Origin of the sequence: Burkholderia sp. PAMC 26561 (genome assembly GCF_001557535.2) — a bacterium.
Lineage (GTDB): Bacteria > Pseudomonadota > Gammaproteobacteria > Burkholderiales > Burkholderiaceae > Caballeronia.
Map to the genome: position 1 here is coordinate 570,906 of NZ_CP014306.1, position 57,671 is coordinate 628,576.

The 57,671-nt window shown below is 59.4% G+C and carries 40 protein-coding genes and 2 pseudogenes (2 of these 42 cut by a window edge); 23 read left to right on the forward strand and 19 right to left on the reverse strand.

What is annotated here, in order from left to right:
* From AXG89_RS02635 to AXG89_RS02655, 5 genes and pseudogenes are all read left to right on the forward strand, one after another.
* Positions 1-872: the 3' portion of a TAXI family TRAP transporter solute-binding subunit gene (locus AXG89_RS02635; RefSeq protein WP_062167705.1), read on the forward strand. It extends 589 nt beyond the left edge of the window; the window shows 872 of its 1,461 coding nt (coding positions 590-1,461); its start codon lies off the left edge, out of view; the stop codon is at positions 870-872.
* A 122-nt stretch (positions 873-994) separates the two neighbouring features.
* A pseudogene (locus AXG89_RS02640) lies at positions 995-1,621 on the forward strand (2-hydroxychromene-2-carboxylate isomerase); the annotation flags it as partial.
* A gap of 154 nt (positions 1,622-1,775) precedes the next feature.
* Positions 1,776-2,738 carry a LysR family transcriptional regulator gene (locus AXG89_RS02645; RefSeq protein ID WP_062167707.1) on the forward strand — a complete coding sequence of 321 codons (963 nt, stop codon included), beginning with the start codon at positions 1,776-1,778 and terminating at the stop codon, positions 2,736-2,738.
* 200 nt (positions 2,739-2,938) lie between these two features.
* The gene (locus AXG89_RS02650) at positions 2,939-4,153 is read left to right on the forward strand and encodes an MFS transporter (protein ID WP_062000195.1); all 1,215 of its coding nucleotides are present in this window, start codon (positions 2,939-2,941) and stop codon (positions 4,151-4,153) included.
* 178 nt (positions 4,154-4,331) lie between these two features.
* The gene (locus AXG89_RS02655; RefSeq protein WP_062000968.1) at positions 4,332-5,078 is read left to right on the forward strand and encodes a GntR family transcriptional regulator; all 747 of its coding nucleotides are present in this window, start codon (positions 4,332-4,334) and stop codon (positions 5,076-5,078) included.
* 3 nt (positions 5,079-5,081) lie between these two features.
* Here the strand turns inward: AXG89_RS02655 and AXG89_RS02660 are convergent, their stop codons facing one another.
* From AXG89_RS02660 to AXG89_RS02700, 9 genes are read right to left on the reverse strand one after another with little or no spacing between them, the layout of a single operon-like run.
* On the reverse strand, positions 5,082-6,470 hold the full coding sequence (locus AXG89_RS02660; RefSeq protein WP_062167709.1) for a CoA transferase: 1,389 nt from the start codon (positions 6,468-6,470) through the stop codon (positions 5,082-5,084).
* A 59-nt stretch (positions 6,471-6,529) separates the two neighbouring features.
* Positions 6,530-6,859 carry a hypothetical protein gene (locus AXG89_RS02665; RefSeq protein WP_062167718.1) on the reverse strand — a complete coding sequence of 110 codons (330 nt, stop codon included), beginning with the start codon at positions 6,857-6,859 and terminating at the stop codon, positions 6,530-6,532.
* Positions 6,860-6,887: 28 nt separating this feature from the next.
* Positions 6,888-7,559 (reverse strand): GNAT family N-acetyltransferase, encoded by a 672-nt coding sequence (locus AXG89_RS02670; protein ID WP_062167724.1) that lies wholly within the window; start codon positions 7,557-7,559, stop codon positions 6,888-6,890.
* Positions 7,556-8,902, reverse strand: a complete 1,347-nt coding sequence (locus AXG89_RS02675) for an aminotransferase class I/II-fold pyridoxal phosphate-dependent enzyme (protein WP_062167728.1) — start codon at positions 8,900-8,902, stop codon at positions 7,556-7,558. Before AXG89_RS02675 ends, AXG89_RS02670 begins: the two co-directional genes overlap by 4 nt.
* A 40-nt stretch (positions 8,903-8,942) precedes the next feature.
* A complete protein-coding gene (locus AXG89_RS02680) occupies positions 8,943-9,848 on the reverse strand; it encodes a UDP-3-O-acyl N-acetylglycosamine deacetylase (RefSeq protein WP_062167733.1) in 906 nt (301 codons plus the stop codon).
* Positions 9,845-17,395: a type I polyketide synthase gene (locus AXG89_RS02685; RefSeq protein WP_062167738.1), complete on the reverse strand. Its 7,551-nt coding sequence runs from the start codon at positions 17,393-17,395 to the stop codon at positions 9,845-9,847. Before AXG89_RS02685 ends, AXG89_RS02680 begins: the two co-directional genes overlap by 4 nt.
* A gap of 50 nt (positions 17,396-17,445) precedes the next feature.
* A complete protein-coding gene (locus tag AXG89_RS02690; protein ID WP_062170230.1) occupies positions 17,446-18,924 on the reverse strand; it encodes an LTA synthase family protein in 1,479 nt (492 codons plus the stop codon).
* Between the two features lie 48 nt (positions 18,925-18,972).
* Entirely contained in the window at positions 18,973-19,758 is a 786-nt protein-coding gene (locus AXG89_RS02695; protein ID WP_062167740.1) for an SDR family NAD(P)-dependent oxidoreductase, read from the reverse strand.
* Positions 19,751-21,016 (reverse strand): capsule biosynthesis protein, encoded by a 1,266-nt coding sequence (locus AXG89_RS02700; RefSeq protein WP_082771324.1) that lies wholly within the window; start codon positions 21,014-21,016, stop codon positions 19,751-19,753. The genes AXG89_RS02695 and AXG89_RS02700 overlap by 8 nt, the downstream gene beginning before the upstream one ends.
* Before the next feature lie 822 nt (positions 21,017-21,838).
* Between AXG89_RS02700 and AXG89_RS02705 the strand changes: the two genes are divergently transcribed.
* The 5 genes from AXG89_RS02705 to AXG89_RS02725 all read left to right on the forward strand — a co-directional run bounded on the left by AXG89_RS02705 (position 21,839) and on the right by AXG89_RS02725 (position 30,070).
* Positions 21,839-23,017, forward strand: a complete 1,179-nt coding sequence (locus tag AXG89_RS02705) for a polysaccharide biosynthesis/export family protein (RefSeq protein WP_062167742.1) — start codon at positions 21,839-21,841, stop codon at positions 23,015-23,017.
* 12 nt (positions 23,018-23,029) lie between these two features.
* Positions 23,030-24,334, forward strand: coding sequence for a glycosyltransferase family 4 protein (locus tag AXG89_RS02710; RefSeq protein WP_062167748.1), 1,305 nt, complete (start codon positions 23,030-23,032; stop codon positions 24,332-24,334).
* Between the two features lie 60 nt (positions 24,335-24,394).
* Positions 24,395-26,599 (forward strand): glycosyltransferase, encoded by a 2,205-nt coding sequence (locus AXG89_RS02715; RefSeq protein WP_062167753.1) that lies wholly within the window; start codon positions 24,395-24,397, stop codon positions 26,597-26,599.
* Positions 26,600-26,859: 260 nt separating this feature from the next.
* Positions 26,860-28,707, forward strand: a complete 1,848-nt coding sequence (locus AXG89_RS02720) for a glycosyl hydrolase family 28-related protein (RefSeq protein WP_162916003.1) — start codon at positions 26,860-26,862, stop codon at positions 28,705-28,707.
* Between the two features lie 256 nt (positions 28,708-28,963).
* Positions 28,964-30,070, forward strand: coding sequence for a hypothetical protein (locus tag AXG89_RS02725; protein WP_062167762.1), 1,107 nt, complete (start codon positions 28,964-28,966; stop codon positions 30,068-30,070).
* A 280-nt stretch (positions 30,071-30,350) separates the two neighbouring features.
* Here the strand turns inward: AXG89_RS02725 and AXG89_RS02730 are convergent, their stop codons facing one another.
* The 3 genes from AXG89_RS02730 to AXG89_RS02740 all read right to left on the reverse strand — a co-directional run bounded on the left by AXG89_RS02730 (position 30,351) and on the right by AXG89_RS02740 (position 33,030).
* The gene (locus AXG89_RS02730) at positions 30,351-31,007 is read right to left on the reverse strand and encodes an ABC transporter ATP-binding protein (protein WP_062167764.1); all 657 of its coding nucleotides are present in this window, start codon (positions 31,005-31,007) and stop codon (positions 30,351-30,353) included.
* 68 nt (positions 31,008-31,075) lie between these two features.
* The gene (locus AXG89_RS02735) at positions 31,076-31,876 is read right to left on the reverse strand and encodes an ABC transporter permease (RefSeq protein ID WP_062167772.1); all 801 of its coding nucleotides are present in this window, start codon (positions 31,874-31,876) and stop codon (positions 31,076-31,078) included.
* Positions 31,877-31,878: 2 nt separating this feature from the next.
* The gene (locus tag AXG89_RS02740; RefSeq protein ID WP_062167779.1) at positions 31,879-33,030 is read right to left on the reverse strand and encodes a hypothetical protein; all 1,152 of its coding nucleotides are present in this window, start codon (positions 33,028-33,030) and stop codon (positions 31,879-31,881) included.
* 505 nt (positions 33,031-33,535) lie between these two features.
* Between AXG89_RS02740 and AXG89_RS02745 the strand changes: the two are divergent.
* The 6 genes and pseudogenes from AXG89_RS02745 (at position 33,536) to AXG89_RS02770 (ending at position 42,307) form a co-directional block, all read left to right on the forward strand.
* Positions 33,536-34,687 (forward strand): annotated as a pseudogene (locus AXG89_RS02745) (glycosyltransferase family 4 protein).
* Entirely contained in the window at positions 34,684-36,624 is a 1,941-nt protein-coding gene (locus AXG89_RS02750) for a capsular polysaccharide export protein, LipB/KpsS family (RefSeq protein WP_062167785.1), read from the forward strand. The pseudogene AXG89_RS02745 and the gene AXG89_RS02750 overlap by 4 nt, the downstream one beginning before the upstream one ends.
* A gap of 40 nt (positions 36,625-36,664) precedes the next feature.
* Positions 36,665-38,104 (forward strand): mannose-1-phosphate guanylyltransferase/mannose-6-phosphate isomerase, encoded by a 1,440-nt coding sequence (locus AXG89_RS02755; RefSeq protein WP_062167792.1) that lies wholly within the window; start codon positions 36,665-36,667, stop codon positions 38,102-38,104.
* Positions 38,105-38,397: 293 nt separating this feature from the next.
* The gene (locus AXG89_RS02760) at positions 38,398-39,057 is read left to right on the forward strand and encodes a hypothetical protein (RefSeq protein WP_062167799.1); all 660 of its coding nucleotides are present in this window, start codon (positions 38,398-38,400) and stop codon (positions 39,055-39,057) included.
* A 193-nt stretch (positions 39,058-39,250) separates the two neighbouring features.
* On the forward strand, positions 39,251-40,699 hold the full coding sequence (mdtD, locus tag AXG89_RS02765; RefSeq protein ID WP_082771325.1) for a multidrug transporter subunit MdtD: 1,449 nt from the start codon (positions 39,251-39,253) through the stop codon (positions 40,697-40,699).
* 333 nt (positions 40,700-41,032) lie between these two features.
* Positions 41,033-42,307 (forward strand): EAL domain-containing protein, encoded by a 1,275-nt coding sequence (locus AXG89_RS02770; protein WP_062167803.1) that lies wholly within the window; start codon positions 41,033-41,035, stop codon positions 42,305-42,307.
* A 21-nt stretch (positions 42,308-42,328) separates the two neighbouring features.
* On the opposite strand, the gene AXG89_RS02775 is transcribed toward AXG89_RS02770, so the two are convergent.
* The 4 genes from AXG89_RS02775 to xseA all read right to left on the reverse strand — a co-directional run bounded on the left by AXG89_RS02775 (position 42,329) and on the right by xseA (position 48,289).
* Positions 42,329-44,386 carry a hybrid sensor histidine kinase/response regulator gene (locus AXG89_RS02775; protein ID WP_062167806.1) on the reverse strand — a complete coding sequence of 686 codons (2,058 nt, stop codon included), beginning with the start codon at positions 44,384-44,386 and terminating at the stop codon, positions 42,329-42,331.
* Between the two features lie 2 nt (positions 44,387-44,388).
* Entirely contained in the window at positions 44,389-45,897 is a 1,509-nt protein-coding gene (locus tag AXG89_RS02780; RefSeq protein WP_062167808.1) for an ATPase domain-containing protein, read from the reverse strand.
* Between the two features lie 192 nt (positions 45,898-46,089).
* Positions 46,090-46,671, reverse strand: a complete 582-nt coding sequence (gene sodB / locus AXG89_RS02785) for a superoxide dismutase [Fe] (RefSeq protein WP_062000201.1) — start codon at positions 46,669-46,671, stop codon at positions 46,090-46,092.
* Between the two features lie 241 nt (positions 46,672-46,912).
* Positions 46,913-48,289, reverse strand: a complete 1,377-nt coding sequence (gene xseA / locus AXG89_RS02790) for an exodeoxyribonuclease VII large subunit (protein WP_062170232.1) — start codon at positions 48,287-48,289, stop codon at positions 46,913-46,915.
* 516 nt (positions 48,290-48,805) lie between these two features.
* Here xseA and lpxK point away from each other — a divergent pair.
* From lpxK to AXG89_RS02815, 5 genes are all read left to right on the forward strand, one after another.
* Positions 48,806-49,822: a tetraacyldisaccharide 4'-kinase gene (gene lpxK, locus AXG89_RS02795; RefSeq protein WP_062167810.1), complete on the forward strand. Its 1,017-nt coding sequence runs from the start codon at positions 48,806-48,808 to the stop codon at positions 49,820-49,822.
* Positions 49,803-50,009, forward strand: coding sequence for a Trm112 family protein (locus AXG89_RS02800; protein ID WP_060858061.1), 207 nt, complete (start codon positions 49,803-49,805; stop codon positions 50,007-50,009). The genes lpxK and AXG89_RS02800 overlap by 20 nt, the downstream gene beginning before the upstream one ends.
* Positions 50,010-50,043: 34 nt before the next feature.
* Positions 50,044-50,853, forward strand: coding sequence for a 3-deoxy-manno-octulosonate cytidylyltransferase (gene kdsB, locus AXG89_RS02805; RefSeq protein WP_062167815.1), 810 nt, complete (start codon positions 50,044-50,046; stop codon positions 50,851-50,853).
* A gap of 296 nt (positions 50,854-51,149) precedes the next feature.
* Positions 51,150-51,812, forward strand: a complete 663-nt coding sequence (gene adk / locus AXG89_RS02810) for an adenylate kinase (RefSeq protein WP_062167818.1) — start codon at positions 51,150-51,152, stop codon at positions 51,810-51,812.
* A 120-nt stretch (positions 51,813-51,932) separates the two neighbouring features.
* Positions 51,933-52,691, forward strand: a complete 759-nt coding sequence (locus tag AXG89_RS02815; RefSeq protein WP_062167820.1) for a 3-hydroxyacyl-CoA dehydrogenase — start codon at positions 51,933-51,935, stop codon at positions 52,689-52,691.
* 58 nt (positions 52,692-52,749) lie between these two features.
* Here the strand turns inward: AXG89_RS02815 and AXG89_RS02820 are convergent, their stop codons facing one another.
* Both AXG89_RS02820 and murJ read right to left on the reverse strand, forming a co-directional pair.
* Positions 52,750-53,595 carry a SirB1 family protein gene (locus tag AXG89_RS02820; protein WP_062167823.1) on the reverse strand — a complete coding sequence of 282 codons (846 nt, stop codon included), beginning with the start codon at positions 53,593-53,595 and terminating at the stop codon, positions 52,750-52,752.
* Complete coding sequence (gene murJ, locus AXG89_RS02825; protein WP_062167825.1) at positions 53,595-55,145, reverse strand: murein biosynthesis integral membrane protein MurJ; 1,551 nt, start codon at positions 55,143-55,145, stop codon at positions 53,595-53,597. Before murJ ends, AXG89_RS02820 begins: the two co-directional genes overlap by 1 nt.
* A 427-nt stretch (positions 55,146-55,572) precedes the next feature.
* Here murJ and rpsT point away from each other — a divergent pair, with 427 nt between their 5' ends.
* A complete protein-coding gene (rpsT, locus tag AXG89_RS02835) occupies positions 55,573-55,848 on the forward strand; it encodes a 30S ribosomal protein S20 (RefSeq protein ID WP_047845158.1) in 276 nt (91 codons plus the stop codon).
* A gap of 168 nt (positions 55,849-56,016) precedes the next feature.
* On the opposite strand, the gene AXG89_RS02840 is transcribed toward rpsT, so the two are convergent.
* Positions 56,017-56,346 carry a DUF3579 domain-containing protein gene (locus tag AXG89_RS02840; protein WP_062167829.1) on the reverse strand — a complete coding sequence of 110 codons (330 nt, stop codon included), beginning with the start codon at positions 56,344-56,346 and terminating at the stop codon, positions 56,017-56,019.
* Between the two features lie 580 nt (positions 56,347-56,926).
* On the opposite strand from AXG89_RS02840, the gene argF reads away from it, so the two are divergent.
* A protein-coding gene (gene argF / locus AXG89_RS02845; protein WP_062167831.1) for an ornithine carbamoyltransferase crosses the window boundary here: on the forward strand, positions 56,927-57,671 show its 5' portion. The gene runs 185 nt beyond the window's last position; only the first 745 of its 930 coding nucleotides appear in the window; its start codon is at positions 56,927-56,929; the stop codon falls past the right edge of the window.

The following is a 57,671-nucleotide window of genomic DNA, read 5'->3' on the forward strand; positions in this document are numbered from 1 at the left end:
TGAAGGCGAACGGCATCGAGCCTGGCGGCAATACCGAACTGTTGCCGCTCGCGGGCGACGCCGCCGCCGATGCCTTGTCGAACGGCAGTATCGACGCCGCGTTTCTCACCGGCGACTCCGCCCAGCCGCCGACCATGGGCAAGCTCTACAGGACGCCTGACATCCGCTTCTTCGATTTCACCCAAGCCGATGCCTACGCCCGCCGCTTTCCATACCTGACCGTCCTGAACCTGCCGATGGGCGCCTTCGATCTCGCCAAGAACCTGCCCGAGCATCGCATCCGCCTGATCGCGCCAACGGCCGAACTCATCGCGCGTGAGGGTTTGCATCCGGCACTCTCCGACCTGCTGATCGAAGCCGCGAAGGAGGTCCACGGCCGCGCGAACCTGATGCAGTCGGCCAACGAATTCCCCGCGCCGCTCGCACACGAATTTCGCATCAGCGACGACGCCGAGCGTTATTACAAATCGGGCAAGGGCTTCCTGTACCGGACGCTGCCGTTCTGGATCGCAAGCCTGGCGGACCGGGTGATCGTGCTGCTGGTGCCGATCATCGTGGTGCTGATTCCGGGCTTCCGGCTCGTGCCGGGGCTCTACCGCTGGCGCGTGAGATCGCGCATCTACAAGATTTATGGCGCGTTAATTGCGATCGAACGTGAGGCAATGACCGACCCGGACACCGCCCAGCGCGAAGCGCTGATCGATCGGCTGGACGATATCGAGGCAAAGGTGAATCAGATGAAAATGCCGCTCGCTTATGCCGACCAGTTCTATGTGCTGCGGGAACATATTGGCTTCGTGCGACAGCGTTTGACCCTCGCCCAGAGCGTCGCACTCGACGCGCAGGCAGACAGCATTCAGCACACCACGTAATATCGAAAGCTGAAACGACGGTAACCTGAGTTACAGGCGCCGCGTAATGAGCGTCATGAAGTGCATCACGAGGGGCATCGAAATGCCAGGGAGATTCAAATGAGCGCTTCGCCTTCCACCGATCCGCGCCAGCCGTACTTTTTTTCGACTTCAATTCTCCCTTTTCATATTTGCTACTGGAACAGCATGAAAAGTGGCCGAACATGCCGTTCGAGGTGTTGCCGATCGATTATTTGAAACTGCTCAAGCACTGGGGTCAGCCCATGCCGGGCTCGATTCCGCCCAAGCGCGTCTTCATGTACCGCTACGCGCTGTTCCGTGCCGAGCAACTGGGCATTCCTTTCAAAATGCCGCCGTCGCATCCGTTCGACTCGTCCAAGGCGCTGCGGCTCGCGGTGGCTTCGGGCGGGGAAGTCGGCTGCATCCGCGAGATTTTCCGGTTCATCTGGAAACAGGGCCGCGATCCATCGACTGAAGAAGGGTTCGACGATCTCTGCCGCCATGTCGGTTTGCCCGACGGCGCAAAGATGATCGAGCTCGAGGACGTGAAGGCGACGCTGCAGGCGAACGTCGAGCGCGCGATCGATCTCGGAGTATTTGGCGTGCCGACCTTCGTGGTGAACCAGCAATTGTTCTGGGGCGAAGACACCTTGCCGATGGTCCTTTACGTGGCCCGGTCGCCGAACTGGCTCGAAGCGGCCGAAGTCCAGCGGATCAGCAACCTGCCGAGGACGGCGCCGCAGATGTAACAGTGCGGCGGAGCTGAAGCGCGACGGCGGCCGTTCCTATGCCGCGCATAGCGGCCACGCTATGGCGTGCGGGATCAGGCGGGCTTAACGTAACGGCTCCGGCGTGCATCGCCATGGTTTTCTGTGTAGCGCCCGCCCGAAAAACGCCTTGCCCATGAACGATCCCGCCGACTCCGAAGATTCAAGCTCGACCGATTCCCTCGATATCTGGCTGATCCGCGTCCTGCAAACGCTTCTGACCGAGCGCAGCGTCACGCAAGCGGCGATGCGCCTGAGCCAGACGCAGCCGGCCATCAGCACGGCCTTGCGGCGTCTGCGCGACCTGCTGGGCGATCCGATCCTCGTGCGCGGCAAGCAAGGCATGGTGCCGACCGAATACGGCGCATCGCTGCTGCCGGCCACGCAGCGCGCGCTGCGAGAAGTCGAATTCGTCGCCACGCCGCACGGCATCTTCGATCCCGCCACGTCCCGCCGAACCTTCCGCGTGGCTGCGCCGGATTACCTGAACGACTTTTTCATGCCGACGATGATCCGCGCCTTTCGCGCCGCGGCGCCCAATGCGCGGCTGGAAATCGAATCGCTGAGTCCGACGCTCGACCACGAAGCCGCGCTCGATGACGGCGATCTCGATCTGGTCGTCGGCAACTGGGAAAATCCGGAACCGCGTTTCGCGCGCCGCGAATTGTTCACGGATCACTTCGTCTGCCTCATGCGCCGCGGCCATCCGCTAGCGCGGGAACCGCTCACAGCCTCGCGATATGCGCTGGCCGCGCACCTCGCGCCGACGGCCTATAGCGGGGCGAAACGGCATCCCATCGATATCGGTCTGGAGAGCGCCGGCATCAAGCGACGCATTGTCGCCACCCTTCCCTACTTTGGCCTCGTGCCGCAGACGCTGCTGCAATCGGACCTAATCTTCACCGCCACGCGCCGCTTTGCGCTGCATTACGCGGCGCTTTTGCCGCTGGTGGTGATGGAGTCGCCGATCGAGTTTCCGCCCATCGAAAGCTACCTGATGTGCCTGCCCGAAGTCAGCCGTCCGACCGATCTGGCATGGCTGAAAGCGCTGATGAGCGACGTCTCCCGGGATCTCACCGGACAGCCTCCGCGCGAATAGAACCGGTAAGAATGCCGGTTTTAGACGACGATTTCATTTTTTCAAAAGTTTTCAGTCGAATCTGAAAATACAGCAATCCTTTGTGAGTAGGGCTTCCGGGGTCTTAAGCGGTCGTAGAAATACTATTTACGTCGCACGGCGTGCCCAAACCTGTGGGAAAATCACGCTTCTTCAGTAAGATCAACCCCGCACTTACCCCAATGTCTACCGAAGCCCCGCTGTCCCGCCGCGCCGATCTCGCCATTACCGGGCGAATTGTCGCCGTCGTCGCTTTCACGTTCATTTGTTACCTGACCATCGGCATTCCGCTCGCAGTGCTGCCGGGTTTTGTGCATCTGAATCTCGAATATGGTTCAGTGATGGCGGGCGTGGCGATCAGCGTGCAGTACTTCGCGACGCTGGCATCGCGGCCACTCGCCGGGCGCGCCGCCGACAGCATCGGTCCGAAGCAAACCGTGTTGCGCGGACTGACCGCCTGTGGAATCAGCGGCGTGCTGTTGCTGTGCGCGGCGCTCGCCGAGCAATGGCATTCGGTGAGCCTCGCGCTGCTGATTGTAAGCCGGCTGGTGCTTGGATTTGGCGAGAGTCTCGTCGGCACGGGCGCGATCACGTGGGGTATCGGACGGGTCGGGCCCAATCAGAGCGGACGCGTGATCTCGTGGAACGGCATCGCCACTTATGGCGCGCTCGCGCTTGGTGCGCCGCTGGGCGTGGCGATGGAGCACACGCTCGGGTTTGCATCGCTGGGAACGTTCGTGATCGCGCTCGGCGGCCTCGGCTACTGGCTCGCCACGCGCATGGGTCCCGTGCCGGTGGTTCACGGCGAGCGCATGTCTTACCGGAGCGTGTTCTTCCGCGTGTTGCCGCACGGCATGGGGCTCGCGCTGGGATCGGCGGGATTCGGGTCCATCGCCACGTTCATCACCCTTTTCTACGCTGCGCATAACTGGCCGAACGCCGCGCTTTCGCTGACTGTGTTCGGCACGATGTTCGTCGGCGCGCGGTTGCTGTTCGCGAACACCATCAAGGTCTTCGGTGGCTTTCGCGTTGCCATCGTGTCGTTCGCGTTCGAGTGCGTGGGCCTGCTGATGCTCTGGCTTGCCGCCGATCCGGCCTTTGCGCTGGCCGGCGCCGCGCTCACCGGCTTCGGCTTCGCGCTGATCTTTCCGGCCTTGGGCGTCGAAGCGGTCGGACTCGTTCCGCCGGCAAGCCGCGGTGCGGCGTTATCGGCGTATTCGGTGTTCCTGGACTTGTCGCTGGGCGTGACCGGGCCGCTGGCCGGGTATGTCGCCGGGGAATTCGGCTTCAGCTCGGTGTACCTGTTTGCGGCGATTGCATCGGCGGCGGGCGTGGCGCTGACCGTCGGGTTGTACATGCGCACCGGGCGCGGCCTGGGCGGTGCGGCCACCGCGTGACGGTTTTCGCGGTTGGCATCGCGCGTTGAGAACGTCCGCTTCGGCGGACGTTTCGCATTCATCGGCAGCGTTCTGCGACATTCCACGCCGCCTGATGGTTTCTGCTTACGAACGAAAGCAAACCGCCGTTGCGCCGCTTGTCTTAGAATCGCCGCTTGGTCCTCACTTCCTGCGCAATATGAACTCCACATCGGAAGACCGCTGGCGCGACTTGCGCCCGGACCCGGACAGTGACACTCCGCTTTATCTGCAACTCGCCCGCAAGCTCGGCAATGCGATCCACGATAACCGCTGGAACGCCGGCGAAGCGTTGCCATCCGAACGCGTGCTGTCGGAGGCGCTCGGGGTATCGCGGATCACCTCGCGCAAAGCCATCGCGCTCCTGGTCGAACAAGGACTCATACGGCGCACGCAAGGCGCGGGTTCGTTCATCACGCCGCGCTACGAAGACCCGCTTTCGCGTTTGTCGAGCTTCAGCGAAATGCTGCGCAGACGTGGATTTACACCCGGATCGCAGTGGCTTTCGCGCGTGATCGAACCCGCGAATCGCGACGAAGTGATCCAGCTCGGGTTATCGCCGGCGGCGGCCGTTGCGCGCTTGCGGCGCTTGCGTACGGCCGATGGCATTGTCATGGCGGTCGAGAATTCGACCTTTCCGGCAGCGCTGATTCCCGACCCCGACGCAATCGGCGATTCGCTTTACAGCTTTCTGGAGCAGCGGAACTTGTCCATCGTGCGGGCCTTGCAGCATTTTCGCGCGGTGAATGCGAGCGATGAGATCGCAACGCAGATGGGCATCGCGCCGCACGATGCGTTGCTGCTGATCACGCGCGTGGGTTATACGGCCGATCAGCGCCCGATCGAACTCACCGATACCTACTGCCGCAACGATTACTACGACTTCGTTGCGGAGTTGCGGAAGTAACCATCACGTCCAGCGCGGCTCGTCCGTACCGATTTCTACCGGCGGCGAGGACCAGAACGGTGGCGTCATCGACATACGCTCGGGCGGCTGCGTGAGCGTGAGCGACCCAAACGGCGATTCGATGGTTTGAAGCACATCGCGGACGTCATCGATTTTCGGATCGTGGATCTTTTGCCCGTCCTCGATCAAACCCATCGATTGCAGCCAGCGCCCCGTTCCCGCCAGCGATACCCGCACATGCCAGCTTCCGCCTTCCTCGGCGCGACGTTGCAACGCGGTCATCGCGCCGAATGCCGCGAGATAGCCGGTCGCGTGATCGAGCGCCTGACACGGCAGATGACGCGGCTTCGTCTGGCCGGCGGCCTGGGCTTCGGTCCACGCAATACCGCTCGCCGACTGCACGAGGCTGTCGAAGCCACGGCGCTGCGACCACGGCCCCTTGTGTCCATACGCCGATACCGTCACGTACACGATCCCCGGCCGTTTTAGCGCGGCTTCCGCAGGGCCGAAGCCTTTGGCCTCGAGCGCGCCGGGCCTGTAGCCCTGCAGGAACACATCGGCGTCTTTCAGCAGCGCGCGCAAGGCGGTGCGGCCGGTTTCATCGCGCAGATCGAGGGTAGCGGAGCGTTTGCCGCGGCCGTTGTCGATGACCAAAGGCGCAATGTTCGGCAGATGCGGACCGTTGATCAGGAGGACATTGGCGCCGTGTTCGGCGAGCGTGCGACCCGCCACCGGACCCGCAATGATGCGGCTCACATCGAGCACTCGAACGCCGGACAGAGGCCGCTCGCCATTGCCAATAGGTTCAGGCGGTGCATCCCCGAGTCTGGTGATTTCGAGCAGCGGCGTTTCGGCGATCGCGCGGGCTTGCGGCAGCATCGACCATTCTTCCGGCGTCCGGATCAGCGCGGCGCAGAGGCCGGCGTCGGCGAGGGCTTGGTCGAGCGTGGCGCCGTCCCAGTGGCGGATCTCCTCGCTGACGCCGGCGTGATCGTTGGCGCAGCCGAGGAGTTTCACCACGCCATCGCGATGATGCTTGAAGTTCGTGTGAAGCTGGATCCAGCGGCCATTGCGTGTTTCGTAGAAACCCGTCAGCGGATCGCGCAGCTCGGGCGCGGTATCGGCGTCGATGCGCAAGTAGCGTTCGCTGCGAAACGCGACAGTTGCGCGGTGCGCATCGAGTTCGACTTGCTGCATCTGGCCCGTTCGCTGCCGGAAGCAATCGGCGGCGGCTAATGCGGAGGCGCCAATACTCGCCGATGCCAGCGCGCTCACCCGATACACCGACGGCAACTGCCGCTCGTCACCGGAGAGCGTGAGGTGACTGAGCGTCTCGGGATGACGGCCGGCGAGATGCCAGAGCGTCGCAAGGGGATTCGAGGCGAAATTCATAGCGGTGCCTTCTTAGCGAGAAAACGCAGCGGATCAATCTTATGCGCTGCAGCTTACACTCAGTACCAGGGCCACCCCGCGACCACCCAAAGCCACGCAAGCAGGAACGACGTGACGGTGGGAATCAGCACATCGAGCACGCGCGCCCAGCCCCATTCCCACGGGAACCATCCTTGTTTCCAGACAAGCGCGGTCGACCGCTTCCCTTTGCGTTCGAATTCGACTTCGAGTTTTTTGCGGGACCAGTACCAGATGAGGACGCTCGCGGCTCCAAACCACGGATTGCGTGTGACCAGCGTCACCGGGACCTGGACCAGCAATCCTTCAACACAATGCGAGACCGATCTGTGCCATCGCGCCGCCAGAACCCATCGGATAAACGGAGTCATTCGCTGCCTCCTGCATGGCGGTTGCGCTCTACCTTGGTGTAAAGCGCATTCTCACCGATTCCAGTTCAGCAGGCAGGCTGCGTGCCCGGGGTCGCTTGCGGGCAAGCGCAACAAATCCGAGCCGCCGATACAACCGAGCAGCGGAGTCATTAGTCAGAAGCACATCGAGGACGAGGCCGTCGTTGCGGGGTATCGGTGGCTGAGATGCACCGCTTTGCGCAGCGTTCAGCAGCGCGCTGAATATGCCGCGGCTGCGTACATCTACGCGGGTCGCGCAATGTGCAAGCAGGGTTTCACCGCGGCTCGGCGGCGGCAGTTCACTTTCAAGGATCAGTCCGCGCCGCAACACGCCGACGGTTCGACGCAAACCGAAAAATCGCAGGGTCATCCAGGCGAACCAGAGATTGTCGGAAAGCGTCGACCGGCTGCCATGCGCGGCCAGAATGCCGACCACCTCCCCCTTCGCAGCCGATACCCAGTGCCTGCGCCACGAGAACCGCCCGTGCGTGGACGCGAATGCAGCACGCAGGAATGCGATGCACTGCTCCTTCGGCACGCCGAACAGGAACCCGAACTCGAGCCTGCCCGAAGCGAAGACAAGCGGCGCGGCCTGGGGAGCGTCTGCGGCGCGGGCAGGACGGTCGAGAAGTGCGTTGCCTTGGGCTCGCTTGCTGGAGGATTCCGGCGACAGCAGCGTCATCGCGCGAGCTTGCGCAGTACGGCGACCGTGCGCGAGATCTGCTCCGGTTCATGCGTCGAGCAAATGAAAAACCGCAATCGTGCAGCGCGCTCTTCAACGGCCGGATAGAAGATCGGCTGCGCGTTGATGCCTTCTTCGAAGAGCGCATTGGCCCATTGCGCGGCCTTGAGCGAACTGCCCGTGATGACCGGCACCACGGCAAAACCGGCGCTCGAACCTGTGTTCAAACCGGCGTTGCGCGCTTCATCGAGGAATTGATGGCCGCGCTCGGCCAGCAGCTTCACGCGCCACGGCTCGGCAATCAAGCGCTCCAACGCTGCAAGCGATGCAGCCGCAAGCGTCGGCGCAAGGCCAACGCTATACAGAAAACCGGGTGCGAGGTGGCGCAGGATATCGATCAGAGCGTGCGATCCCGCGATAAACCCGCCGCAGCCAGCCAGTGTCTTGCTGAGTGTGCCCATCCAGATATCGACGTCCTGGCTCGGCATGTTGCAATACTCGCGGATGCCCTTGCCTGTTTCACCGATCACACCCAATGAATGGGCTTCATCGACCATGAGGAACGCTGCATGGCGACGCTTGACCTCCACGAATTGCGGCAGGTCGGGAATGTCCCCGTCCATGCTGTAAAGCCCTTCCACCACGATCAGCACGCGGCGAAATTCATGGCGCGCGCGGGCAAGCAATTCGTCCAATGCGCGCCAGTCGTTGTGGGGAAAACTCAGGCGCTTCGCGCCGCTCAACTGCGCGCCTTGCAGCACACTGTTGTGCGCGAGCGCATCGTGGACGATCAGATCGCCCGGACCAAACAGCGAGCCGATGACCGTAACGTTCGTGGCGTGCCCGCTGACAAAAACGAGGGCGTCGTCGGCATCGTAGAAACGCGCGAGCGCGTTCTCGAGTTCGCCATGCACCGTGCGCTCGCCTGCGACCATCCGGCTTGCCGACGCCGATGTCCCGTACTGATCGATCGCCGCCTTCGCGCAATCGTTCACGCGGGCATCGCCAGCCAGACCCAGGTAGTTGTAGTTCGCGAAGTTCAGGTAGGGCTTGCCGCCGATCTGCGTCGTCGCGCCCGCAGTGCCTTCATGCACGCGGAAAAATGGCGAGTCCACGCGCAGCTTGTCACCCATCTCGCGCAGCAGCTTGACCTGCGTGTAACCCGGCATGGTCTCGAAACTGCACAACGCGTCGCGGGCGGAATCCGCCGCGCTGCCGGGCGCTTGCGCAAGTTCCTGGCCAAGCGATCGCGCCGGCGCCTGCGCTTGCTCGGACACGCGTTCGAGTTGTCGCTGCAATGCCTTGGCGGCGAGTTGCTGACGAAAGTTTCCAGTCAAATCCATGAAGTGTTATTTCCGGTTTTACGTGCGGCCAAGCGGCAACTCATGTGGAGAATTCAGTCCATTCCCATGCGTCGCTCTCGGCCAGAAGCGCGGCGAGCAGCCGATAGTTCATTTCGTGGCTGGGACGCTGCGCCGTCAAACGCCCGAGCAGCGGCGCGCCGCCAAGCGCGAGATCGCCGACCAGATCCAGCACGCGATGCCGCACGAATTCATCCGGCAAACGCATGCCGCCAATGACCTTGCTGCCGATAATCGCCGCCGTGGAGCTCAGGCGAGCGCCTCGCAGGATCGGAACACCGCGCAGATACCCTACGAGAATGGCAAGGGCCGCCCACTTCACGCGGCCATAAGAACGCGACGGCGCGATTTCGGTGGCAAAGCTTGCCGGCGTGATCGCGCCATCCCAATGCAGATTGCCGAACCCGTTGAGATCGTTGCGCACGCTCATTTCGTATCGGTCACACGGCTCGATACGCATGCTGCGAACATTCTTCGTCCCCGCGCCGTCCTCGACGCTGATTGGCCGCAACACGCGGATAAAGCGCTTGCGCGAGGGAAGCGAACGCCGGCCGCAGGCGTTGACTGCCTGAGTCCAGGGCAATGCGCTGCCATCGAGAATGGGTACTTCCTCGGCGTCGAGCTCGACGATTGCATGATCGATCTCGCATGCGAGCAGTGAAGCCAGCAGATGTTCCACCGTGCGCACGCGTACGCCGCTTTGGTCTTCGAGCATCGTGCAAAGCGGCTGCGCGAGGCGGATTGCGGGACTCGCCGGCAAATCGGCGAGCGCACGGCCGCCGCCCATCCGTCGAAAAACGATACCGCCCGCCTCGCGCGGCACCACGCGCACATTCACGCGACGCCCTGTGTGAAGTCCACGCCCGCTCAGTTCGAGGCTGCGGGCGAGCGTGCCTTCATTGCTGTGCCAGCCGGCCGGGACGCTCAATGCGACCCCGCTGTGCCGGGTGCATCGGCGATCGCTTCTTCCTGCTTCAGCGCGTTCGCTTCTTCTTCGAAGCCATGACGCGTGGCCATTGCCGCGACTTCGTCGTGCGGTTCTTGTGGCGCGCCTTCGCCGTCGCCGCTCATGATGGAATCAACGATACGTCGTGCAAGAGACACGACCGTTGCCCCCTCGGCCAGCGCCATCACGGAGAACTTCACGCCGAACGATTCCTCGACCGCCATGCCGAGCTCCATGCCCATCAGCGAGTCCATGCCCATGTCCGCGAGCGACTTGTCCTTGCCGATCTTTTCCGGCGACATGTGCAGGATCCGCGCGATCTGCGATTGCAGCGTTTCCTCGGCGAACCAGAGCGCGTCGGCACGCGACAACCCGCGGATATGCGCGCCGCTTTCCCGTGTGGCTTCCACTGCGCCGCGCGTGTGCAACTCGGCGTAGCGTTGTGCATCGGCGGCGGGCATGCCGCGCGCCACTGCGTTCCAGTCGAGGCGCAAGACAGCTTCGCCTGAGCGGTTATCGAGCAGTGCCTGTTCAAGCGCGGCCAGCGCTTCATTGGATGTAATCGACAAACCGCCAACGCGCGCCTGCAGTGCCTCGCGCGTCTCTTCATTGCGTGCGAGAAACCCAACGTCATCGACCGGGCCCCATGCCATCACGGTTCCCGCGAGTCCGGCCTGGCGGCGCTGTCCAACCAGCGCTTCGAGGAACGCGTTCGCGGCCACATAGCTGCCCTGTCCCGGGTTGCCGAGGAACGTCGTCGCCGACGAATAGACGATGAACATATCGAGCTCATGCGCGAGCGTCGCACGATGCAGATTCCACGCGCCCGCAACTTTTGGCGCGAGCACGGCGTTGAAGCGGGCGTCGTCGAGATTGTGGATCAGGCCGTCGTCGATCACCATCGCCGAATGCACGATGCCCTTGAGCGGCAGGCTGCGTGCATCGATGTCCTGAATCAGCTTGTTCACCGCTGCGCTGTTCGTGATATCGCACGTGGCCAGGTGCACTTGCACGCCGTCCCATGTGCGGAGTTCATCGGCGAGTGCGGTGGACAGCGCGCCGCTACGGCTTGCCAGCGTGAGATGACGCGCACCGCGTTGAACCATCCATCGCGCCGTCGCGAAGCCGAGTCCACCGGTTCCGCCGACCACCAGATATGCCGCCGATGCATCCAGCCGCAGTGTTTCCTTGATCACCCCCGAGTTCGCCGGCGCGGGCGTGCCGCCGGAATAGGTGACGAGCACCTTGCCGATCTGACGCGCCTGCTGCATGTGACGGAACGCATCTTCCACACGCTCGGCCGGGAACGCTCGATACGGAAGCGGATGCAGCACGCCATCGGCGAAAAGCTTCATCACGTCGGCGAACAAACGCGCCGTGAGTTCGGGCAGAACGGTCATCAACTGATCGGCATCGATACCGAAATAGCTGATGTTGTTACGGAATGGCCGCAAGCCGATCCGGCTGTTCTCGTAGAAATCGCGTTTGCCGAGTTCCAGGAAACGTCCAAACGGCCGCAAGGTATCGATACTGCGCACCATCGCTTCACCGGCCAGCGAATTGAGCACGATGTCCACGCCCGCACCGCCCGTCAGTTCGCGGATTTCATCGGCGAAAAAGAGACTGCGTGAGTCGAGCACATGATCCGCGCCCAGCAAACGCACGAATTCGCGTTTCTCGCGGCTGCCCGCGGTCGCGAACACTTGCGCGCCGAAGTGACGCGCAAGCTGGATCGCCGCAATTCCGACACCGCCAGCGCCGCCATGGATCAGCACGCGTTCACCCGGGCGCAGCCGCGCGAGTTCGCAGAGCGCGTACCAGGCGGTGAAGAACGTGGTGGGAATCGTCGCGGCTTCCTCGAAGGTCATCCGCTCGGGCTTGTGTGCAATGGCGACCACGCGCGTGCGCACCCGCGATGCAAACGATGCCGGGGCAAAACCGAGCACGGCATCGCCCGGTTTGAAGGCACCGATCTCACGCCCCACCCGCACGATCCGCCCCGACAACTCCATGCCAATGGTCGCGCCCGCAAAGCCGTTCTCCACCGCTTCGTCGGAGAGCAGGCCCATTGCGTACATCACATCGCGGAAGTTGAGGCCCGTTGCGACGGGTTCGATCTCCACTTCGTCCGCAGCCAGTTCGCGATCCGGCAGCGCGAACCATTCGAGATTGCGCAGCGAACCCGGCGTGCCGAAACCCAGTACGGCCTCGGTGCGTGCCGCCAGCGCAGGAAGCCGGGCGGCCTGACGTAATGCAGCGCTCGATGCAGGCAGCATGCGCGGCACGTAACGGCCCGTCTGGTTCAGCAGGACTTCTTCTTCGGCATCGGCGGCGAGCAGTTCGTTTGCCAGGATTACTGCGGCGTTGGCGCAGGCGGGATGCACGTCGACAAGACGGCAGGACAGCTCCGGATGCTCGTTGGCCAGGACGCGTCCGAGCCCCCACAACGTCGCCTGTTCAGGATGCAACGCGGCCGCTTGCGCTTCCGATGGCAGCAACATGGGCGCGCCGCCGCGCGTGACGATCCAGAGTTTGGGCTTCGACGCACGGGAATCGCGAGTGACAAGACGAACCAGCCGCGCGAGCGCAAGCGCCAGTTCGCGTTGCGCCTGCATGATGTCGTCGGGCGATGTATCGGGCGCAACGAACACCACGTTGTCTGAATTCAGCGCAGAGACCGCCGACAGGGCCGCGTACTTCGCGTCCTGACCGTCGGTATCGAGTTGCGCGGCAACAGCGGTTCCAAAGGCGCTCGACGATCCTGCCGTCAACACGGCCCACGACTGCTTCACATGACTGTGCTGCGCGACGGGCATTGCCGGCGCGGATGGCTGCCGCGCGACTATAAGCGAGGGCGTGCCCTCGAGTTCAAGACCCTGCTCGACGTGTTGCAAAACGTCTTCGAAGCCTGCGTGTTGCAGCAAGTTTGCGATATCCGAAGCTGACAGCCACGCCCGTTTGGCCGACTCGCCGGCATCGAGACTGAAGACAATGTCGGAGAAGCGGCTGCGCCGTGCTTCCGTGATCACGATAAGCGCACCCGGCGACAGCCAGCCGCGCAGTGCATCAATAAAAGCTCGCGGATCCGATTGGCTCGCGAGCGCGTGGCTTGCCACCACCACGTCATATTGATGCGGCTCACCGTTGCCGAGCTTCGGCCGTGCACCCAGTTCAAGCACGACCGTATGCACGGCGGGATGCGCGGAGGTATCGAAGGCGCTGAGCTGCTCGTCCGTGCCCGCGATCGTGCAGTCCACGCGCGACAACGGCAGATGCATCCCGAGCGGCTGCAACACCTCGCTTTCTGGTGAATCGATTTCGAGCAGGCGCAAGCGGCGCGGCTGTTTCCAAGCATCGACCGCTGCGCTCACGCATTCGCCGACCAGCTTGTTGACGTACGACCACGTTGGCGAGCCTTCGAAGAAATGCTCGACCAGGCTGCTGCGTGCAGCCGGCAAGATCTCGACGCCCGACTTCTCACCGCGCAACACGGCGCTCAGTGCGCTGCCGCAATGCGCAAGCAGCGTCAGCTCCGCAACGTGAGAAGGCGACTGCGCGAGCAGTTCGCGCCAGAGCGCATCGGTGGGCGGAAGACTTGCGCAGGCGGCGTCGTCGCGGATCAACTGGCCGCTGTCGCTCCAGTTTGCAAGACCGTCTTCGACGAGGATCTCGGCAAGCCTCGCGAGCAACGCGGGATGAGCGCACAGCGGCAACGCCGGTTGACTGAATACGTTGAGTTCATCGAGCGCGCGCAGCGCGTAGGCGCTTGCAAGCACATCGAGCAGAGGCAGTATTTCGGTCAGGTGTGTCGTGCGGCGCGAGGCTTCTTCCTGAGCATCCTCACCGCGTGACAAGAGCGCCTTCCCAACCAGTGCGGCCGATGCAGGCAGCGTACGCGCGTGGATATCGCGCGGCAGCGGCTTTGCATCGAGCACGTAGGTGAATCGTGCAGGTACGCTCGCGCGCCGGGCGCCCAGGTCCACGCGACGGAAGCGGCAAGCGGTGAGCCGCGCGACGATGCCGCCGTTTTCATCGGCGAATTCAAACGAGGCCACCAGCGAATGCGGACTACGCCGGTCAATCCGCGCAAGCACGTATTTGACCGTTTCCCCGCCGATAAAATCGATACGCCCAAGCTGCACCGGCACATACGCGGCGTGTTCAGCGACGCCTTCGGTTTCCGCTGCGGCCAGCAGCGCGAACAGCGGATGAAAGCCGCTGTCCATCAGCGCCGGATGGAACGTGTAGCCATCGGGCCGGCATGCGGAAATTTCGCATACCGGCGGCATGGCGACTTCGGCGAGCGCGAGGTTGTCATCGGCAATACGGACGTTGCGAATCCAATGAAACGCCGGACCGTAGGCAAGACCAATCTGAGCGGCCTGTTCGTAAAGCAGCGCGCCATCAGTCGGCGGCAGCGTAAGAATGCGCTCGAGTTCGGCACGCGGCACGGCAGCCGCCACGCTCACGTCTGGACCACCGGACAACAGCCGTCCGGCCACATTCAGCGTCCACGCCGCTTCGCTCATGCGGTCGCGCGATTCAATGCTGAATGCCGCCGTGCGCCGATCGATGCTCAGGCGCAAGAGTTTGGATTGCTGAGCGCGGAACACGACCGGCACGCGAATATCGACGTTTTCGACCGCGCAGCTTTCCGTGCCGAAAAACGCGCGCGCCGCCGCCAGCGCCATCTCGACATAACCCGCGCCGGGGAATGCAATGTTGCCGTCCACCACGTGATCCGCGAGCATAGGCAGGCGGTCGGGATCGATATCGTTTTCCCATGCAAGCGCCTGATCGCGCAGCCTGTAGCCCAGCAGCGGATGCTCACGGCGCCGGTTCACCAGGTCATACGCTTCCGCGGTCGGGCCTTGCCAGAAGTGCTCGCGCTGCCACGGATAACCCGGCAACGCGACAAGATGCGATGTTTGCCCCACCGGCGCAAAGCGGTCGAGATCGGCGCGCGCGCCGTTTGCCAGCGCGTTGTACAGCGCATGGTGCAGGACCTGCGCGGTGTCGTGATGACGCTTCAATGTAATCAGCGCGCGGCCCGGCAACTCCAGGTCGTCGCACGTCTGCTTCACATAATGGCGCAGCACCGAATGAGGACCGACTTCGAGAAAAATCCGTATACCGGCGCGGGCGAGATGCGCGATTGCATCGCCGAAACGCACCGGCTCGCGGATATTGCGCCACCAGTAATCGGCATCGAGTTGCGAGCCCGGAAAGTCCGAACCTGTCACCGTCGATACAAACTGGCGCGTCGCTTCCTTCGGCGCGAGATCGGCAAGGCCTTCGGTAACCTCAGCCTGGATCCGGTCCATGTGCGAGCTGTGGAACGGATAATCGAGGTTGAGCATCTGGAAGAACGCGCCGCTGTCGCGCAACGCGTCTTCCAATGTCTTCAGCGCGGCGGGCGAACCGGCGAGCGTGACGGCCTGCGGGCTGTTGACGCCTGCAATCTCCACCGATGCACCCAAGCTCAGTTCCGCAATCCGCGTGCGGATCGCGATTTCGCTCAGGCCCACAGCCGCCATGCGTCCGAGACCTCGCGTCAATCCTTGCGCCCGGCTTCTCACCTTGATCACGCGCACCGCCTGCGCAAGCGTCAATGCACCCGACGCCCACGCCGCCGCGATCTCGCCCACGCTGTGGCCAAGACATGCGTCGTAGAGAACGCCGCGCGCCTCGATCACCCGCACGATGCCTACCTGAATGGCGAACAACAGCGGCTGCGCATTTTCGGTCGCGTCGAGCCATTGCGCCGTGGCGCCCGCGCGCATGACTTCGACGAGCGATGCACTGCCGTCGGCGCACCAGAGCGCATTGACTTCTTCTAGCGCGGCGCGAAACACCGGCTCTTCATCGATGAGCCGCTTGCCCATATCCACCCACTGCGCACCGTTTCCGGAGAACACGAGCGCGAGGCGTTCGTCGTCGCCGGGCGAAGTGCCGTGAGCGAGCGCCGTGGCGCTGGTGTCGCGGCCTTTGCTCAAGCCTTCGAGCAATGCGCGCGCTTCTTCAGTAGTCTGTGGCGCGATGATCGCGCGTTCGCTGAGCCATTGCCGGCTGCGCGCCGCACTGGCCGCGAGCGCGTTCCAGGCTGTGCCTGCGTCGAGCACAGCAAGATAGCGCGCGGCAACATCTGCGAGCGCTTCAGGCGAGCGTGCTGTCAGGCACAGCGGCAAAAGCCCGGCATCCTTCGATGCTTCGATTTGCACCGCGTTACTCGCAGCGGCGGGGGCCTCCCTCAGCACCACGTGTGCATTCGTTCCGCCGAAGCCAAACGAATTCACGCCCATGACGAGCGGCGTTTTGCTGGTATCCAGTGAAGTGAATTGCTCAACGACGCGCAACGCGCCGCCCTCGAAGTCGATACGCGGATTCGGCGTCCTGAAGTGAAGCGATGCAGGCACCGCACGATGCTTCAGGCTGAGGATGGTCTTGAACAGACCGGCCATGCCCGATGCTGTTTCGAGGTGCCCCACATTCGTTTTCACCGATCCGATCAGCAACGGCTTGTCGGCAGAACGTCCCACCGACGCCGCTTCGACCAGCGCGCGCGCCTCGATGGGGTCTCCCACTGCCGTGCCCGTGCCGTGCGCTTCGAGATAGGCCAGCTCGGTCGGATCGATTCCCGCGCGCCGGTACACGCTCTTGAGCAGCGCCGCTTGCGCGGCCGACGTTGGAACGCTGATTCCGCCGCGCGAATGGCCATCCGAATTCACAGCCGACCCTGCGATGACCGCATGGATCGTGTCGCCGTCCGCGAGTGCGCGATCCAGCGGCTTGAGCAGCACGAATGCGCCGCCTTCGGCACGCACGTAGCCGTCGCCGTCGGCATCGAATGCGCGGCAGCGGCCGGTGGGCGAAAGCATCGACGCCTTCGAGAAGCCGATAAACGCCGACGGGTGAGTCAGCACGTTGACGCCGCCGGCCAGCGCCGTGTCGGCGTCGCCGGCCTGCAGCGCCTGACACGCCTGGTGAAGCGCGACGAGCGACGACGAACATGCGGTATCGATGGACATGCTCGGCCCGCGCAGGTCGAACACATACGACACGCGATTCGACGCGATGCTGAGCGTCGTGCCCGTTGCCGTGTATGGATCGATGCCGCTTACGTCGTCCATGCCGCGATGGCCGTAGTCCGTGTTCGCCACGCCCACGTAGACCGCGCAATTGCGCCCCGCCATCTGACGCGGCGGCAGGCCGGCGTCTTCGAAGGTTTCCCACGCGAGTTCCAGCAACAGGCGCTGCTGCGGATCCATCTGCGTGGCTTCGCGGCGCGAGATGCCGAAGAAAGCGGCGTCGAAGCCCGCTACGTTGTCGAGCGCGCCGGCAGCGAACGTGTAGCTCTTGCCCGGCTCGCGCTTCGAGGGGTGCTGGTAGAACTCCGTGCCGAAGCGCTCAGGCGGAATCTGCGTGACAGCGTCGCGACCTGTGGAGAGCAGTTCCCAGAAGTCGTCGGGATTGGCCACGCCGCCCGGAAACCGGCAGGCCATTCCTATGATTGCGATTGGTTTGGTCATATATTTTTTTTCAGCCCCGCGAGACTGGGGAACGGCTTTTCATTGTTCAGTTAGCGCGCCGACACGACGCCGTGCATCTCTTCCACCAGTTCAACGAGAGCCGGTCCAAGCCGCGCCGCACTCAACGGCTTGCTTGACGGCTTGCTGGTTCGTTGCTCCGTGCGGGTGCCGTGGCTGCGCCAAATGAAGTAATCGCTAGTGAGTTGGGGTTGGTTCAACGAATCGAAAATCTTTGGCAGCGCTGGAACGTGATCGCCGTAAAAACACACGATGCTTTCACGTGGCCGTTGCGCAAGCGCCTGCATGAGGCGGCCGATCATAACGTCTGCGTTCGAAAGGTGCCGGAGATAAGCCGTCAAATCATTCCAGCGCGGATCTTCACCTTGGGAGTGGTACCGCGCGGCTTCGCCTGGGTTCACGTCTTCCAGATGCAGCGGACCGTGGTTTTCCATGGTCATCGCCATGACAAATGCCGGCTGGTCGCCGGCAGTATCGAGCGCTTCGAGAATGGCGTCCGCCACCGCCGCGTCCGCCACGTGAGGACCCGCGCGTGGCGCTGTATCGAACGCGCCGATGTCCGTGAAGGTGTCGAAATGCATCAGCGGAAAAACGCGCGCCCGACCAAAGAAGTCGGCGAAATACGGGTGGATGGCGCGTGTCACGTAACCTGCGCGTTTGAACCATGCGGCCATTGTCGTGCATTGCGACCGTACAAACGCATAGGGATAAAAACGCGCATATCCGAGCTGCGCCTCGTTAAGCCCGGTCAGTACCGCGAACTCCGTGCGCATGGTATTCGCGCCCCACGCCGGCACGGTCAGCTCGCCGTATTGCTCGGACTGGTGGCAGGCTATGTCGAAGTGTTTGAGCAGCGATGAATCGACCGAATTCCCCAAGCGCCGGGCATCGAAGAACGACTCGCTTTGAATCACGATGATATCGGGACCGGCGAGCCGCGACGCTGTGCGGGCGAAAGGGCCGGTCGCGAGCGCACTGCGCAGGAGACGAGCGGTCGCGGGTCGAAGCCCGTTGGACAGGTACGCAACGAACGTTGATAAAAAGCCATGACGCCGCTGATCGCTCTCGGGCAGCAGGGACAAGTCGAGACGCGAGGACAGCCGCACTACCGCTGCGAAACTCAACAGGACGACAATTGCCAACGAAACGTCGGAATGGCGTGGCGGCTTCGGACCAAAGATAAACGCAGCGACAAAAAGCGCCGCGCCAATAGCAATGGCGACGACCTTCCCCGCGCTGAGAAACGGGAGATACAAACGTGGATGCGCGAAAAGCTGGCTAAAGAGGCTCAGGTCCGTGAAGACGAACGGCTCGCGCAAGGATTCGTGCTTTGCGTTGCTGACAATCGCCAGCAGCGCAACCAGTGATGCGGTCACAAGCGCGGCGAATCCAGGGCGTGCACTCGCCAGAAGAACCACCGAAAAGACGCAGGCCAACGCGGCCACGCCGATGCCCATCGCACGCCACGACCTTCTCCACGACCCACGCGGCAACGCCACGGCTTCTGCCATGCACGAACCGATCAGCGAGACGAGGAACCACAGCGAGACAGTCACGTATCAACGCCCCTCGCGCGGCAGGTACGACATCGAGGCAAGAATACCGTCGGCAAGCCGCGCCGGAAGGAAGCGTAAAAGACTGATGCCCAATGCCAGCAAACCGGGAAAAGCAATTTCGCGCCGATTCGCACGCAGTCCGCGACGAATGAAGCGCGCTGCTTTCTCGGCGGTCCAGAGAAAAGGTTTGTTGCCCGGAAACATATCGCTCATTGCCGTCTTCACGAATCCCGGCAACACAATATTCAGCGCGATTCCCTCGCGGGCAAGAAGCGGACGTACTGATTCCCCGTACGCTTTCAGTGCTGATTTGCTCGCGCAATAGGCGGGCGAAATCGCCATGCCGTGCAACGCCGCCAGCGAGCTGACGATGGCAATCTGCCCGCGCCGGCGCATGCGCATGCGATCGACCACCGGCAACACCGCGTGCATTGCGCCGAAGAAGTTGGTGTCCATGACCGACGTTGTCCGCGCCAGATCTTCCCATTCCGAAGACGAAGCCAACGTGCTCGCAATACCCGCATTGGCGATCAACAAGTCGATGGGATGGGCGGCGTCGAACTCATGCAGCCAGGTTTGCATGGCGTCGGCGTTGCGGACATCGAGGGCTGCAGTGATGACTTTTGCGCCCGCCTGGCGACATTGCTGCGCGCATGCTTCCAGGCGCCCGACATCGCGGCCGATGAGTCCGAGCACGGTTCCGGGCGCCGCGTACGCGCAGGCAAGCGCGGCACCGAGACCCGCGCTTGCACCCGTCACGACGATGTGTCGCGGCGCGGCATCAGCCATACAAACGCTCGCGCTCAGGCACGTGTAGGGGAACGGGTACAGGTTCGATCACACGTCCGAGCGGTGAGGCTTCGAGTCGCTGCACCGCGCCTGCTGTTGCCATCGCGATGCCGGTCTTCGTGTAGAAGTCGCCGTTGATCTGGGTGTGGTGAATGACGTAATCGAGGAACGCGTAGTAGAGGCCCATGTCCGGGCCTTCGCCGTGAAGCCAGAAATCGTCGATGCTGCCCTGCCACGTCATGCCGGGCATGTCGTAGATCGCCGTGCCAAGCGCGATCAAGGGCCGGCGATGGTGGACAGCCGACAAACCGACGGTGCTGTTCACCACGACCACGCCTTTCGCGTGATCGAGCAAAGTGGGCAGATGGCCGGCTTCGATGTACATCAGCCGATCCTGCATGCCGAGCGTTCGGGCGAGGTCCTGCGAATATCGGCGATAGTCGACAATGCCGGTGTCCAGCGGATGATTCTTGATGACGAGCAGCGCATCGCTTAGGGCGTGCGCTGCAAACGAGCGCATTACCTTTTCGATGGCTTCGCGGATGGAATTGAACGGCGAATGCTCGACGATCTGGGAGTCGGAGTTTAGTTGGAGCGGGAAGACGTAGTACTTCTTTTTCTGCCCAAGCACGGTTCCCGTTACTCGGGCGGCTTCGCGGTTATGAAGTTTTTGGTATGAGAACCGCTTTGCCAATCCGAAATATTCCTTCATACCATTATGCGGACGATGACTTTCGTAATTCGGAAAACGGGAAGCGTATAGGGTGTTTGCCGCGCGATAACGAATGTCGTGCCAAGCGCGTTCGTAAAGGCTGTAACCAGTGGGGTGGCAAGGAGGCGGTGGTGTCAGGCCACGATGATCGAGATACCGGGCGGGATCGCGCGGGAGTTGCGAGCGGCCGTTTACTCCGGGGCTTTCGAGGGTGATCCAATGCGGGCGGACGTAGCCTTCTTCGAAAACGTGAACGTTGACGCCATTGCGCCTGGCGATTGGATGCACTGGCATGTGAATGGCCCGACAGTCGCCGAATAGAAGAATATCGGTAAATGCGCCCGGTTTTAACAAGTCGCCATACCACGCCGATAAACCGCTCGCATTATCGACGTAATTTAGCGCTCGGAAGTTTTCAGAATAGAGGGCATCGCCGCCACAATAATTGACGGACTGCACCGAATGTCCCCGCTCCAACAACGCGCGCGAAAGTCGACTAAAAAATGGTGAAGCCGTGCCCTGAAGGACAAGGATCGATCGCGGCATGGAAGGTCGCTAAATAGCTAATAGCAATGGAAAAATCTCAACATCCGGCGAGAAATTTTTAGCTCGAATTTAAAAAAGACCACATCTTCGCAGTCTACAATAAAATCGACATAGTCCGGACAACAATTGCCAAACTAAGGTACTTCCAACCGTCAAGCCCAAAGCTAAGGCGTTCATTCCACCGCGCAAAACAGCTGTGCCTTCAACAGTTTACAGAATTCGAGAAGCCCATGGCGCCCAAGTCGTTGCAAAGCAACGCCGCTTTCTATTGTTAAAACGATCAGCTAATCCGCGTCACGAAACCGAACTTACGAAGCAGTTTTTCAGGGACGTCTTCAGGAATACCATGACGGCGCGGGTTGCAGCAACAACGACGCATAGCTCGGATGCGCTCATACATGAACACGACCACCTTCGCATGCCGGTGTGCCTTAGCTGAGCCCTAATGAATTCGCGGTGCTTGGCTCAAATTAAATCTTCAACAAGTTCTTGTAGCAGTGCGTCTAGCGTCGATTTCGTATATAGGTGAAGTCACCCGCGAATCACAGATCGCCTCGCTGCCCTGAAGGTCCGGATCCTGATTGCTCCCAACCTATGCGAACCACATGGCCCGCGCGGGCAGATCAAGACCATCGCAAACTGCATTGATAGCCAAGAATGTCAATAAATATTTTTCGAAAACAACCGTCGACTTTTGTCCCTGCAAGGCTAATTGGGTTTCGCAGTAGCAATAAGACAACTTAAGAAATTGTGAAGATGCAAATTGATTCTGCATCGTGAGACAATCGCCGCCAGCCATAGGATGACCGGATCATTTAGTAAATGCAAAAATTAACGCGCAACATATTGGCCATGATTGTCGGTAGTGTAATTGGGCTTGCCGGCTGTTCCGCAGTTCCCACCTCCGGGCCGAGCCGGGCAAAAGTCAACGACGCGGGTGCCTCAAATAATCTGCAAGGCATTCAGATCGTAGAAGTGACAGACGCTGTGGCGCGCGACCTGTTTGCCGAGCGCAGCAATACCGATTTTAGTAAGACGTTGGGTGACGACACGCTTTTTCGCCAGCAACTCGGTGTGGGCGATGCAGTGGATATATCGATTTGGGAGGCTCCCCCTGCCACACTGTTTGGCGACGGACTGGCCGGTGGCGGCGTGACAAGTGGAGCGGGAGGATCGGGCGGCGCGCGCGTTACAACACTACCGGTCCAGGTGGTGAACGGCAGTGGACAAATCAGTGTGCCCTTTATTGGCACAGTAAAAGCGGCGGGCCGTACTCCAACGCAGTTGCAAGACGATATTGTCGAGCGCTTGAAGAACCTTGCACATAAACCACAGGTGCTGGTGCGCCTCGATAAGAACGATACTTCTTACGTGACCGTGGTGGGAGATGTGACGAACAGCACGCGAATGGAGTTGAGCGCGCGCGGCGAACGCCTGCTTGATGCATTGGCTACAGCAGGTGGGGCACGCGATCCAATTGACAAGGTCACACTTCAAGTGACACGGGGTAACACGGTGGCCTCACTACCGCTACAGGTTGTCATCCGAAATCCGCGCGAGAATATTCCGCTCCATGCTGGAGACGTGGTAACGGCCCTGTTCCAGCCGTATAGCTTTACCGTGCTGGGAGCGACCGGCAAGAACGACGAGATCAATTTCGAAGCACAGGGCATTACGCTCGCGCAGGCTCTGGCTCGCTCGGGGGGGCTGCAGGATTCCCGTTCGGATGCGCAAGGCGTATTCGTGTTCCGGCTGGAGCGAGCCAATGCACTCAATTGGCCGAACCAACCGATCCGAACCACAGCCGATGGCAAAGTGCCGGTTATTTACCGGATCAATCTGCGAGACCCGAATTCATTCTTCGTCGCTCAGAGTTTCATGATGGACAACCGGGACCTGTTGTATGTGTCGAATGCTCCAGTCACGGAAATTCAGAAGGTCCTAAATCTCGTTTTCTCAGTCGCGTATCCGGTCGTGACCGGCGTGCAGACGTTCAAATAGGCGCTTGAGACCATGAACCGTGTCGTGGCTCTCGATGGCCATAATCTGGCGTTGCAGCGTGGTACCGGAGTGGCAACGTATGCAAAGAGCCTTGCCGACAATATCGGGGAACTGGGGTGGGAAACTTGGACCTTGTATGGGGCACCAATCTCGTCCAGCCAGTCACCCATGCTTCGTGAAATTTCGTTTTACGATTACTTGGGAGGCGCCACCGAGAAGCGCGGTTTGCTGAACAACGCTTATCGGGACACAAAGGAGTTTGTCCAGGCGCCATTCGGTTATCGCGCCGTGGAGATACCGCAGTCCGGGGTGGTGGAGGTGCGCCGATTCTCGACTCAGTTACCTAAGAACTCGCGAATTTTCAACGTCAACGACTTGTTTCTGACCGCGAGGCGTTATTTCAAGCGCCACAAACGTTTTTTGACAATCCGGTTCGAGGAAAAACCGGATGTCATGCATTGGACCTACCCGTTGCCTGTCCGGGTAGAGGGTGTACCTAACGTATACACAATTCATGATCTGGTGCCGCTGCGTTTGCCGTATACGACCCTGGATAACAAGCGGTATTACCATCGCCTGATAAAGGGATGCATTGAGTTCGGGGATCACATTTGCACGGTTTCTGAGAAATCAAAAGAGGATATCCTGAGCCTCTTCAACGTTGCTCCCGAAAGGCTGACGAATACATATCAATCGGTCAATACGGCGCATCTGTCCAATCTGAGAAGCACACACGAGGCCGAACAAGAGGTTGAGGGCATTTATGGACTTCGGCCGTACAGCTATTTCCTCTTTTATGGTGCGATCGAACCTAAGAAAAACGTTGGGCGCCTGATTGAGGCGTTTCTTTCCTCAAAGGTGGATGCGAAGCTAGTAATAGTTGGGTCATTGGCCTGGAAATCCAACGAGGAAATGAGACTGTTCGAAAGCATGGTGAAGAGCGACGTTGCGATTGCCGAAAACATCAAGGTGTTCGACTACGCACCTCGACCATTTTTGATGAGTCTGATCCGCTGCGCCAAGGCGGTGGTTTTTCCTTCGCTATATGAGGGCTTTGGCTTGCCTTTGCTCGAGGCGATGCAACTAGGCGTTCCGACGTTGTGCTCAAGCGAAGGGGCTTTGCCCGAAATTGCCGAACAGGCGAGCCTTGCCGTCGATCCGTACGATGTGGTGCAAATTGCCCGCGGGCTCAAGTCGCTCGATTCGGATGCCGATTTGAGAGATCAATTGGTGCGATCCGGCTTGGAACAAGCGAAAAAATTTGACGCGACAGCGTACAAAAAGAAGTTGGTGAACATGTATGACGCATTGGCGTAATTTAATTCGGGTCACTTATGATTTCGAAATTCTATTGATGCACTAGTCGAGGAGTTAGTGATGGTGTGGGGTATGGATTCGGTCCGCTCACCGCGAGCAGCCAAGCAATTGCGCACTGCGGGAGACAAGGCTCGAGATAGTGGCGACTGGGAAGAAGCAGCTGAAAAGTATCAGGAATATCTAAAGAGCGAAGCAGAAGATTCCGCTATCTGGGTCCAGCTAGGGCACGCCTTCAAGGAGCAGATGAAGTACGAACAGGCGGAGTCGGCCTATTCAAGAGCAAAGGAATTGGAGCCGGACGACGCAGATGTTCATTTGCAACTCGGGCACCTCTTCAAGATTCTTGGTCGTAGTCACGAGGCTGTTGAGGCTTACACTAACTCGTATGAAATAGAGCCGACATATGCGGCAGAAGCCGAGATCAATGCGCTTGGCGGCGTGGTGGATGAAGTTTTGATCGAAGATAACGCGCGCAAATATACCTCTGAGAACATTGTCTACGTCGAGCTGGATGACATGTTGGGTTACCTCCAGGCGCATAGTACGGTTTCGGGCATCCAGCGAGTACAAAGCGAATTCGCGCGATTCGTGATCGAAAAGGGTTGCCACGTCGACGGCACTCAATATGTGTTCGTGGTGAATACCGCGAACCAAAGATGCGTTTGGGGACTGCAGCCGGATGCTGTTTTGCAGATCATCAAGTACACGACTGGGTCAAATGTAGACCATGACTACCTACGGCGCCTTATAAACGGAGTGCGTGCTTCGGCTACGCGGATTGTTCCGTGTGCGGGGCAGTGCTATATCGCACTGGGTGCATTTTGGGGATATGGATCGGTTACCGCGCGTTTTCTACATCTTAAGCGGATGGGCCTGCGGATCGGCGGATACATCTATGATCTTATCCCCATCAATAATCCGGAGTATTGCGACGAAGGCGTGTGCCACGATTTTATGCTGTCGTTCGGTGACGCAATGCAAGTCTTCGATTTCATCCTGACTATCTCCGATCACACAGCTAGCGAAGTCGTGAAGTACCGGGAGAAACTTGGGCTAGAGCCTATGCCGGTAGAATCAGTGCGATTACCGCATGCCAATAAGGTGCAGCAAACGAACAGTGACGTATGGACGCCAACGATCCGTGCGCTCAAAGGCCGTAACTTCGCCATGATGGTTTCAACGATCGAGGCGCGGAAGAATCATCGCTACCTTGTGGATGCCTGGCGCCAGTTTTACAGCGAGGGCTTGGAGCCGCCGGATTTAGTATTTGTCGGCCGCTTCGGATGGCGTGTAAATGATCTAATGAACACGTTGAAGCAAAGCCGGAACTTCGGCGGCCGGTTGCACGTTCTCCACGGGCTCACGGACGGAGAACTGAACAAACTCTATAAGGAGTGTAGTTTCACCGTATTCCCAAGCTATGCCGAAGGGTGGGGCCTGCCGGTCGGTGAAGGGTTGGCTCACGGCAAGCCGTGTGTCGCCTCTATGACGACATCGATGCCCGAAGTTGGCGGTGACTTTGTCGACTACGTAGACCCTTGGAATCTGCGGGCGGGAAGCGATGTACTTCGCAAGATGTGCTTCGACGAAAAATACAGGGAATCCCGTCGCAAAAATATCGAGCTGAACTTCAAAGTTCGCAATTGGGGAGATTTTTCCAAGAATCTGATTGAGGTAGTCGGTCGGTACCACAAAGCCAAAATCAAGGCTCGGATCCCTCAGGCACAGTTCAAGCCAGGCGTCGTATTCCGACCAAGCGAGCTCGCTTTCGGTAAGGAAATTTCCGCAAAATATGCGGCGAACCCAGTGCGTCTACTTCTCTCTTCTTCATGGAGCACGATCGAGCATTGGGGCGTGTGGATGCTTGGCAATCATGGCGAACTCGAATTCAGGACCCCCTATAAGAGTGGCGAGCAGGTTATTGCCTATATTGAATTCGTCGGGGCGCCACAGGTTGACGACGAAGTCTATTGCACTGCGACGATTTCAGAGCACGGTACCGATGCTCCAGATGAGCAAGGACGAAAATGGATACAAATTCCGCGTACCAAGCCTTTTGTCGTAAAGCTCGAAGGTGTCGTCAAAGAGAATGGTCTGGTGGTCGTGAATGTCTTCGTTAGGGGAGATATCAAGCCCGAAAATGAAAGTCCGCACGCGAGAAAATTCGCAATTGGCGTCATAGCTGCGGCGTATGCACGAAAGAGCGACCTTGAATTGCGGACCGATATCACCGAAGAACTGGTGAGCGGTATCGCGCAGGTTTGACGCCGTAAATCGGGGTACTCGATCCTGTACGGCAAGTCAGGATCGAGTCGCACAACGCCGTTTGTAGTTTAAGACGTGAACATATCTGTTCTCGATGCATAAGAGACCAAGATGGCGCTGATTTGGCGTAGCTTCCGTTGACGAAATGTAGTTAAGTGTATGTACGGGCCCTGCAATGTGCTGTTCGGCGCGTGGAGGCGACCCCATCCCTACCACTTGGAGCCATGTGCTCATGGTTGCTGGTGCTTTCAATTACGACAATGAAGAAGTTACTTCTGCTTGCGTTTGTAGGCCTTATCGTAAGCGTGCAACTGACCGCATACGGGCAAGTAGTCAGCGATCGGAATCAATCTGGCTCCCTTGGTGTCCTAGGCAAAGGGTATTTGCAGGGAAGTAGTGGAGCGTTACCGCGCACAGTATTGTCTCGGCTTCAAGACCACCTTTCTACCAACGACTTTGGAGCGGACCCGAGCGGACAAGCCGATAGCTCTGAAGCAATCAATGCAGCGCTCTTGGCAGGCAGGCAAGATAATTCCCCTAAAGAGGTGCGTTTGCCTGGCGGATCTTACTATGTCAAGCACCCCCTGATTGTCGGGCCAAACGAGTGCCTTTTGGGTGATGGACGTTCAACGACAATCATTAAGGTTGATGCTAAGTTTGAATCGTCAGCGCGAGGAGTGCTATTAATTTCGGGAAAGGAAGTCAGTGGTGAAGCGCGGGCGCCGTGCGTAAGAAATCTACAGATCCAGTTTCAACAACCGACCGACGTCATCACATCCGCGCGCATCGCGTCGCCTGCTGGTTCAACTGAAATCGTCGTCGCGTCACCCGAGTCCATCGCTGTTGGTGATGTAGTTGTAGATGCTTCGACAAATGGCGCAATACCTAATGTGACTTACGTCAGCGAAGTCAACGGCACCAATCTTCGTCTATCAAAAACATTGATCGGCGCAGGCGTAGCCAGTGGTGACAGCCTGCATATTGCGGGCTCTCGGGCAAAAGCGACAACCTTATCTCAAGGTTGCAAAATCACCCCTGGCGCAGCCCCCTGTGCTTACCCACCAGCTGTCTATGTCACAAAGGGAGCGACACGCTGGAAAATCGACAACGTGACGATAGTCGGTGCGTGGGACGGGATTAGTTCTGCTGGTGGCGGGGGCGCCTGGATTAGTGACATCGAAATTAGTGCGTTCAACGCAGGCATTTATCTCGACGAACAACTGGACTTCGATCACGTGCATGGCATACATGCATGGGTGTTCGGACAAAAAGCTGACAATATTGCCTTATATCGAAACATGCTCGATGGCGCTTCTTACTCGATTCGCTTGGGCAAGGCCGACGGTGCGAATTTCTCTGATATCAACAACTTCTACACTAGCATCCAAATACTTTCGAATGCGTCTAACCCAACTTTTGTGGGCGTCACTTTCGATCAAGGTGCTCGCCTGATTGTGAATGGAGGCAGTCCAACTTTTACGGGCGGCTATTTTACGTCGGCATTGTCGAATCTCCCCGCCGATCATTGCCAGCTTGTCGTCAACGGAGGAAGGGTCCAAATCACCGGATTCGCCTATGACAGCGCGGCAACGGCCGCCTGCGTAAGCAACGGAACCCTTAATGTGACTGGCGGCATTGCGGCGAACCTTACCCCGAGTTTGCCTTTCATGAAGGTCGAATCGAAAGGGGTGTTGGATGTGATTGGAGTTAATCTTGACGCACTCGGCACAGAGGTCGCTCGTTCTGCGCCGATTTTTCTTGCGAGTGGAAGCGGCGTTATCAGAATGCATGCTATAGCCTTCCCGACTACGGGCAAAGGCATCGCCGTCAAGATCGAGACCCCGAATTACGCCAATTTTCTATCAGAGAATAGTTTTGGCGTTTGGGTTGTCGATTCCAAAGGTGCGTTGGAAATTGGCGATCCGACGCACGGTATTTCTAGGCAAATAGCGAGCGTCGAGTCACTTCCGCGATGCAACTCGGATAGACGTGGTCTGTTGTATGCCGTGTATGACGCGGTTACATCGACATATGGAAGTATTCTTAAAGGCGGCGGCTCTGCCACGGCTCTTGCTCTTTGCAATGGATCTACTTGGACAACCCATTGATCCAGTGGTTGACGAATAACCACGGGCGAATCGCAAGGCCGCTGTCGCCCATTGAAGCGCGAAAGCAAACTTGCCAAGTTTGCCTACGGCTTGTTCCCTCACAGAATCAAGCGTTTTGGACGCACGCCGGGCAGTGTCGCGGCCACTTAGGCGCGACAAGATAGAAAGCCTATAAAATGCTTCAATGTTTTATAATGAAATAACGTTGGTTTGGATGGAAAAATAAAATGTCAATCCCATTAAAGGGAATCAAATTATGAAACCGGCTATTGCGTTGCTTTGCTACACAAGAGTTAAATATTTTGAACTCACCCTCGCGTCGATTCTTAATCAAAAAATTGATGGTCGAGATGTATCGGATTTTTTTGATATCTACGTCTTTCAAGATGGTTTGCCAGAGGGAGCCTCTGATGAAGACGTAAAAAGACATTCTGAAATCTCCGCGATTGTCGAGAATTCAAACATCGCAGTAATCGGTATCAAACAAGAAAAAAATCTTGGAATTGGCTTGCATTTTGATTTTATCGAGCGTTTTTTATTCATCGATAAAGGATATGCTTATGCGAATTTTTTCGAAGATGATTTGATATTGTGCCCGGGCTATTTAAAGACGATGAAGCTCCTTCAAGACAAATTCCAGGACGATTCGCGCGTAGGCATGGTATCAGCCTCCCCGGCAGGGTTCCAGCGTTCGTCTGAGGAGCAATTAAGTGGCTTGTATGATTACGACAATATGGGTCACAGCTGGGCTTTTGGCTTGGCAAAGAAATCGTGGTTGCGGCGCCAACCATTTGTTGACGAGTATCTAGGATTCATCCGGAATGTGCGCTATGAGAGTCGGCCGAATGTGGAAATACAGGAATGGCTAAAATCGCACGGAATTCAGGAAAATAGCACGAGCCAAGATTATGTAAAGCAAGCTGCCATTGTTAAAGCAGGGGAAGTCTGCCTTTCGACATTTGCAAATTATGGATTTTATATCGGGCGTGACGGTGCTAATTGGGATCGGGAAGCCTATGCGTCTAAAGGTTTCCAGCGCAGCGTAATATGCCCCAAACAACTCGATAAGGTTGTGGATCTCTCTGCCGTCAGATTTGAAGAGCTGCGCGCGGCACAATCGTTTTCGTTTACGCTCGACGCCGTAACGCCCACTACAAACGAAGACGTAGCTGCCGCTTATCGCATATTTTTGGGACGTAATCCAGAAAATTTAAGTGTTGTGGAGGAGATGGCAAAACGAGCAAGACATCGGGTGATTGAATTGTTGATGTGCTCAGAAGAATTCCTCTCTTCACCTTTATCTCGAAAATTGATAGTAGAGGTTTATGATCACTTGAAAAAGTGGGCGAATGAACGTCGCTAAAATTGGCGGCAACCATAATTAGGTGCTTATATGACTGACAACTTCACGCATTACGAGAAAGTGGATTGGGACGAATACTCCCCTATTTTGAAAATTTGCACTGAGCAAATGTTGAGCCATCCGGAGTGGGCCAAGCCTATGCTTAATATTATTTTTCGGCAGATTGCGGAAAGCGCGCTCGATAGTAGAGACCGCCCGCACGAATAACTTTCACGTTTGGAGGCTTTCGCATTAAACAATCAATGGCGGCTAAGATACCTGACTGTTGATTTTGTTGGGGTTAATCAATGCGTTTATTTTCGTAGTACTTATACGCCGAGTCAACGTCTTCGAAATACTTTAGTTGACCCGACTCAATGACATAAGCTCTCGTACAGTGTTCCCTGATAATATTCGAGTCGTGAGAAACAATGATTCTTGATCGATCATTCCGCTTTCCGAAAAGTTCGGCATGACATTTTTTGCGAAAGTCGGAATCTCCAACGGCAATAACTTCATCGATAAGGAAGCAATCAAATTCGATTGCCATCGAAATTGAGAAAGCTAACTTGGCTAGCATACCGCTGGAATAGTGCTTGACCGGCTCCCTCAGATATTGTCCAAGCTCCGTAAACTCTTCAACGAAAGGCAGTGCTTTTTTGTAAGAGGTGTTGTAGACCCGGCAGACAAAGCGAAGGTTATCCAATCCGGTCAGACTTCCCTGAAACCCCCCAGAGAATGCAAGCGGCCACGATACGCTCATGCCCCGCTCTACCGTCCCAGATGTAGGAAGTTCCGAACCGCTAATCAGTCGGATCAGTGTTGATTTTCCGGCCCCATTCTTGCCGAGAATGCCGACATGATCCCCCTTGGCGATCTTGCAATTTATATTGTCGAGAACGAGCCTCTTCCCGGCGCGGACTTCATATTTCTTACTTACGTTTGTTAGGGTAATCATGGCATGTTAAAAATACAATTCATCAACGCTCTTGCCCCGACAATCGACTATTCCAGCATCGCTGGCGATTATCGCGCCTCAACCCGCTTGGACGCTCCTCTAACTGCCAGTAGGGCTAGCCATGTCAGAATCAGGCAGCAGGCGCAAACATAGGCCACGTTATAAATCGGAGTAATTTTATCTCCGTAATAGCCGTAGCGAAGTAGTTCCACGCAATGAGGGACCGGAAATAACATAACCACTGTCCGGAGGTTAGGCGGAAGGTAGCTAGCCATTATAAATGCGCCCGAAATAGGAAGCTGAAAGTAAGCGATCGGATGCCAAATCCTATCAACGAGATCACTATATAGGGTCAAAGATCCAATGAGTATTCCCATCGCCGACGTGTACCATGAAAGGAGTACCCAACCCAGTATCATATTTAGAGAGTTCACAGGGGGCGGAATGAGCCCTACGGCGATCATTATGACGAGAAGGATGACGCTCGAAAGCGTTACTCCACCGATCTCTAGAATAAGTCTGGCGATAAATAGATCGATGACGCGGACGTTCCGATGGAATAACAGTGACGCGTTGGGTTCAATTGCAAGCGTGCACCTTCCTATGCCGTTTCGCCAGTTTAGAACCGTAGAATACCCTGTGAGGGCGTAAGAGATAATATTGATGTGAGCTGTTGAGCCACCTTCCCGATATACACTCCACAAAATTATGATGCCCAAGGTAAATAGCATAGGTTCCGCAAATAACCAGGCAAACCCAATGTTGTGACGGCCGTAACGAGTAATTATTTCGCGCATGATTAAGGCATGAACCACGCGCGCCTGAATGCCCAGTGAATGAATCAGTCGCGTTTTGGCGGAATGTGGCATGCTCAGTCCCGGTGTTCGCGAATACTGGCGATCAACAGACTCAAAACCGCCCAGGAAATGAGGCCGACACAAAAGACCGCGAATATCCCTCGAATCCGCTCCGGCTCGACCGCAATATCCGGAGTATTCGGCTGGACCAAAACCTCTAAATATAATTGTTTCTTCTCCGCTTCCGCGTGCGCGCTTTGCAACGCAGTCATGGCTGCTGCCAACTGTTTATCCGCAAAATCCGAACCAAGTTGTAGCCGCTCATAGGCAGCAGCCTTTTGTGCTAGCGAGTCACGTCCTCCAGTCACGTCCCCCGTGGCGGACTGGATCTGCTTCTTGATGGTTTCAATGAAAGAAGTGAGAACCGGAATTTGCGGATTTTCCGAAGACGCGGTGCGAAGCTGAATGAGTTGTGACTGAGCAGCAAAAAGCTGCGTCTGAAGGGCCGTCACTTGCTGCAGTTGCAGCGCAGATTGCTTGTCCGGATCAAAAACAGTATGCGAGCTTCGGTATGCGGCGAGGGCTGCGCCGGCGCCCTTCGATTTTTCGGCCGCTAGATCGACTTGATTTTGGGCAAATTGAATAGTGTCGCGGGCGGCGCGCGCATTCAATTTATTAACAAGCTCTTCACTGATGGTGATCAGCCGGGAATTGATGAGTTCTGCGCCTTTTGCGGAGTACGACCGGGTTTGAAGCGTTGTGATAGACGACGTCGGATCAAGCGTTACGGTTACAACGTTTTTCCCGTAATACTTCCAAAGGGCTTCGAAGCTGCCGTCATAGAGCGTACGAAAGCGGTCAATGAAATCACCCTCCTTAGCATAGGTGTTGCGAATGTAATCATTAGTATTCAGTATGCGCAACGCGTCGCGCGACTGAATATAGTCGATCACCGGATACGTATCATCTGGTGCTTGAGAAAACCCAGTGCCCTGGAGCAACGCGCCTACAACACTTGTTTGAGTTTGTTGTCGCGCGCTGCGCACCACGAACCGCGACTCCGAAACATAGACGTCGGAAGCGATCAGTCCGTAATACAGGATGCCAATAGCTGTAGGAAGTACAACTGTTATGGCGAAAAGCTTGTTGATGCCCTTGATTCGCTCTTTCCAGGTCTTTGACGAGTGAGCCGGCGGAGTTTGCCTGGTCGTAGGGTTATTTTCCAAATCACATTCCAATATGAAAGTACGTGCCGTCTTGGTATCAGGATGACCCGCACAAAAAACGCTCCAGCGCTGCTCTTAGATCGAAAACTTGTGTCGATCCTCAATGCCTAATTGCTGCTGGAACGCCGTGTGCCTTCCAAGCGCTGTCACAAGTTTACCGGCACGCCGTTCGGTAAAAATCTGGCAGGCGATCTCTTCAGTAACGTCAGCGAATTGAATGTCGACTGAACTTGGGTTCGCAGCAGGACGATCGACTTGTGACCGAGCGGGTCCCGGCGTGGGAATTCTCGAAAAGGTACCAAGCAATGCCGCGCCTGAAACGCACGCGATCAAAAAAAAGCTAACCGGCAGTCGCGACATCTAATGGACTTTATGGATATGAATTTGGCGCGAATTGTCTCACGACGTAAGCTAGAATGGCGCGGCAATACGAAACTTTGACTACGAAATGCTAAGCATGGTAACCATTTACCGCCTTAGCCAACAATAAGAGTCTTGCATTCGAGTGCCGAACATCCTCCTGGACATCACCCGCCTTCTAAACCGCCTCTACGATGGCCTCTTGCCAACAGGCGTAGATCGCGTTGGCCTTGCCTACATCGAGCATTACGGCGCGCGCGCGCGCGGTTTTGAGCGAACGTGGCTATTGCACGGTGCTGTCCGAACGGCATTCACAAATGGTTTTCGAATGGCTAAAAAAATCCCAATGCAGTAAGAACGACATAAGAAAATTTGTTGCGTTTTCCTGTCTAAATGGCTTAAGACGATCGAAATTTAAGAACGGCATTCTGTTGCATACAAGTCACAACGGCATCGAATTTCCGCGTTATTACGACGCGTTAAAGAAAAGCAAAGTTGACGTGGTATTCATGGTCCATGACCTTATACCGCTCACCCACGCCGAATATTGCCGCCCGTCAGTCGACAAAGCGCACGCCGCGCGCATGCATACCGCACTCGCCTACGCCAAGGGCGTGATCGCTAATTCCCAATTCACGCTGGACTCGCTCGTACACGAAGCGGGGCGCGTGAATTTGCCAATGCTGCCGAGCGTCGTCGCCCACCTCGCCTCAGGCATCAAGCCTTACCAGGAAAGCCCACGTCCCATCCCCCCCCCTACTTCGTCCTGCTCGGCACCATCGAACCACGCAAGAACCACTGGTTCCTGTTGCACGTCTGGCGCCGTCTCGTCGAACAACTCGGCAACGCTGCGCCGAAGCTCGTCGTGATCGGGCGTCGCGGATGGGAGTGCGAAAACGTCGTGGACATGCTCGAGCGGTGCGCGGCGCTCAAAGGCGTCGTGATCGAGGAAGCGGGCTGTTCCGACGAGCGTCTGCGCAGCTATCTTCAACACGCCCAAGCCTTGTTGTTCCCATCGTTCGTGGAAGGCTATGGCATGCCGCTCGCCGAAGCGCTTGCATTACAAGTCCCGGTTCTCGCCAGCGATATTGCCGTATTCCACGAGATAGCAGATGACATCCCCGAGTACATCGATCCGCTCGACGGTCTGGGGTGGCTTGCGCACATCAAGGAGTACATGCAGCCGAAGAGCCCGGCGCGCGCCGCGCAACTCGAACGCACGAAACGCTTTCGCGAGCCCACCTGGGCCCGACACTTCGAACAGGTCGACGCGTTCATCAGCACACTCGCCAAGTGACAAGACACGCGGCATTGCTAACGAGCCTCACTCCGGGCTTTCGCCTGTTGTCATGGCTTGCCGGACGGTCCGATATCCTATGGACCGACCACTGGAGCGGCCGCGCTGCATTGCGCATCACGCGCGCGGCAAGCCTGAAGGTGACTGCAGCAACGCCGGGACCCTTCGCATCTGAGGTGAGACGCGGCGTCCCGATCTTGTCGTGGTGGTTGCTGCCGGAAGGCGACTGTATCGATGCGCTGAACGCGCGGCTCTCGGACGTGCGCGCGCCGTCTCCGGATATCGCGCAGTTGATGCAGCGGGTCATCAAACCTCGCCGCAACATCGAACGTGATCGGCTCCGCGTGCTATTGATCGATGAACGCGAATCATCGCGCGGCATTGATGGCGCGTCGATCCATCACGCGACTGAAGCTTTCGCGCGGATGCTCGACGCCGCCCGCGCTGCTCACCCCGAGGCAGCACTCTGGCTCGCCAAATCAACAGATCCGGGTTCTGGACGCTGGCTTTCGTCGACCATCGGCGCGTTGCCCGCGGACATCCAGGTAATGGATAACGCCCGCCTCGCGCTCCAGCAAGTCGATCACGTGTACACCATCAGCGCATCGGAAGGCATGCTCGCACTGCTCGCCAACGTGCCGCTGCACGTCCACGGCACGCCTTACTACGCCGGCTGGGGATTCACGCTCGACGCGCGTTACTTCACCGGCCGCACTGCGCGCCCGACGCTTTCCGCGCTCTTCGACGTGATCTTCATTCAGTGGGCACGTTATATAGACCCAGCCACGCACTCTATCGGAACGCTCGCTACGCTACTGGACAGCATCGACTTGCAGCGGGAAGTCCACAGCCGTTTTGCGGATCTAGGAGATGTGGCAGCCATTCGCTTCCAATGGTGGAAACGTCCTTTCGCGACGCCGTTCATCACCGCTGGCGGCGGAAGACTCCGCTGGACAGACGCATCGGCTGCACTCGAAGCGCACGAATGCGGCGTCTTCTGGGGCGCACGCAGCGCAGAGGGCCTGCCGGCAAATGCGCGCCATATTCGCATAGAAGACGGCTTTCTCCACTCCTGCGGGCTCGGCTCGGACATGATCGCGCCACGCAGCCAGGTGGTCGACCGTCGCGGTCTTTATTTCGATGCAAGCCGTCCAAGCGACCTGTCGGTATTGCTCAACGAAACCGCGTTCAGCGAAGCCGAACTCACCCGGGCCGCCTCCTTGCGCAAGCTGGTGAACGATCACGGCGTGACAAAATACAATCTCGGACGACGCGCACCGGAGTGGACGGCCCCCGCCGGCAAGCTCGTCGTCCTGGTTCCCGGCCAGGTTGCGGACGACGCGTCGATCCGGCTCGGGACCGGCGCGATCAGCACGGCGGACGCGCTGCTGCGCGAAGTGCGCGTGCGCCGGCCGGAAGCGTTTATCGTCTATAAACCGCATCCGGACGTTCTGTCGGGAAATCGTTCGGGTTTGATAGATGCACAACGGCTCGCCGATATCGTCGATACCAACGCCGACCTGCTCTCCCTGGTCGATACAGCCGACGAGGTGCATACGCTTTCATCGCTGGCGGGCTTCGACGCCCTGATGCGCGGCAAAGCGGTATTTACCTACGGCATGCCGTTTTATGCGGGCTGGGGCCTGACGCAGGACGCGCTGGCGCCATTACCGTGGCGCGGGCGCACACTGTCACTCGACATGCTCACGGCGGGCGTGTTATTGCATTACCCAATCTACTGGGACTGGCGCTTGCGCCTTTACACTACGCCGGAAGCGGTCGTGCGCCAGCTCGCGCCGGGCGCGGCAAGGCCGCTTGGCCAGGTTCGCGGCAATCGCTGGCGTCCGGTGTTGAAAGCGCTGCGATGGACGCGCAACGCTCTGCGTCACGCGATTTGGCAGTACGGGCAAAACCGCAAACATGGTTTCCGTAAATAAAGCAGAATTGCGGCAATTAAAAATTTTTGAGGGGAGTTGAATGAGTATTCATCCAGTCATTCTGTGCGGTGGCAGCGGCACGCGGTTGTGGCCCATGTCGCGCGGCGGTTATCCGAAGCAGTACCTGAAGCTGACCAGCGACAAAACGCTGCTGCAGCAAACTGCGCTGCGCCTGAACGGCATTGCGGGCATTACCGCGCCGATCGTGGTGACGAACAACGAGCAGCGTTTTCTCGTCGCCGAGCAGTTGCGTGAGTCGGGCACGGTTCCGTCGGCCATCGTGCTGGAGCCGGTCGGCCGCAACACCGCGCCGGCCATCGCGGCTGCGGCCTTGCTGGCGCTGCGTTCATCACCGGATGCGTTGCTGCTCGTGCTGCCATCGGATCACGTGATCCTGAATGAAGAAGCCTTCGCCCGCGTCACGGAAGCCGCAGCCGAAGTGGCAAAAGACGATTATCTGGTGACGTTTGGCATCGATCCGACCGAGCCGCATACGGGTTACGGCTACATTCGCCGTGGCTCGAAAATTGGGGCGAATGAGGGTGCCTTCGGCGTTGCCGAATTCGTCGAAAAGCCGGATGCGGAGAAAGCCGCTCGATTCATCGAGGAAGGTGGCTACTACTGGAACAGCGGCATGTTCCTGCTGAAGGCCTCGACCTATATGGAAGAACTGCGCAAATACGAGCCGGAAATCGCGCGCCAGACCACGCTTTCGCTGGAACTGGCCAAACGCGACGACGACTTCGTGCGACTCGATGCCGGCGCGTTCCAGGATTGCCCGAACGTATCGGTGGACTACGCGGTAATGGAGCGGACCGACCGTGCGTCGGTGATTGCTGCGGCCGATCTCGGCTGGAACGACATCGGTTCGTGGACGGCGCTGGCGGAAATCGCGAAAAGCGACGCCCAAGGCAATGCGCTGCTCGGCGATGTGCTCGTCGAGGACGTGAGCAACTCGTACATCCGCGCGGAACACCGGATGGTGGCGGCGATCGGGCTGGACAACATCGTGATCGTGGAAACGGCGGATGCGGTGCTGGTGACGCACCGGGACAGCACGCAGGACGTGAAGAAGATCGTCGAGCGGCTGAAGGCGTCGGGACGCACGGAGTCGGTGACGCATCGGCGCGTGGTGCGGCCGTGGGGATCCTACGAAGGTATCGACCAGGGTTCACGCTTTCAGGTGAAGCGTATCGAGGTGAATCCGGGTGCGCAGTTGAGCCTGCAGATGCATCACCACCGCGCGGAGCATTGGATCGTGGTGAAGGGCACGGCAATGGTCACGAACGGCGCGCAAGAAATCATGCTGACCGAAAATCAGTCGACCTATATTCCGTTGGGCGTGACGCACCGGTTGTTGAACCCCGGGAAGATTCCGCTCGAACTGATCGAAGTTCAGTCGGGTGCGTATCTGGGCGAGGACGATATCGTGCGGTTTGAAGATACGTATGGCCGTGTGCCAGCGGCGGATCGGCCGTAAGCGGTACATTCAGCCTGGTTAGTTTGTTTTAGATCACCTGCGCGCCCGGGCTCCTTGCCCGGGCGCGTTGCGTTTCAGCTCTCCGCCTTCGTCCGGCACGCCGCGACATCCTTCGATCCCCCAACATCCCGGGTTTCCCCGACTCGTACGAAACCTCGTGCGACGTCACACATACGGCCCTTTTTATCGCGAATACCTTGACGTTGCGCGCGGGGACGTCGCGCTGAAAACCACACGAAAGATGCTTGTCGCCAGTTGGCTCGTGCTTCAGGCATGAAACCAGAGAGACAACAATGATCACCAAAATCATGATTTTGGCGGCATGTGGTGCAGTCTGGATTGGCGGCTCGCAAGCACAGGAGGTCTACGTACAGGGCGGAACATTGGGCGTGGGGATCGGCGGCGCTGTCGGGCTGGGTTCGAATTTCGGACTGCATGCAGATTTCAACGCGATCAACCTGTCGCACGACTTCACCGTGGGCGGCAACCGCTACAAGGACGATATCCACGTTCGTCAAGGCGGCCTCTATGTGGACTATTTTCCGTGGTCGGACCTCGGGTTCCGGGCAACGGGCGGCGCGCGGCTCACCGATGACAAGCTCGAAGGCGTCTCGACGCCGTCCAACGGAATGTATGTCTTCAATGGCAAGCACTACCCCGCATTGCCCGGCGATACCGCGACTGCAACCGCTCGATACCCCACGGTCATGCCTTATTTGGGCATCGGCTATGGCCATCAGCCGACGAGCAAGGGCTTTGGTTTCATCGCGGATCTTGGCGTGGCGTATGGCGTGCCACGCACGAGCTATACGTTGTCGCCGTCGCTCGCGCAACACGCCGGGCCGGTCTTCAGCCAGCAGATCGCGAGCACGGGATCGCAGGAACTGAAAGACCAGGCGTGGCGGTATCGCTGGTATCCGACGGCGGAAGTCGGCGTTTCGTACCGGTTCTGACAACGCAATTGTCGGCAACGCCTCGACGCATGCAGCGCGCCATTCGGTCTTCCGCCCGAGTGGCTGCGCCGCTTTCCTGTCATTTTCGACCACGTATTGCCCGTCGGCACGTTACCTGCGGTTAACGCTCAAATGCCTGTCATGGCTCGCGCGTCGACGTAAAATCAGCCCACTCCTTCCGCCGGCCGCCTTCATGCCCGACACAATCCGCTCGAACGTTCCGTCCTCTCCTTCCCCGCAAGCGCTCACGATCATGCTGTGGCTCGTCGCCACCGGCTTTTTCATGCAGACGCTCGATTCGACCATCGTCAATACGGCGCTGCCCGCCATGGCTCGCAGCCTCGGCGAGGCGCCACTGCGCATGCAGGGTGTCGTGATCGCGTACTCGCTGACCATGGCGACCGTGATCCCGTTCTCCGGCTGGCTCGCCGATAAGTTCGGCACCCGGCACGTCTTCTTTAGCGCGATCCTCATCTTCACCATTGGCTCGCTGCTTTGTGCGAACGCCCATACGCTGATGCAACTGGTGGTTTATCGCGTGGTACAGGGCGTGGGCGGCGCCATGTTGCTCCCAGTCGGGCGGCTTGCCGTGCTGCGCGTCTTTCCCGCGGAACGATATTTACCGGCTTTATCGTTTGTGGCGATTCCCGGGTTGATTGGGCCGCTCATCGGGCCGACGCTAGGGGGGTGGATTGTGCAGATTGCATCGTGGCACTGGATCTTCCTGATCAACGTGCCTGTGGGTGTGATCGGCTGCATTGCGACCCGGCTTTTCATGCCCGATAGCCGCAACCCTGCCACCGCCCCGTTCGATCTCGCCGGATATCTGCTGCTGGCTGTCGGCATGGTGGCGCTGACCATCTCGCTCGATGGCCTCGCCGATCTCGGCTTGCAGCACGCCATCGTGCTAGTGTTGCTGGTGCTGAGCCTTGCATGTTTTGTCGCTTACGGGCTGCATGCGGTGCGCGTCCCGCAGCCGATCTTTTCGCTTGATCTGTTCAAGATCCACACGTTCAGTGTCGGTTTGCTGGGCAATCTGTTCGCGCGCATTGGCAGCGGCGCAATGCCGTATCTGTTGCCTTTGCTGCTGCAGGTAAGTCTGGGTTATTCCGCGTTCGAGGCCGGATTGATGATGCTTCCCGTAGCGGCGGCGGGGATGGTATCGAAGCGGATCGTGACGAAGCTGATCATGGCGCGGGGGTATCGGAGGGTGTTGGTGGTCAACACGGTGCTGGTGGGGCTGACCATGGCAAGCTTTTCGCTGACGAACGCCGAGCAGCCGCTTTGGGTGCGGTTGATCCAACTGGCATTCTTTGGCGGCGTCAATTCGATCCAGTTCACCGCGATGAATACGCTGACGTTGAAGGACCTTGGCACGGGGGGCGCGAGCAGCGGCAACAGTTTGTTCTCGCTTGTGCAGATGCTTTCGATGAGCCTTGGCGTGACCATCGCGGGGGCGGTTCTTGCGACTTTCACGGGAATTCTGCCGAAGGTCACTGAGACGAATTCACTTCCGGCATTTCACGCGACGTTTTTGTGCGTAGGGATTATTACGGCTGCGTCAGCGTGGATTTTCGCGCAGCTCGCCCCGGAGATTCGGGCAGTGAAAAGTACTGAGACCGATCCGTCGGAGGCACACTGATTCACCGCGGACTCTCTCGCGCAAGATCATTACTATCGAATGCGGGTCGAGGTGCCAACCAAAACCGCAAGTACCAAGCACTTCATCACCTCTGCGAAACCCTGAACCTGTGCGAACGCGGACTTCGCCCGCACCAGAAACGTGCAACCATCGCCTCACTATCACCACACGAACCGAGCGGCGCCTCACCCAGCGCCCGATAGGCACCCCCCTCTCGAGATAACCTCAAATGCGCATATTTCTTGCTCTTGAGGGAGGGGTCCTATCCTGTAAACTAGTGCGGTCCGATGTTCTCTCCCACCCGAGCCGCGCTCGAACACCTGCCAAAACACCATGAGCATGGTTGATATCGACCCTCCCGGCTTTCAGCCGCCCCGCCCCGTCGCAGGCGACGAAGGCTCGCGGCGCACGGTCCTGTACGGCGAATACACCGTGTTCAGCGTGTTCCAGCCCGTCTTCTCGGTGTCGCACCGGCGCGCCATCGGATATCACGCATCACTGCGCGCCCGCGACGACACCGGCCGCCAGGTGCCATCGCACGAGGTGTTCACACAGGCAGCGCGGCGCGGCGACCTGCTGGAACTCGGACGTCTCGCCGAATCACTGCATCTGGGCAACTTCTTTTCCTTCGACAGCAACGACGAATGGCTCTTTCTAAGCCTTCATCCGGCGGCATTGATGGACACGAGTTACGGCGACGCGCTCCTCGCATCGCTGAAAAATGTCGGGCTGCCGCCCCAACGCGTGGTGCTCGAAGTGCCCGAACAGGCCGGCGGCGAGACGACGCGTTTTGCAGAGATCATCGATTCATTGCGCAAGTCCGGCTTCCTGATCGCGCTCGATGGCTTCGGCGTAAAGCATTCGAATATCGACCGCGTGTGGCATCTGCGGCCGGATATTGTGACGCTCGACCGATGCATCCTGCAGCAGGCAAGCGAGCATTCGCATATCGAGCGGGTATTGCCGGGACTGGTTTCGCTGCTGCATGAATCGGGTCAGCTCGTGCTGATGGGCGGACTGAGCACCGAACGCGATGCGCTCATCGCGCTGGAGTGCGGCGTCGATTTCGTGCAGGGCGCGTACTTCGCGGGCCCGAGCGTGGAAGCTGTGAAGCCGCAAGCGGCACAAGGCGTGATGGACGCGTTGTCGGCTGCATCGCGTGAACGCGTGGCCGCGCGTGAGCGGGCGCAATCAGCGCGGCTCGCCCCCTATGTAGGCGCACTCGAAGGCGCGGCGGGGCGACTGGTGGAGGGCGCCGGTCTCGCCGATGCAACCCGTGGCCTCCTCCAACTCCACGAAACGGCACGCTGCTTCCTACTCGATGCCTCCGGCCGCCAGATAGGCGACAACATCTTGCCGGCCGCGCGTGCATCGCAGCGCGCGAAGCGTTTCAGGCCACTACTGCATTCGGAAGGCGCGAGCTGGGAACGCCGGCCGTATTTCATCGAGGCGCTGCGCACGCCTGATCGTGTTCACCTGACGGCGCCGTATCTGTCGATCAACGAAGCGCACTTATGCGTGACGGCGTCGATCGCTGCATCGACGCCGCGCGGCATCGAAGTACTGTGCGTGGACATCAACTGGGACGTAACGACGCAACGGCGCTAAGTCTGCGCCGAGCATCGATCTTCAGGCAGGCGCCGCCATCAACGCCGCCTTCACGGTGCGCGCGAGATCGCCGATTTGAAACGGCTTCCTGAGTACCGCGTACCCATCCACTCGTTCTTTCGATACATCCACGTCTGCGTATCCGGTCGCCAGGATCACCGGCAATTGCGGGTGCGTGCGCTTCACTTCGGAAATCACTTCGAGCCCGTTCATGCCGGGCATCGCAAAGTCGACCATCAGCAGGTCGGGGTTATCTTTGTGCAGCCGCTCGAGCCCAAGCCGCCCCTGGGCTGCTTCTGTCACGGTATATCCGAGCATCTTCAGGCAGTCGACGAGGAAGTTCCGTACATCGACGTCATCTTCAATGACAAGGATCCGCTGATGTCTGTCCGAGCGCTCTTCGAATGGCTCGGGCACGGTGACTTCGGCCACGTGCCGCTCGCGCAGAGGCAGCCATAGTTCAACGGTCGTGCCCTTGCCTTCTTCGCTGTGGATCCGCGCCGTGCCGCCGGCCTGCGTCGCAATCCCGTAAACCTGGCTCAAGCCGAGGCCCGTGCCCTTGCCCACCGGCTTTGTGGTAAAGAACGGATCGAAAACGCGTGAGAGCAACTCCGGGGCAATGCCTGTACCAGTGTCGCTTACGCCGATTACCACGTACTGCCCCGCCGGAACGGTTTTGTCCGGCGAGGCGCGCCGGTCCACAGTGATCGTCAGCAGGCCGCCGTCAGGCATCGCGTCGCGCGCGTTGATTCCTAGGTTCAGCACAGCGAGTTCGAGCTGGTTGGCATCTGCGTCGGTCCAGGCTTCGTCCACGTTGAAACGCGTGCCGAAATGAATGCCCGTTCCCAGCGATAACGCCAGCATGTCGCGCATGCCATGCAGCATCGAAATGACGTCTATGGCCTTTAGATCCAGATTGCTGCTGCGTGAAAACGTCAGCAACTGACCGGTGAGCTTGGCGCCACGCTCGGTTGCGCGCTTAACCGTCTGCGCCATGTTCTGCACGCGCTCGTCGCGGCTCACGCGCGTGATCAGTTCGGCGTTGCCCATGATCACGTTCAGTAGGTTATTGAAATCGTGCGCGATACCACCCGTCAGTTGCCCGAGCGCTTCCATTTTTTGCGCCTGCACGAGCACCGCCTGGACCTTTGCGCGTTCGTTGATTTCCTTCATGAGTCGGTCGTTCGCCGACGCCAGTTCCTGCGTCCGCTCGGCGATCCGGCTTTCCAGGGTGTCGTTAAGACGCTCGACCACGAGCTGGCTTGCGAGGATCTTTTCGTTGACCGCATGCCGGTCGGTGACATCCAGCGATACACCGATGATTCTCGTCGTCACTGCGCCGGTCGTACTATTTACAGAGCGCATTGGATGGCCGCGTGACTCGACCCAATGTATCGATCCGTCCGGCCACATCGCCCGATATTCCACCGAGAGATTCGTGTTCTCTTCGATGCAGCGTTCGAGCGCCCTGTGACGCATCTCGCGGTCTTCAGGATGAATTGCTTCCACGAGCTGCGCGTAATCCACAGTCGGCGCCTTGAGCCCGAAGATCTTGCGAAACGCCTCGGTTGAGCGCAGCGCGCCAGTCTCGACATCGAGTTCCCACGATCCCAGCCGTCCGGCCGCGAGCGCCAGATGCAACCGCTCCTGCGATTCAACGCGCTCGACAAGCTGACGCCGCGCCTCGTACTGCCTCATCCGCGCGCGCAACGAAGACGCCACCGCGCGCCGCAAAGTTTCGGCATGCAGCGGCCGTTCGAGCACAATCACGTTGCCGAGCTTTTCGAGCAACTCGAGCGCGTGCTTTGGACGCCGTTCCATGCGTTTCGTGGCGAGCAGGATGAGTGGGAAATCGGACCAGGTCGGCTGCTGTTCGAGCCAGTGGAAAAACTGCGGCATGTCCTCGTCGGTGAGGGCTTCTTCAGCAATCAACGCCGTGCCCGCGCTTGCGCGCAGTTCGGCATTGAGCATTGCTGCGTCGGTGCACACCAGACATTTGCGGCCGTCGCGGCTCAGGACTTCACCGATGACGTCGGCATCTCGGCCGCGGGGGGCAAGGATCAGGACTCGGTTCTCCACGGCTACGCGTCCTTACGATCGACACGCCCGAGGATCTCGGTGTCGCCACGATACGACGGCAGTCCGGCCAGCACGCCATCAAAATCGCGCAGCGCTTCGCTCACTTCTATCCCTCCGCGAGCCAGCCGGAATTGCCGGATCGTGCGCTCGTGTGCGCTGCCACGGCTCTTGACAGCCGCAAGCGCGGTTAGGACTTCGCCCTGATGCTCGAAATAGCGGAACAGGATCATGGTATCGCTGAGATAGCTGATATCGATATCCGTCTCCACCTCGCCCACGATTCCATGCTGCCCGAGCACGAGCATGGTCACCACGCCGCGCTGGTTCAGGTAGCCGAGCAGTTCATGCATCTGCAACAACAGATAACGCTCGCCAGGCATCGCCTGAAGGTACGCATTCAAACTGTCGATGGCCACATAGCGCACGCCCTCATCTTCCACGGCCTCGCGCACATCGCTTGTGAACTGTCCCGGCGACATCTCGGCCGGATCGATCTGGCGCAAGGTTAGCTGGCCGCTTTCAAGGAACGGCGAGACGTCCATGCCGAGCGCCTTCGAACGCAGCAAGAGCGTGCGGAGGGTTTCATCGAAGAGGTAGTACATGCAGCGCTCGCCGCGCTTTAGCGCCGCCATCAGGCAGCACACCACGGTGGTCGTTTTCCCCACGCCCGATGGTCCGATCAGCAACGTGTTCGTGCCAGGAATGAGGCCGCCGCCGAGCAACGCGTCAAGGCCCTCCGATCCCGTGCTCAACGGCGTGCTGGAAAATTCCGCGTGATGTTCGGCCGCGACGAGCCGCGGATACACATCGATACCACCCGTCTCCAGCGTGAAATCGTGGAACCCCTCGCGAAACTTGAGGCCACGCATCTTTGCAACGCGCAGCCGCCGGCGCGCGCCGCCGTAATCGTGTACCAGCTGATCCAGGCTGACCACGCCATGCGCGATGCTGTGAAGCTGAAGGTCGCTTGGGTCGGAGGTGTTGTCGTCGAGCAGGAGGACCGTGCAGTCGCGCGTTGCGAAGTAGCGCTTAAGCGCAAGGATTTGCCGGCGGTATCGAAGCGGATTCTGCGAAAGCAGCCGCAATTCCGACAAGCTGTCCAGCACGATCCGGGCAGGCTTGATCGCCTCGACCTGGTGCATCACACTCTTGACGGTCTCACCAAGCTCCACTTCCGCCGGATGCAATATCGACTGTTCGTACTCGGGGTCCAGTCCTTCGTCCGAAAGCAGCTCGACAATGGAAATTGCGTCGACTTCCCAGCCATGGGCATCAGCTACGGCGAGCAGTTCCGAGCGCGTCTCGGAGAGCGTGATGTAAAGCCCGGCCTCGCCCACCTCTGCGCCCTTGAGTAAAAATTGCAGCGCCAAGGTGGTTTTGCCCGCCCCCGGTGACCCTTCCACCAGATAGACGCGGTTAGGCGTCAGGCCCCCGCCCAGGATGTTGTCGAGTCCGTCAACGCCGGTCGACATACGTGGCGTAGCAGGCACCGGCTGGCGTTTGTTTCTCATAATATTGATTGTCGCTATGCACGCTTTCGCAATACCGCAAGGCAGGAGCAAGGAACAGGCCCACCTTCGGCGGACGCTTAATGCAAAAAGCCCTCTATGTAGAGGGCTTTTTATTTCGGACACGGCGTGAATTTTTAGACCCCATGCCGTTCCGAACGGTTATTGCTGACGAATCAAAGAGCTTGTGAAAGCTCAGGCACCGAAATTCTTCGATGCAAATTCCCAGTTCGCGATATTCCAGAATGCTTCGATGAACTTCGGACGCGCATTGCGATAGTCGATGTAATACGCGTGTTCCCAAACGTCGATGGTCAGGAGCGCCTTCGCGTCCGTGGTCAGCGGCGTAGCGGCATTGCTGGTCGAGACGATATCGAGCGAGCCATCCGGCTTCTTCACGAGCCACGTCCAGCCCGAACCGAAAGTGCCGGTTGCGACCTTCGCGAACTCTTCCTTGAACTTGTCGAACGACCCGTACTTGGCGTTGATCGCGTCGGCGAGCGCGCCGGCGGGAGCACCGCCACCCTTGGGCGAAAGGCTATTCCAGAAGAACGTGTGGTTCCAGACCTGGGCTGCGTTGTTGAACACGCCACCCGATGCCTTCTTGACGATTTCTTCGAGCGGCAGGTTTTCGAATTCAGTACCCGGAATCAGCTTGTTCAGGTTCGTCACATAGGTTTGATGATGCTTGCCATAGTGATACTCAAGCGTTTCTTCCGACATGTTCGGAGCAAGCGCGTTCTTTTCGAACGGCAACGGCGGGAGGGTATGTTCCATGGTGCGAGCTTCCTTCTATGTTGAATTATCGGGGGACGTGAGGAGTGAAGCAATAGAGCACTCGATTGTAGGCGAGTTGGGATAACCCCGCAAATTGCGGGTTTTTATGAGCATGATCGATTACGAAGCCATGGCAGCCGCGTAAAAAACGCTCCTGCAGACACGCTAGCCCGTCAAAACTACGGGCCTTTGGAAACGTGATCCGCAGCCCTCTTCATTGCGCGCATGGAGCGTGCCGCGCTCAGAATTCGTCAGATAAACGGGGTTGTACATCGGCGAGCAAGACATCCGCCGCGCCTTCTGCCAGATGCACGGTCAGCGGCCGCTTCGGCTTCAGCGCATTCGGTGAACGCACCGCGCGCCCCGTTTGGGCATCGATCAACGCGGCGTAGCCACGCTCGAGCGTGCGTTGCGGACTCAGCACCTGCAATCTCGCCGATAACTCCGACACCCGCGCCGCCGCACGTTCATGCCTGCGCCCCTGCGAGTCGCCTAGGCGCTGCGCGAGCCGCATCAGATGTTCACGCTCGGCGGCGAGATCAGGACGCCAGCGTTGCCAGCGCATGTGCACGAGCGCAAAGCGTGCGCGAGCGTCACGCACCGGACGCGCTCCCGCCGACGCAAGTCGCGCTGTCAATTGCCGCAAGTGAACGCGCTGGCGTTCGAGCCGCTCGGTGGGGCTAACGAGCCGGCGCGCGAGCCAGTCGATTTGCTGCGCGCGCCGCCCCATCATCCGGCCGAAACCGCGTGCGAGCGATGCATGCCGATGATCCAGATCGCGCAGCAGCAACACGCGTTGCGGGCTGACGAGTTCGGCCGCTGCCGTGGGCGTGGGCGCGCGGACATCGGCGGCGAAATCGGCGATAGTGAAATCCGTCTCGTGCCCTACGCCGCTGACAACGGGCATCGCGCTTTCGGCGATCGCACGCGCAAGGACTTCTTCGTTGAACGCCCACAAGTCTTCGATGGAACCCCCGCCCCGGCAAACAATCAGCACATCGACTTCGCGGCGTGCGCTGGCGTCGTCGACCATGGCGGCGAGTTTTGCGGCCACGCCCGCGCCCTGCACCGGCGCCGGGTAGACGATCACCGGCACATGCGGCGCGCGGCGCGAAAGCGTCGTCAGCACGTCGCGCAAGGCGGCCGCCTGCAACGACGTCACGATACCGATTGCGCGCGGATGCTGCGGCAGCGCGCGCTTTCTCTCGGCGGCGAACAAACCTTCGGCTTCGAGCTTCGCCTTGAGTCTTAGGAACGCTTCATACAAGCGCCCTTGCCCAGTCCGTCGAACCGCTTCTACACCGAGTTGCAGCTCGCCGCGCGGTTCGTACATGGTGACGAGCCCGCGCACCTCGATCCGGTCGCCTTCGCGCGGCGTGAACTCGGCGTACTGGGCGCGGCCACGGAACATCACGCAACGCATTTGCGCCTGCGCATCCTTGATCGAGAAATACCAGTGACCGCTCGCCGCTTTCGTAAAATTCGAGACTTCGCCCGATACCCACACCAACGGAAACGAGCGCTCGAGCATTGAACCAATCGCGCGATTGAGCGCTGAAACGGGAATGACCGCGTCGGCGCCAGCGGGGTCTGGTTTAGAGAATGGATCGGTGCTCATCGAAGGAAAAGGCCGGTTGATTGCGGTGTCTACGGGTCGAAATTCGGGCGAACGGACGTCCATTCGGCTGGCGAAGTGTAGCAAGTGTCCACAACGCACAAGTTACCGAAAACACGCACACACGAATATGAAATTCACATGAACGCGCTTTAAGCCTTTGTTTTGAATGCCTTTCTTATTTCCCGAAGAGCTGTTCGCCGACGTTAGTCCGACCAGAGGCCGAATTCCCGCCAATGCACGCCAACTTGTTCACAGAGTTATCCACAGGACCGTCTGTGTAAAACTGCAGAAGCAGACCGGTTTCCTTCGACTGGCGCAGAGCGCACCGCCGCGCTAGAGTGCCGGGTTCGAGGATCGCCCGCCGACCGCTTTCCGTTCAGCTTTTTAGGAGAACCGCCCCGATGCAAAGGTGCCGGCCGTCAAGCTTGGTTTCACCAGTCTCAGCAGTATCGTCATGTTTCGAGCATCGGCCCATCCAGTCCCGAGCCTTCCCGCGACGTGCAGGGAGCGCGCGCCATGTCTGACTTCAAACCGCCGATAGAAAATTTCCTCGCCCGTGAATGGCGCCGGCGCGGCTGGGTCGCGTGGTCGCTGACGCCGTTTGCCGCTGTTTTCGGTTTGATCGCTGCAATTCGACGTATGTTTTTCGCGCTCGGCTGGATCAAGCAGACCAACGTTGGCGTGCCCGTTGTCGTGGTCGGCAACGTCACCGTGGGCGGTACCGGCAAGACGCCGACCGTGATCGCGCTCGTTGAAGCGCTGCGCGCCGCCGGTTACCAGCCGGGCGTCGTCTCGCGCGGTTATGGCGCAAAGATCCATGAAGCCACGCTTGTCACGCCCGAAAGCAAACCCGCCGAAGTCGGCGATGAACCCCTTCTCATCGCTCGCCGCACGCACGCGCCGGTCGTCGTGTCGCCGGATCGCGTGGCGGCGGCGCAGGCGTTGCTGAAGGCGAATCCATCGGTGGATGTGATCGTGAGCGACGACGGCCTGCAGCATTACCGCCTGGCGCGCAGCTTCGAGCTCGTGGTGTTCGATGACCGCCTCGGCGGCAACGGATTCCTGCTTCCGGCTGGCCCGCTGCGTGAATCGATGTCGCGGCATCGCGACGCCACCCTGATCAACAGCCCGTACGAACGCGCGCTGCCGCCGTGGCCGAACACGTTCTCGCTCGACCTCACAACCGGCGACGCCTGGCTGCTCGACGACCCCGCTGTGCGCCGTCCGCTCGCCGCGTTCAAGGGCGAGCGGATCGGGGCGGCGGCGGGCATCGGATCGCCGGAACGGTTTTTCGCGTCGCTGCGTGCCGAAGGCCTGACCCTCTCGACCCGTGCGTTCCCCGATCACTACGATTACCGCGACAACCCGTTTGCCGGCATCGAAGCCGATTCGATCCTGATCACAGAGAAGGATGCAGTAAAATTCGGGGCCTGGCGTGACGCGCGCATCTGGGTCGTTCCCGTGGAAGCCGTGCTCAAACCCCGCCTCATCGCATTAGTCGTGGAGAAAATTCGTGGACGCACGCCTGCTTGAAATCCTTGTCTGCCCGATTTGCAAGACCCAGCTCACCTATGACCGCGCGGCGCAGGAACTCATCTGCAACGTCGACAAGCTCGCGTACCCGATCCGCGACGGCATTCCCATCATGCTGCCAGACGAAGCACGTCAGACGGTTGAAGGCACGCCCGTCGATCCGTTGAAACCCGTTAGCGGAAACTGATCCTCAACGAACACCTGGACGCGAACGCCCCAACATGAACGCCCACACGCCGGTCGTGCCGCCCTTTATTGCTGTCGTGCCCGCGCGGCTCGCGTCCACGCGGCTGCCGAACAAACCGCTGGCCGACATCGGCGGAAAGCCGATGGTCGTGCGCGTCGCCGAGCGGGCGCGTTTGTCGGGCGCATTGCAGGTGCTGATCGCAACGGATTCGCCGCGCGTGGTCCATGTCGCGAGGGAACACGGCTTCGACGTGCTGCTCACGCGCGCCGATCACCCGAACGGCACGGATCGTCTCGCCGAAGTCGCCACGCATTTCGGCTGGAGTGACGAGACCATCGTGGTCAACGTGCAAGGCGACGAACCGCTGATCGATCCCGCGCTCGTGCGCAACGTGGCGGCGCATCTGGCAGCGCACCCGTCGTGCGCGATCGCCACAGCCGCGCATCCCATCCACGATCCCGCCGATGTTTTCAATCCGAACGTCGTGAAAGTCGTGCTCGATGCAAAAAGCGTCGCGCTCTATTTCTCCCGCGCGCCGATTCCCTGGTCGCGCGATGCCTGGCAAAAGGAATGGCCGAACGTGGCCGCGCTGGCATCGCGCCCGCCGATTCCGGCCAATGTGCTGCGGCACATCGGCCTGTACGCGTATCGCGCGAAGTTTCTGCGGGCTTATCCCACGCTGAGCGTCGCGCCCATCGAGGAAGCGGAAGCGCTCGAACAGCTTCGCGCGCTCTGGCACGGCGAGCGCATCGCCGTTCTGATCACGAACGACGCACCGCCGCCAGGTGTCGATACCCCCACCGACCTGGCCCGCGTACGCGCGATGTTTCCGGCTTCCTCCTAACGCGCCGGCCCGCTTCCGGGCAACTCGCGTTAACCCCGCCACGCCCCACATAACAAGCCTTTGCGGCCTTTTTTCGGGTCGCCATAGCGAGGATGCATGGCATAATCGGCCGGTAGCGCGAGCCTTCCGGTCAGCGCCTTTGCTCCCTAGCGCCCATGTCGACTGGTGCCGCGCCGTCTCCCGAATTCGGCTCGTCGCGCCTCGTTTCGGGCGTCTCCCGGGCATTGTGAATAGCGACCGGACGCCAGATAAGCCTCGCAGCGAGAGCGGTTTCTATTCGATTCGGAGATATCACCATGCGTTTGATCCTGTTGGGCGCCCCCGGCGCCGGCAAGGGCACCCAGGCCACCTTCATCAAGGAAAAGTTCGGCATCCCGCAAATCTCGACGGGCGACATGCTGCGCGCCGCCGTGAAAGCAGGTTCGCCGCTCGGCGTGGAAGCCAAGCGCTTCATGGACGCGGGCGAGCTCGTGCCGGACACGCTCATCATCAACCTCGTCAAGGAGCGTCTGCAGGAACCGGACTGCGCAAACGGCTATCTGTTCGACGGCTTCCCGCGCACGCTTCCGCAAGCCGACGCCATGAAGCAGGCGGCGGTTGCCATCGACTATGTGCTGGAGATCGATGTGCCGTTTTCGGACATCATCGAACGCATGAGTGGACGGCGCGTCCATGCGGCGTCGGGTCGCACGTATCACGTCAAGTTCAATCCGCCGAAGCAGGAAGGCCGTGACGACGTCACCGGCGAGCCACTGATCCAGCGCGACGACGACAAGGAAGAGACCGTGAAGAAGCGGCTCGACGTGTACGTGGCGCAGACCAAGCCGCTGATCGATTACTACAACAACTGGTCGAAGCACGGCGACAACAACGGTTTGAAGGCGCCGGAATACCGGCGTATTTCGGGCCTCGGTACCGTCGATGAAATTCGTCAGCGCGTGTTCGAAGCGTTGACCTGATCTCAACGCCTGGCGCCGCAAGCACGCCTTTTCGAAACCCGCTCGTGCTTCATTGGCCGAGCGGGTTTTTTGCTTTAACAGATCTCTTCGCACATCACCACCATTGAGGGGGTACACAGCATGGATATCCAGGACAACGTTTTTCTCATCACCGGCGGCGCATCGGGCTTGGGCGCGGCGACGGCGCGACTGATCCGCGATCATGGCGGCAAGGTTGTGATTGCAGACATGAACGAAGCCGGCGGCGAGACGCTTGCGAAGGAACTCGGCGGCGTGCTCGTGAAGTGCGACGTGAGCCATGAGGAAGATGGTCAGCGCGCCGTGGAGGCGGCTACGCAACTCGGCAGTTTGCGCGGACTCGTGAACTGCGCGGGCATTGCACCGGCGGCAAAGACGGTCGGCAAGGACGGCCCGCATTCGCTCGATGTGTTCGCGAAGACCATTGGCGTGAACCTGATCGGCACGTTCAACATGATCCGGTTGAGCGCTGCGGCCATGGCGAAGAACGAACCGAACGCGGCCGGCGAGCGCGGCGTGATCGTCAGCACGGCATCGGTTGCGGCCTACGATGGCCAGATCGGACAGGCCGCGTACGCGGCATCGAAGGGTGGCGTGGTTGGCATGACCTTGCCGATCGCGCGTGATCTGTCCCGCAACGGCATTCGTGTCATGACGATCGCGCCGGGTATCTTCGAAACGCCCATGCTGCTCGGCATGCCGCAGGAAGTGCAGGACGCGCTCGGCGCCATGGTGCCGTTCCCGTCGCGCCTGGGCAAACCGAACGAATACGCGATGCTCGTCAAACACATCTTCGATAACCCCATGCTCAACGGCGAAGTCATCCGCCTGGACGGGGCAATCCGGATGCAACCGAAGTAAACGAACAACGGCGGCACATCCTGGAAGATGCGCCGCCGTTTTTATAAAGCCAGAATTTTTAGTCGCTGTCGTGCTGCGTGCGTTGCCTGAGTTCGTGCAACTCCGTCTCCACGACCGTTGCGTCCTCGGCGTCCGGACGGTCATCGAGGTATCGACGCAAATCTTCCATCGCCGGGCGCAGATAATCCAGACGCGCATAAGCGAAGCCGCGATCCCGCACCTCTTCAATGCTTCCCGGCATCAGTATCACAAGCCGCTGTTGCACCGCGAGCAAGCGCTGCCAGCGCTCCGTCTGAAGATAAATGCTCTTCAGATTGCGCAACATTCGTCCGATGATTTCCCGCCGCGTCGCTGGTTGCAACAGCACGCGCAACGCGCTGCCAATCGACTCGCCAACCCGCTGTACGTAAGGCTCGAGCATTTCGACCATCGCGGATTCGGAGAGCGAGTGGCCGGTGGTCGGATCCAGCATCACGTCGCCTTCCGGGGTAGTCACGCGCAGCAGGAAGTGCGCCGGAAACGACACACCACGCACGGGAATACCAAGCTGCTCGCTCATCTCCAGATACACGACCGCGAGCGATATCGGAATGCCGCGCCGGCGTTTCAGCACCATGTTCAGGTGGCTGTTATCCGGGTCGTAATAATCGTTGAGATTGCTGGTGAAGCCCAGTTCGCGGAAGAAAAAACGATTCAGCACGCCGACTTTCTGCTTGATATCGGCGTCCTCCGGCATGCGGCGGCGAACCCGCAGCACGAGTTCGTCGATCTCCGCCAGCACGCCCTGCAAATCGAGGTCGGGATACGCGTCCTGCGCAAGCGACAACGCCGCCTCGGTGAGGGGCAGGCTTTCGTCCTCCGCCACCAGCGAAGTGAAATAGTCGAGCATGCGCGTCGTCGTCATCACATCGTTCGCCTTCTGAAATACGCGTATTTGAAGCCCATCGCCGAGAGCATACCGAAATATAGCGCAGCGAATACAACCAGGCTGGCTCCGAGAAGCGCAATGCGCTGCAGCGGCGCAGCGCGCATGCCAATCCAGTCGAAGTTGCCCGAAACCCAGTGCATCACTCCCGCCAGCACGAGGCATGCCCCGACCAGTTGGGCGAAGAAACGCGTCCATCCGGCCGACGGCTGGTAAATCCCGCGCTTCCTCAATCCGATGAACAACATCGTCGCGTTCGCGCACGCGCCCAGCCCGATCGACAAGGTGAGCCCGGCGTGGGCGAATATGGGCACGAAGACCAGGTTGCTCAACTGAATCGCGATCAACACCACAATGCCGATGATCACCGGCGTCCTGATGTCCTGCTTCGCGTAAAAGCCAGGCGTAAGGATCTTGATCAGGATCAGGCCGACGAGCCCGATGCCATACATGGCCAGCGCGCGGCCCACCATGACGACGGAATTTGCATCGAATTTGCCGTAGCCGAAGAGCGTCGCCGTGAGCGGCTGGGCGAAGAAAAACAGCGCAACGGCGCTGGGCGCGGCCAGCAGGAAGGTGATGCGCAGTCCCCAGTCGAGCAGCGCCGAATATTCGACCGGATCCTTGTCCACATGCGCCTTCGAAAGGCTTGGCAGCAGGATCGTGCCGAGCGCGGCGCCGAGCAGCGCACTCGGAAACTCCATCAGGCGGTCGGAATAATTGATCCACGACACCGCGCCCGGCCCGAGCCGCGACGCAATATTCGTGTTGATGATCAGGCTCAGCTGCGCGACGGACACGCCGAAGGTCATCGGCACCATCTTGATCAGCACGCGCTTCACACCCGGATGCCGCAGCGCCTTCACAACATTCCAGCCAATGCGCGGAATCATGTCGATCTTCTTGAGCCCGGGCAATTGCACGAGAAACTGCAAAATCCCGCCGGCAATCACCGCATACGCCAGCGCGTAGATAGGCACTTTCAGATGCGGCGCGAGGAAAATCGCCGCCGCAATGAAGGACACGTTGAGCAGCACGGGCGCAAACGCGGGCAGCGAGAACTTCCGGTACGTATTCAGAACCCCGGACGCCAGTGATGTCAGCGAGATGAAGATGATGTACGGGAACATGATCTGGGTCATGGTCACCGCGTAGCCGAACGCGCGGCCATCGTGCTCCAGGCCTGAGGCGACAGCAAACACGACCCAGGACGCGCCCGCCACGCCCGCCATCGATATCACTGCGAGCGCCCAGGCGAGCACGGTCGACATGGCGTCGACGAGCGCCTTGGTTGCATCGTGGCCCTCGGTGTTCTTGAACTCGGCGAGGATCGGCACGAAGGCCTGCGAGAACGCCCCTTCCGCGGACAGGCGCCGCAGCAGGTTCGGGATGCGGAAGGCGACGTAGAACGCGTCGGTGAATTGACTGGCGCCAAAGGCTCGCGCGATCAGCGTTTCGCGGATCAGGCCGGTTACACGCGAAAGCAACGTGAAACCGCTGACCGTCAGGAGGGCTCGGATTAGATTCATGGGGCGCTCATTATACGGGCGGCACCATGAACACAACGCGTCGCAACAATTCCCGAATCGTTAGAATTTGCAACGGCGGTGGTATCTTGTACAGTCTGCCCGCTACGGCGATGGCGCCGGGCCGCGACTTCGGCAGAACGTGCGGTGCTTGCCAGCCCCATGATTTCGTTGCTATAATCGCCGGTTTCGAAGCTCCTGAATCCGCTTTCGGCATGGGTAAGCAACTACCAGGCACTGCGGTTTCGCGTCTTCTTTCGACGTTTTTTGCGCTTTCGGGCAATCGATCCCGGGAGTTTGATCATAAACAGCGCATCGGATTGACCTCGTTTTATCTTGTGCGGAGCCGGGCCGGCATTGAGCTGGGCTCGCTCCGGAAGCTAAACGGGAAGCGCTGAAACACATAGCTGGAACAGGATAAGGAACCGTCATGGCAAATACCGCACAAGCTCGCAAGCGCGCCCGTCAAAGCGCGAAGGCAAACTCGCACAACTCGGCGCTGCGCTCTAAGTTCCGCACGGCCATTAAGGCAGTTCGCAAGGCAATCGACGCCGGCGACCAGGCCAAGGCTGCGGAAATCTACAAGACGTCGGTCAAGACCATCGACATCATTGCGGACAAGCGCATCGTTCACAAGAACAAGGCTGCTCGCCATAAGAGCCGTCTGTCGGCCGCCATCAAGGGTCTGCAAGCACCTGCTGCTTAAGGATCGCGTTGCGGTCTGCGCGCCTCCGGCGTGACAGGCTCACGCTTTTTGCGCTGAGGGACTAGAGCAAGAAAAGCAGCAATGAAAAAACCCGCCTTGGCGGGTTTTTTGTCGTGTACTTGTTAAACGCCCTCAACACGTATTCAACGTTGAAGAAGCCCTTCCCTGTCAACCTTGCTGCTGCGTTCCGTGATGCGGCGGCAACTCGCAGGCTTCCGTCACGAGCAGGTCATTGTCCTTTGCGAAGTTCATCACGAAGTCAAAGGCCATGGGTTCGATCTCGCGCAACCGCGAATCGAGGATCACCGTCTTCACGTTTCCAAGCAAGGTGGGGCGTACATAGATGGAATATGTCAGTCGGGCATTCGGCCCGCGCTTTTTTGGACCATAACCCGACATCACGCCACAAAGCCGCTCCGACCAGTCACTCGGCCGAAAGGTCTTGCCGTTCGACGTAACGCCCTGGATGAAGTATTCGGTTGGGGTTGTTTCGGCCATGTAGGAATACCTGTTTGACGACCAGCGGAAACCGCCGGCAAACGCGCATGCACGATTGGCAAGATGAGCCAGCAGAAACGGAGCCCGGCTCGCCGACCCTTGTTGCAGTTAAGCCCCGCGTGAACTCCGACGTTAAACCCTGGCGCCCGGCGCGAATTGCCTCAGCGTGCAATAAGCCAGGACACGCCTATTTCGACGCGATTTCAGCTTCCTCTGCGGCCTCCTGGTGGCAGCAACGCGAAAGCATGTCCGCGAACCCGCTGGGTACATTCGCTCAAGCGTACGACGAGATGCAAGGGCCGCTCCGAAGCCGTACTGAAAGCAGTCGACAGGTAGCAGTCGACAGGTGTCAGGACTGCCGGAGAAACGAGCCCGATTATACAGCAGAGGGCCTTTTTCCGCACTGCACACAAAGCCGCTTAACCGCGCTGGACGGGCTGCGAGACAGGCAACCATGGACCGCGTCGGCTATTTCGCCATCTCGTCAAACGACAGAATTTCCTTTATGCTGAAATTCAATACCACCACGACGGCGGAGCCGTCCGGCGCAATTGCCGGCTGAAGCCGCCGTACGCATTTCATGACCGAAAAAAAAATTCGCCACTATCTGCAGTTCAAGGATTTCTCCCTCGACGACTATGACTACGTGCTCGAACGCGCACGTATTCTGAAGCGCAAGTTCAAGAGCTACGAGACCTATCACCCGCTGCACGACCGAACGCTGGCGATGATCTTCGAGAAGAATTCAACGCGTACGCGGCTGTCGTTCGAAGCCGGCATCTTCCAGCTCGGCGGCCATGCCGTGTTCCTCAGCACGCGTGATACGCAACTGGGACGCGGCGAGCCTATCGAAGATGCGGCGCAGGTCGTCTCACGCATGGTCGACATCATCATGATCCGCACGTTCGGCCAGCACATCATCGAGCGCTTCGCCGAAAACTCGCGCGTGCCGGTGATCAACGGGCTGACGAACGAGTATCACCCGTGCCAGGTTCTCGCTGATGTGTTCACGTACTACGAATTGCGTGGCCCTATCGCGGGAAAAACCGTGGCCTGGGTTGGCGACGCCAACAACATGCTGTACACGTGGATCGAGGCCGCGCAGATCCTCGGCTTCAAGTTACGCCTGTCCACCCCGCCCGGCTATTCGCTCGATCCGACCTTGGTGGCGCCGGAAAGCGCGCCGTTCTATGAAGAGTTCGCTGATCCGAACGACGCCTGCACCGGCGCCGATCTGGTCACCACGGACGTCTGGACCAGCATGGGTTTTGAAGCCGAGAACGAAGTGCGCAAGAAGGCGTTCGCCGACTGGTGCGTCGATGCAG

Excerpts from the sequence above, each read along its gene's own strand:
- AXG89_RS02655 (WP_062000968.1), top strand. The coding sequence starts at position 4,332 with ATGAACTCCACATCGGAAGACCGCTGGCGCGACTTGCGCCCGGACCCG.
- AXG89_RS02700 (WP_082771324.1), bottom strand. The coding sequence starts at position 21,016 with ATGCCGCGATCGATCCTTGTCCTTCAGGGCACGGCTTCACCATTTTTT.
- AXG89_RS02645 (WP_062167707.1), top strand. The coding sequence starts at position 1,776 with ATGAACGATCCCGCCGACTCCGAAGATTCAAGCTCGACCGATTCCCTC.
- AXG89_RS02770 (WP_062167803.1), top strand. The coding sequence starts at position 41,033 with ATGAGCATGGTTGATATCGACCCTCCCGGCTTTCAGCCGCCCCGCCCC.
- rpsT (WP_047845158.1), top strand. The coding sequence starts at position 55,573 with ATGGCAAATACCGCACAAGCTCGCAAGCGCGCCCGTCAAAGCGCGAAG.
- AXG89_RS02735 (WP_062167772.1), bottom strand. The coding sequence starts at position 31,876 with ATGCCACATTCCGCCAAAACGCGACTGATTCATTCACTGGGCATTCAG.
- AXG89_RS02820 (WP_062167823.1), bottom strand. The coding sequence starts at position 53,595 with ATGACGACGACGCGCATGCTCGACTATTTCACTTCGCTGGTGGCGGAG.
- AXG89_RS02650 (WP_062000195.1), top strand. The coding sequence starts at position 2,939 with ATGTCTACCGAAGCCCCGCTGTCCCGCCGCGCCGATCTCGCCATTACC.
- AXG89_RS02720 (WP_162916003.1), top strand. The coding sequence starts at position 26,860 with ATGAAGAAGTTACTTCTGCTTGCGTTTGTAGGCCTTATCGTAAGCGTG.
- AXG89_RS02705 (WP_062167742.1), top strand. The coding sequence starts at position 21,839 with ATGCAAAAATTAACGCGCAACATATTGGCCATGATTGTCGGTAGTGTA.
- murJ (WP_062167825.1), bottom strand. The coding sequence starts at position 55,145 with ATGAATCTAATCCGAGCCCTCCTGACGGTCAGCGGTTTCACGTTGCTT.
- AXG89_RS02760 (WP_062167799.1), top strand. The coding sequence starts at position 38,398 with ATGATCACCAAAATCATGATTTTGGCGGCATGTGGTGCAGTCTGGATT.
- sodB (WP_062000201.1), bottom strand. The coding sequence starts at position 46,671 with ATGGAACATACCCTCCCGCCGTTGCCGTTCGAAAAGAACGCGCTTGCT.
- AXG89_RS02660 (WP_062167709.1), bottom strand. The coding sequence starts at position 6,470 with ATGAATTTCGCCTCGAATCCCCTTGCGACGCTCTGGCATCTCGCCGGC.
- AXG89_RS02675 (WP_062167728.1), bottom strand. The coding sequence starts at position 8,902 with ATGGATTTGACTGGAAACTTTCGTCAGCAACTCGCCGCCAAGGCATTG.
- mdtD (WP_082771325.1), top strand. The coding sequence starts at position 39,251 with ATGCCCGACACAATCCGCTCGAACGTTCCGTCCTCTCCTTCCCCGCAA.
- AXG89_RS02685 (WP_062167738.1), bottom strand. The coding sequence starts at position 17,395 with ATGACCAAACCAATCGCAATCATAGGAATGGCCTGCCGGTTTCCGGGC.
- xseA (WP_062170232.1), bottom strand. The coding sequence starts at position 48,289 with ATGAGCACCGATCCATTCTCTAAACCAGACCCCGCTGGCGCCGACGCG.
- adk (WP_062167818.1), top strand. The coding sequence starts at position 51,150 with ATGCGTTTGATCCTGTTGGGCGCCCCCGGCGCCGGCAAGGGCACCCAG.
- AXG89_RS02840 (WP_062167829.1), bottom strand. The coding sequence starts at position 56,346 with ATGGCCGAAACAACCCCAACCGAATACTTCATCCAGGGCGTTACGTCG.
- AXG89_RS02725 (WP_062167762.1), top strand. The coding sequence starts at position 28,964 with ATGAAACCGGCTATTGCGTTGCTTTGCTACACAAGAGTTAAATATTTT.
- kdsB (WP_062167815.1), top strand. The coding sequence starts at position 50,044 with ATGAACGCCCACACGCCGGTCGTGCCGCCCTTTATTGCTGTCGTGCCC.
- AXG89_RS02665 (WP_062167718.1), bottom strand. The coding sequence starts at position 6,859 with ATGACTCCGTTTATCCGATGGGTTCTGGCGGCGCGATGGCACAGATCG.
- AXG89_RS02815 (WP_062167820.1), top strand. The coding sequence starts at position 51,933 with ATGGATATCCAGGACAACGTTTTTCTCATCACCGGCGGCGCATCGGGC.
- AXG89_RS02780 (WP_062167808.1), bottom strand. The coding sequence starts at position 45,897 with ATGAGAAACAAACGCCAGCCGGTGCCTGCTACGCCACGTATGTCGACC.
- AXG89_RS02690 (WP_062170230.1), bottom strand. The coding sequence starts at position 18,924 with ATGGCAGAAGCCGTGGCGTTGCCGCGTGGGTCGTGGAGAAGGTCGTGG.
- AXG89_RS02715 (WP_062167753.1), top strand. The coding sequence starts at position 24,395 with ATGGTGTGGGGTATGGATTCGGTCCGCTCACCGCGAGCAGCCAAGCAA.
- AXG89_RS02695 (WP_062167740.1), bottom strand. The coding sequence starts at position 19,758 with ATGGCTGATGCCGCGCCGCGACACATCGTCGTGACGGGTGCAAGCGCG.
- AXG89_RS02730 (WP_062167764.1), bottom strand. The coding sequence starts at position 31,007 with ATGATTACCCTAACAAACGTAAGTAAGAAATATGAAGTCCGCGCCGGG.
- AXG89_RS02710 (WP_062167748.1), top strand. The coding sequence starts at position 23,030 with ATGAACCGTGTCGTGGCTCTCGATGGCCATAATCTGGCGTTGCAGCGT.
- lpxK (WP_062167810.1), top strand. The coding sequence starts at position 48,806 with ATGTCTGACTTCAAACCGCCGATAGAAAATTTCCTCGCCCGTGAATGG.
- AXG89_RS02755 (WP_062167792.1), top strand. The coding sequence starts at position 36,665 with ATGAGTATTCATCCAGTCATTCTGTGCGGTGGCAGCGGCACGCGGTTG.
- AXG89_RS02670 (WP_062167724.1), bottom strand. The coding sequence starts at position 7,559 with ATGACGCTGCTGTCGCCGGAATCCTCCAGCAAGCGAGCCCAAGGCAAC.